At 57.4% G+C, this 55614-nt stretch carries 56 protein-coding genes and 1 tRNA gene (2 of these 57 running past the window's edge); 43 read left to right on the top strand and 14 right to left on the bottom strand.

All coding sequences use genetic code 11. The annotated features are described in order from the left end of the window. Positions 1 to 2097 carry the 5' portion of a tetratricopeptide repeat protein gene (locus JZI28_RS16985; protein ID WP_375698365.1) on the bottom strand. It extends 129 nt beyond the left edge of the window, so only the first 2097 of its 2226 coding nucleotides appear in the window; the start codon lies at positions 2095 to 2097; the stop codon falls past the left edge of the window. 256 nt (positions 2098 to 2353) lie between these two features. Between JZI28_RS16985 and JZI28_RS16980 the strand changes: the two genes are divergently transcribed. The 4 genes from JZI28_RS16980 (at position 2354) to nusG (ending at position 5297) form a co-directional block, all read left to right on the top strand. Next, on the top strand, positions 2354 to 3436 hold the full coding sequence (locus JZI28_RS16980; protein WP_375698364.1) for a GSCFA domain-containing protein: 1083 nt from the start codon (positions 2354 to 2356) through the stop codon (positions 3434 to 3436). Then, positions 3423 to 4214 carry a hypothetical protein gene (locus JZI28_RS16975; protein ID WP_375698363.1) on the top strand — a complete coding sequence of 264 codons (792 nt, stop codon included), beginning with the start codon at positions 3423 to 3425 and terminating at the stop codon, positions 4212 to 4214. The genes JZI28_RS16980 and JZI28_RS16975 overlap by 14 nt, the downstream gene beginning before the upstream one ends. Positions 4215 to 4286: 72 nt before the next feature. Continuing rightward, positions 4287 to 4484, top strand: coding sequence for a preprotein translocase subunit SecE (gene secE / locus JZI28_RS16970; protein WP_295455787.1), 198 nt, complete (start codon positions 4287 to 4289; stop codon positions 4482 to 4484). A 279-nt stretch (positions 4485 to 4763) separates the two neighbouring features. Further along, positions 4764 to 5297: a transcription termination/antitermination protein NusG gene (gene nusG, locus JZI28_RS16965; RefSeq protein WP_295455785.1), complete on the top strand. Its 534-nt coding sequence runs from the start codon at positions 4764 to 4766 to the stop codon at positions 5295 to 5297. A gap of 110 nt (positions 5298 to 5407) precedes the next feature. On the opposite strand, the gene JZI28_RS16960 is transcribed toward nusG, so the two are convergent. Beyond that, positions 5408 to 6076, bottom strand: coding sequence for a MarC family protein (locus JZI28_RS16960; RefSeq protein ID WP_375698362.1), 669 nt, complete (start codon positions 6074 to 6076; stop codon positions 5408 to 5410). Positions 6077 to 6389: 313 nt separating this feature from the next. On the opposite strand from JZI28_RS16960, the gene rplK reads away from it, so the two are divergent. The 8 genes from rplK (at position 6390) to JZI28_RS16920 (ending at position 19414) form a co-directional block, all read left to right on the top strand. Continuing rightward, the gene (gene rplK, locus JZI28_RS16955) at positions 6390 to 6815 is read left to right on the top strand and encodes a 50S ribosomal protein L11 (RefSeq protein WP_009810689.1); all 426 of its coding nucleotides are present in this window, start codon (positions 6390 to 6392) and stop codon (positions 6813 to 6815) included. A gap of 1 nt (position 6816) precedes the next feature. Further along, positions 6817 to 7515, top strand: coding sequence for a 50S ribosomal protein L1 (gene rplA, locus JZI28_RS16950; RefSeq protein WP_375698361.1), 699 nt, complete (start codon positions 6817 to 6819; stop codon positions 7513 to 7515). 431 nt (positions 7516 to 7946) lie between these two features. Then, positions 7947 to 8465, top strand: coding sequence for a 50S ribosomal protein L10 (gene rplJ / locus JZI28_RS16945; protein WP_295455778.1), 519 nt, complete (start codon positions 7947 to 7949; stop codon positions 8463 to 8465). Positions 8466 to 8546: 81 nt separating this feature from the next. Then, positions 8547 to 8918 carry a 50S ribosomal protein L7/L12 gene (gene rplL / locus JZI28_RS16940; RefSeq protein ID WP_295455777.1) on the top strand — a complete coding sequence of 124 codons (372 nt, stop codon included), beginning with the start codon at positions 8547 to 8549 and terminating at the stop codon, positions 8916 to 8918. A gap of 265 nt (positions 8919 to 9183) precedes the next feature. Then, on the top strand, positions 9184 to 13320 hold the full coding sequence (gene rpoB, locus JZI28_RS16935; protein WP_353397737.1) for a DNA-directed RNA polymerase subunit beta: 4137 nt from the start codon (positions 9184 to 9186) through the stop codon (positions 13318 to 13320). Between the two features lie 55 nt (positions 13321 to 13375). Further along, positions 13376 to 17617 (top strand): DNA-directed RNA polymerase subunit beta', encoded by a 4242-nt coding sequence (gene rpoC / locus JZI28_RS16930; RefSeq protein ID WP_375698360.1) that lies wholly within the window; start codon positions 13376 to 13378, stop codon positions 17615 to 17617. 123 nt (positions 17618 to 17740) lie between these two features. Then, entirely contained in the window at positions 17741 to 18544 is an 804-nt protein-coding gene (locus JZI28_RS16925; RefSeq protein ID WP_375698359.1) for a glycosyltransferase, read from the top strand. Between the two features lie 3 nt (positions 18545 to 18547). Then, on the top strand, positions 18548 to 19414 hold the full coding sequence (locus tag JZI28_RS16920) for a DMT family transporter (RefSeq protein WP_375698358.1): 867 nt from the start codon (positions 18548 to 18550) through the stop codon (positions 19412 to 19414). 9 nt (positions 19415 to 19423) lie between these two features. Here the strand turns inward: JZI28_RS16920 and JZI28_RS16915 are convergent, their stop codons facing one another. Beyond that, a complete protein-coding gene (locus JZI28_RS16915; RefSeq protein ID WP_375698357.1) occupies positions 19424 to 20233 on the bottom strand; it encodes a putative rhamnosyl transferase in 810 nt (269 codons plus the stop codon). A 364-nt stretch (positions 20234 to 20597) separates the two neighbouring features. Between JZI28_RS16915 and rpsL the strand changes: the two genes are divergently transcribed. The 16 genes from rpsL (at position 20598) to rplP (ending at position 31742) form a co-directional block, all read left to right on the top strand. Further along, on the top strand, positions 20598 to 20969 hold the full coding sequence (gene rpsL, locus JZI28_RS16910; RefSeq protein ID WP_009810698.1) for a 30S ribosomal protein S12: 372 nt from the start codon (positions 20598 to 20600) through the stop codon (positions 20967 to 20969). A 15-nt stretch (positions 20970 to 20984) separates the two neighbouring features. Beyond that, entirely contained in the window at positions 20985 to 21455 is a 471-nt protein-coding gene (gene rpsG, locus JZI28_RS16905) for a 30S ribosomal protein S7 (protein ID WP_009810699.1), read from the top strand. Between the two features lie 21 nt (positions 21456 to 21476). Continuing rightward, the gene (fusA, locus tag JZI28_RS16900; protein WP_375698356.1) at positions 21477 to 23594 is read left to right on the top strand and encodes an elongation factor G; all 2118 of its coding nucleotides are present in this window, start codon (positions 21477 to 21479) and stop codon (positions 23592 to 23594) included. 63 nt (positions 23595 to 23657) lie between these two features. Beyond that, positions 23658 to 24833, top strand: coding sequence for an elongation factor Tu (gene tuf / locus JZI28_RS16895; protein ID WP_349376251.1), 1176 nt, complete (start codon positions 23658 to 23660; stop codon positions 24831 to 24833). Positions 24834 to 25063: 230 nt separating this feature from the next. Then, positions 25064 to 25261: a DUF983 domain-containing protein gene (locus JZI28_RS16890; RefSeq protein ID WP_375698355.1), complete on the top strand. Its 198-nt coding sequence runs from the start codon at positions 25064 to 25066 to the stop codon at positions 25259 to 25261. 299 nt (positions 25262 to 25560) lie between these two features. Further along, positions 25561 to 25875, top strand: coding sequence for a 30S ribosomal protein S10 (gene rpsJ, locus JZI28_RS16885; RefSeq protein ID WP_008207555.1), 315 nt, complete (start codon positions 25561 to 25563; stop codon positions 25873 to 25875). Between the two features lie 18 nt (positions 25876 to 25893). After that, entirely contained in the window at positions 25894 to 26604 is a 711-nt protein-coding gene (gene rplC / locus JZI28_RS16880) for a 50S ribosomal protein L3 (RefSeq protein ID WP_295452305.1), read from the top strand. Then, positions 26601 to 27218, top strand: coding sequence for a 50S ribosomal protein L4 (rplD, locus tag JZI28_RS16875; protein WP_027238994.1), 618 nt, complete (start codon positions 26601 to 26603; stop codon positions 27216 to 27218). The genes rplC and rplD overlap by 4 nt, the downstream gene beginning before the upstream one ends. Next, positions 27215 to 27511: a 50S ribosomal protein L23 gene (locus tag JZI28_RS16870; RefSeq protein ID WP_295452300.1), complete on the top strand. Its 297-nt coding sequence runs from the start codon at positions 27215 to 27217 to the stop codon at positions 27509 to 27511. The genes rplD and JZI28_RS16870 overlap by 4 nt, the downstream gene beginning before the upstream one ends. 116 nt (positions 27512 to 27627) lie before the next feature. Beyond that, on the top strand, positions 27628 to 28512 hold the full coding sequence (locus tag JZI28_RS16865) for an ATP-binding protein (protein ID WP_375698354.1): 885 nt from the start codon (positions 27628 to 27630) through the stop codon (positions 28510 to 28512). Then, positions 28506 to 28802 (top strand): STAS-like domain-containing protein, encoded by a 297-nt coding sequence (locus tag JZI28_RS16860; protein WP_375698353.1) that lies wholly within the window; start codon positions 28506 to 28508, stop codon positions 28800 to 28802. Before JZI28_RS16865 ends, JZI28_RS16860 begins: the two co-directional genes overlap by 7 nt. A 296-nt stretch (positions 28803 to 29098) precedes the next feature. Further along, entirely contained in the window at positions 29099 to 29941 is an 843-nt protein-coding gene (rplB, locus tag JZI28_RS16855) for a 50S ribosomal protein L2 (RefSeq protein WP_295452295.1), read from the top strand. Between the two features lie 3 nt (positions 29942 to 29944). Next, positions 29945 to 30223, top strand: coding sequence for a 30S ribosomal protein S19 (gene rpsS / locus JZI28_RS16850; protein WP_122071995.1), 279 nt, complete (start codon positions 29945 to 29947; stop codon positions 30221 to 30223). Positions 30224 to 30226: 3 nt separating this feature from the next. Further along, positions 30227 to 30607 carry a 50S ribosomal protein L22 gene (gene rplV / locus JZI28_RS16845; protein ID WP_009810820.1) on the top strand — a complete coding sequence of 127 codons (381 nt, stop codon included), beginning with the start codon at positions 30227 to 30229 and terminating at the stop codon, positions 30605 to 30607. Continuing rightward, positions 30607 to 31317 carry a 30S ribosomal protein S3 gene (gene rpsC, locus JZI28_RS16840; protein ID WP_009810821.1) on the top strand — a complete coding sequence of 237 codons (711 nt, stop codon included), beginning with the start codon at positions 30607 to 30609 and terminating at the stop codon, positions 31315 to 31317. Before rplV ends, rpsC begins: the two co-directional genes overlap by 1 nt. An 11-nt stretch (positions 31318 to 31328) precedes the next feature. After that, entirely contained in the window at positions 31329 to 31742 is a 414-nt protein-coding gene (rplP, locus tag JZI28_RS16835; protein WP_353397759.1) for a 50S ribosomal protein L16, read from the top strand. Positions 31743 to 31962: 220 nt separating this feature from the next. Here the strand turns inward: rplP and JZI28_RS16830 are convergent, their stop codons facing one another. The 3 genes from JZI28_RS16830 to JZI28_RS16820 form a co-directional block, all read right to left on the bottom strand. Next, positions 31963 to 32502 (bottom strand): AAA family ATPase, encoded by a 540-nt coding sequence (locus tag JZI28_RS16830; RefSeq protein WP_375698352.1) that lies wholly within the window; start codon positions 32500 to 32502, stop codon positions 31963 to 31965. Positions 32503 to 32669: 167 nt separating this feature from the next. After that, positions 32670 to 32745, bottom strand: a tRNA-Ala gene (locus JZI28_RS16825). A gap of 224 nt (positions 32746 to 32969) precedes the next feature. After that, positions 32970 to 33299, bottom strand: a complete 330-nt coding sequence (locus JZI28_RS16820; protein WP_295452281.1) for a TIGR02300 family protein — start codon at positions 33297 to 33299, stop codon at positions 32970 to 32972. A 100-nt stretch (positions 33300 to 33399) separates the two neighbouring features. Here JZI28_RS16820 and JZI28_RS16815 point away from each other — a divergent pair, with 100 nt between their 5' ends. Together JZI28_RS16815 and JZI28_RS16810 are read left to right on the top strand one after the other, a co-directional pair. Continuing rightward, positions 33400 to 34083, top strand: coding sequence for a M48 family metallopeptidase (locus tag JZI28_RS16815; RefSeq protein ID WP_295452278.1), 684 nt, complete (start codon positions 33400 to 33402; stop codon positions 34081 to 34083). Positions 34084 to 34160: 77 nt separating this feature from the next. After that, positions 34161 to 34826, top strand: coding sequence for a GntR family transcriptional regulator (locus JZI28_RS16810; protein ID WP_375698351.1), 666 nt, complete (start codon positions 34161 to 34163; stop codon positions 34824 to 34826). Positions 34827 to 34901: 75 nt separating this feature from the next. Here JZI28_RS16810 and JZI28_RS16805 read toward each other — a convergent pair whose 3' ends face one another. Further along, on the bottom strand, positions 34902 to 35864 hold the full coding sequence (locus JZI28_RS16805) for an acetyl-CoA carboxylase carboxyltransferase subunit alpha (protein WP_375698350.1): 963 nt from the start codon (positions 35862 to 35864) through the stop codon (positions 34902 to 34904). A 208-nt stretch (positions 35865 to 36072) separates the two neighbouring features. Here JZI28_RS16805 and JZI28_RS16800 point away from each other — a divergent pair, with 208 nt between their 5' ends. Then, the gene (locus JZI28_RS16800; protein WP_375698349.1) at positions 36073 to 36906 is read left to right on the top strand and encodes a GyrI-like domain-containing protein; all 834 of its coding nucleotides are present in this window, start codon (positions 36073 to 36075) and stop codon (positions 36904 to 36906) included. Positions 36907 to 36944: 38 nt separating this feature from the next. Here JZI28_RS16800 and JZI28_RS16795 read toward each other — a convergent pair whose 3' ends face one another. After that, a complete protein-coding gene (locus JZI28_RS16795; protein WP_375698348.1) occupies positions 36945 to 37541 on the bottom strand; it encodes a LysE family translocator in 597 nt (198 codons plus the stop codon). A 72-nt stretch (positions 37542 to 37613) separates the two neighbouring features. Here JZI28_RS16795 and JZI28_RS16790 point away from each other — a divergent pair, with 72 nt between their 5' ends. Further along, on the top strand, positions 37614 to 38066 hold the full coding sequence (locus tag JZI28_RS16790; RefSeq protein ID WP_375698347.1) for an Lrp/AsnC family transcriptional regulator: 453 nt from the start codon (positions 37614 to 37616) through the stop codon (positions 38064 to 38066). Here JZI28_RS16790 and JZI28_RS16785 read toward each other — a convergent pair. After that, the gene (locus JZI28_RS16785; RefSeq protein ID WP_375698346.1) at positions 38063 to 38668 is read right to left on the bottom strand and encodes a hypothetical protein; all 606 of its coding nucleotides are present in this window, start codon (positions 38666 to 38668) and stop codon (positions 38063 to 38065) included. The two genes, JZI28_RS16790 and JZI28_RS16785, sit on opposite strands and share 4 nt — an antisense overlap. 98 nt (positions 38669 to 38766) lie before the next feature. Continuing rightward, the gene (locus JZI28_RS16780; RefSeq protein ID WP_375698345.1) at positions 38767 to 39726 is read right to left on the bottom strand and encodes an L-malyl-CoA/beta-methylmalyl-CoA lyase; all 960 of its coding nucleotides are present in this window, start codon (positions 39724 to 39726) and stop codon (positions 38767 to 38769) included. Positions 39727 to 40027: 301 nt separating this feature from the next. On the opposite strand from JZI28_RS16780, the gene dgcN reads away from it, so the two are divergent. The 4 genes from dgcN to JZI28_RS16760 all read left to right on the top strand — a co-directional run bounded on the left by dgcN (position 40028) and on the right by JZI28_RS16760 (position 46481). Next, the gene (gene dgcN, locus JZI28_RS16775) at positions 40028 to 41029 is read left to right on the top strand and encodes an N-acetyltransferase DgcN (protein ID WP_348155668.1); all 1002 of its coding nucleotides are present in this window, start codon (positions 40028 to 40030) and stop codon (positions 41027 to 41029) included. 152 nt (positions 41030 to 41181) lie between these two features. Continuing rightward, entirely contained in the window at positions 41182 to 42147 is a 966-nt protein-coding gene (gene dgcA, locus JZI28_RS16770; RefSeq protein ID WP_375698344.1) for an N-acetyl-D-Glu racemase DgcA, read from the top strand. Positions 42148 to 42157: 10 nt separating this feature from the next. After that, on the top strand, positions 42158 to 43021 hold the full coding sequence (locus JZI28_RS16765) for a D-amino-acid transaminase (RefSeq protein WP_375698343.1): 864 nt from the start codon (positions 42158 to 42160) through the stop codon (positions 43019 to 43021). Positions 43022 to 43391: 370 nt separating this feature from the next. Further along, a complete protein-coding gene (locus JZI28_RS16760; protein WP_375698342.1) occupies positions 43392 to 46481 on the top strand; it encodes an ATP-binding protein in 3090 nt (1029 codons plus the stop codon). A gap of 86 nt (positions 46482 to 46567) precedes the next feature. On the opposite strand, the gene JZI28_RS16755 is transcribed toward JZI28_RS16760, so the two are convergent. From JZI28_RS16755 to JZI28_RS16740, 4 genes are all read right to left on the bottom strand, one after another. Next, a complete protein-coding gene (locus tag JZI28_RS16755) occupies positions 46568 to 47983 on the bottom strand; it encodes a M20 family metallopeptidase (protein WP_375698341.1) in 1416 nt (471 codons plus the stop codon). A gap of 166 nt (positions 47984 to 48149) precedes the next feature. Beyond that, the gene (locus JZI28_RS16750) at positions 48150 to 48956 is read right to left on the bottom strand and encodes a DODA-type extradiol aromatic ring-opening family dioxygenase (protein WP_375698340.1); all 807 of its coding nucleotides are present in this window, start codon (positions 48954 to 48956) and stop codon (positions 48150 to 48152) included. Positions 48957 to 49090: 134 nt separating this feature from the next. After that, on the bottom strand, positions 49091 to 49405 hold the full coding sequence (locus JZI28_RS16745; RefSeq protein ID WP_353398295.1) for a DUF1244 domain-containing protein: 315 nt from the start codon (positions 49403 to 49405) through the stop codon (positions 49091 to 49093). Between the two features lie 145 nt (positions 49406 to 49550). Continuing rightward, entirely contained in the window at positions 49551 to 50291 is a 741-nt protein-coding gene (locus JZI28_RS16740; RefSeq protein ID WP_375698339.1) for an N-formylglutamate amidohydrolase, read from the bottom strand. A gap of 153 nt (positions 50292 to 50444) precedes the next feature. On the opposite strand from JZI28_RS16740, the gene pyk reads away from it, so the two are divergent. The 7 genes from pyk to pheT form a co-directional block, all read left to right on the top strand. After that, positions 50445 to 51890 (top strand): pyruvate kinase, encoded by a 1446-nt coding sequence (gene pyk / locus JZI28_RS16735; protein WP_295452240.1) that lies wholly within the window; start codon positions 50445 to 50447, stop codon positions 51888 to 51890. A 42-nt stretch (positions 51891 to 51932) separates the two neighbouring features. Then, positions 51933 to 52154, top strand: a complete 222-nt coding sequence (locus JZI28_RS16730) for a hypothetical protein (protein ID WP_295452238.1) — start codon at positions 51933 to 51935, stop codon at positions 52152 to 52154. A gap of 115 nt (positions 52155 to 52269) precedes the next feature. Further along, a complete protein-coding gene (gene rpmI / locus JZI28_RS16725) occupies positions 52270 to 52470 on the top strand; it encodes a 50S ribosomal protein L35 (RefSeq protein ID WP_297339858.1) in 201 nt (66 codons plus the stop codon). Between the two features lie 14 nt (positions 52471 to 52484). Continuing rightward, complete coding sequence (gene rplT, locus JZI28_RS16720; protein ID WP_295452234.1) at positions 52485 to 52850, top strand: 50S ribosomal protein L20; 366 nt, start codon at positions 52485 to 52487, stop codon at positions 52848 to 52850. Between the two features lie 676 nt (positions 52851 to 53526). After that, the gene (gene pheS, locus JZI28_RS16715; RefSeq protein WP_295452232.1) at positions 53527 to 54600 is read left to right on the top strand and encodes a phenylalanine--tRNA ligase subunit alpha; all 1074 of its coding nucleotides are present in this window, start codon (positions 53527 to 53529) and stop codon (positions 54598 to 54600) included. A gap of 135 nt (positions 54601 to 54735) precedes the next feature. After that, positions 54736 to 55353 (top strand): hypothetical protein, encoded by a 618-nt coding sequence (locus JZI28_RS16710; protein ID WP_375698338.1) that lies wholly within the window; start codon positions 54736 to 54738, stop codon positions 55351 to 55353. A gap of 249 nt (positions 55354 to 55602) precedes the next feature. Further along, positions 55603 to 55614, top strand: the 5' portion of a protein-coding gene (gene pheT, locus JZI28_RS16705; RefSeq protein WP_375698337.1) for a phenylalanine--tRNA ligase subunit beta. The gene runs 2385 nt beyond the window's last position; 12 of the gene's 2397 nt are visible here — the first part of the coding sequence; its start codon is at positions 55603 to 55605; the stop codon falls past the right edge of the window.

Below are 55614 nucleotides of genomic sequence, written 5' to 3'. Positions count from 1 at the left end.
GGCCATGTCAAACCCCTGCTCCAGACTCCGGGTGAAACCTGTGGTGTCAAACAAAGGCGCAGAGCGGCGATTGCGCTGCAGCTTGCTGCGCAGAGCGGCCAGTGCGTCCGGGTCCCTGGCCAGTTCCAGAGCGCGGGCCTCGTATTCGGCGGCGGATTTGGTGATCATCTCCGGCAGCCCCATGGCGCTGACCAGGCTGGCCCCAACCCGCGAGGCAAACTGACGCCCTGGCATGGTCAGGACTGGCAGTCCGGCCCAGAGCGCATCACTGGCTGTTGTATGGGCGTTGACCACAAAGGTATCGAGAAACAGATCTGCGGCCTGGTGTCGGGCCAGGTGTTCTTCCTGGGCGATGCGGGGCGCAAAGATCAGACGGTCAGGATCCTGGCCGCGCGCTGCAGCTTCGCGGCGCAAATTCTGTTTGGAGCTGTCGCTGCAGTCCAGCAGCCAAAGAACACTGTCCTCAACCTGGTCAAGCAGGCGCATCCAGATGTCAAATTCGACCGGGGTGATCTTGTAGCTGCTGTTGAAGGAGCAGAACACAAAGCCACCGTCCGGCAGGTCGCAGTCCTTGCGGGTGTACTGGTGACCCGACAGCGGCCGTTTGTCATCATTGACCTGATAGCTGTGCGGCAGGCGGATGAGATGTTCTTCGAAATAGCGCTCGCTGCCGGCAGGGCAGGTGACGTGATCGCCAATAAAGTAATCTATGGCGGTGCTGCCCAGGGTTCCTGGAAAGCCAAGATAGGATATGTGGGTTGGGGCCAGGCGATTGGCAAACAGGGTTGTCCGATTGTTGCCGGTAAACCCCTTCAGGTCGATGGCGATGTCCAACCCATCTGCGATCACCAGCTCAGTTGCCGCGGCGTCAGAGAGTTTGCTGATGTCCTTGAATCTGGTGACGGCCTGGCTGACGCGGCGGCGCATGGCATCTTCGGGCTCTGGGTCAAAAGAATAGGCAATGATGTCAAAACGGCTTTGATCATGGGCTTCAAACAGTCCTGCCATCAGACGCATCGTAGCGTGATCATGATAGTCCGAAGAGAAATAACCGATACGCAGCCGGTCGGGGCGCTCGGCCCCCATGAGTTCAACAGGCAGAGGCTTTGCAGGGGCGACCTTGGGAAGGAGCGTGTTTGCATAGGCCTGTGTGCGCAAGCGCAAGAGGTCTGGGTTGTCCTCAAAGGTGAGTGAGGCAAAGGCAGAGCAAGCCTTGCTCGTCAGCCCAAGCTGACGACGCACCTGTTGATATTCCTCAATCCAGGTCCAGTCATTCAGATGTGCCTGCACGTGCAATTTATCGGCCCGGGTGCGATCGTCGCCGGGATCGGCGTTTAGGATGGTCTCAAATCGTTTGATGGCGGCCTGTTTGTCCCCATCCAGAGATTGCAGCTGCGCCAGGTTGTATTGAGCACTCCGTAGCTCTGGGGCCAGTTTGGTGGTCTTCTCCAGCAAGGCCTTTGCCTGCTCCATGCGACCACTTTTGAGCAATACGGTGCTGTAGTTGAACAGAATTACCGGGTTTTCGGGTGCCAGCTTGGTGGCTTTTTCCAACAGTGGCTCCGCCTCGGCGATACGGCCCAGATCCATAAGCGTGTTTGCCATATTATTCAGGGCGCCCAGATTGGTGCCATCCAGTGAAAGGGCTTTGCGGTAGAGCTCCAGGGCATTGTCAGTTTCCCCCTGTGCACGGCGCACATCGCCGAAGGCGGAGAGCGCGGACGGATCCTTTGGATTCAGTTCGCAAGCCATGTTCAGAATGGTTGCTGCCTCATCCAGATTTTTTGACTGGAGATGGCATTTACCAAGGAGGGTCCAGAGAAAGGAAGACCTTTTGTGCGTGGTGAGAAGGGTGGTGCAGGCGCTTGCAACCTTGGCGTAATCGCCGCGTTCAAACGCAGCAGCCAGTTCTTTTTGCTGTTCCAGTGGAGGGTTGAGATCTTGCGCGATCTTCTTTTGTAAACTGGCCAACGCCGCTTGAGCGCGGGCGTTTTTGGGAAACTTGGCAAGAATGTCGCCATAGATCTTGGCGGCGTCCTCATGTTTCTTTTTCCGTTCCAGTCGGTTTGCTTTGGTCATGGATACAGCGATATTCATGGAATCCTATCTCATAGTCACGCACAGAGCAGCCGGTCATCGTTCTGAGACTTGAGGCTGCGTGTGCTGACGCTATTGCAAGGGAATTAAGATTGAGTTTCGACAAATTGATGTTGTGTTCCACAGCGGCAGGCGTCGGCATCTGCATCCGGGGTGGGGTCATTTCTGGACAGTGCAAAATGGTTTCCTGGCGCAAGGGAATTGTTTTCCCGTTCCAGCCCGCCTAGGCTGACCAAAACGATAGCAGGCAGACACGATGAGCGAGCACTCTTCAAACCCCTATGTGGGCTTGCCGGAAACGGCTTTCTGGAAGCGGGCGGTGGCGGCACGAAACCCGCTAGAGATTTCGCAGCTATGGCGTCCGAAATTCCCGGTGGCGCGCAAACATAAGGTGATCACGGCGGGATCCTGTTTTGCGCAGCACTTTAGCCGGGCGCTTGTGGCGCGGGGCTATGGCTGGCTGGATGCGGAACCCGCACCAAAGCTGCTGAGCGAAGATCAGGCCCAGGCCTATAACTACGGGATCTTTTCGTTTCGCACTGGCAATATCTACACCGCACGGATGCTGCGGCAATGGTTGGGCTATGCGTTTGAAGGCGAAGAGCCCCCTGCGGAATGCTGGCAGACGGAGGGGCGGTTTTATGATCCGCTGCGCCCGGGGATTGAGCCAGAGGGCTTTGCCGATATGGCCGAGTTGGAGGCCTCCCGCAGGGCCACGCTGGCCGCGATTCGCCGCGCTGTCACGGAGGCGGATGTCTTTGTCTTTACCATGGGGCTGACGGAATGCTGGCGCGACCGGGAAAGTGGCCTGGAATATGCCATGTGTCCCGGCACTCTGGCGGGCCGCTTTGATGCGGACCAGCATGAGTTTGTAAACCAAAGCTTCATCGGTATTCGCCGCGATATGCGGGCGGCGCTGAAAATTCTGCGCCAGGCCAACCCCAAGCTGAAGGTGCTGCTGACCGTCTCACCAGTGCCGCTGACCGCAACCGCCTCTGGCGAGCACGTGCTGACGGCGACATCCCATTCCAAGTCGGTGCTGCGGGCGGTGGCGGGGGAGCTGGCGGTAGAGTTCAGCCATGTCGACTATTTCCCATCCTATGAGATCATTACCCATCCCGCCTATCGCGGCATGTTCTACGCGCCCAATCAGCGCAGCGTGGTGGCCCAGGGGGTCAACCATGTGATGGAAAGCTTCTTTGCCTGCCAGAGCGAGGCCTTCCCCTGGCTGGCGCGCAAATCGAAACGGGGCGGACAGCCGTCGGGCGGCGGCAAGGCCGCAGCCGCAAAGGCGCGGGCGGTCAAATGCGACGAGGAGTTCCTGGATGCCTTTGGATAAGCCAAGCGCGGGCAAGAAAGCCAGCAAAAGCAGCAAACCCTCACCAGCGCGGAACCCGCGGTTTTGTGTCTTTGGCGACAGCCATATCGCCTGTGTCAAACATGCCTTGGATGAGGGGTTGTTGGACCTGGAAGGGGTTGAGCTGGAATTCTGGGGCGCACCGGGGCCGCAGTTTCGCGACCTGCACCTGGAAGACGGGCGTTTTGTCGGCACCAGTGCGGCTGCTCGCGACAGCCTGGCCAAGATCAATCCGGCGCGCAGCGCAGGGCTGGAGCCGCAGGCGTTTGACGGCTTCTTGTTCATTGGCTGCCGGTTGCGCGCCTCTGACTTCCTGGTGCCCGTGCTGGCCAGTCAGCCAGGGGCGCTGGGCTATCTGAGCCAAGCGGTACGCGATCTGATGCTGACACGTTGGCTGGAAGGTTGCCGCTGGTACCGCGCAGCACATGAATTTGCCAAGCAGCGCCCGGTGTTCTTTTCACCGGCGGGGTTTCTCAATGACGGGATCGTCAGCGAGGACGAGGTGGCCCGGACGGTCAACACCGAGGCAACAGAGGCCCAGCGTGACATGCTCTGGGACCAGATTGCCAAAGCGATGGTTGAGGACAACATCCAGCTGATCCGCCAGCCAGAGGAAACCGTGACCCGCGGTGGGTTGACCCGGGCCGCGTTTGCAACCAGCCTTGGCGATCAGGGCGATGACAGCGTTCATAAGAATGGCGCCTATGGGGCCCTGATCCTGAATCAGGCGCTGGGCGCGTTGCGCGCGGTGCAGAAGTAACCCTAGGGCTTGAATTCGGGCTCTGTTGGCGTTAAATGCCGCAGACCCTGCTAGCAGAGAGACACAAGGCACATGGCCACACTCAATCCCGTTCAGTTCATCCAGCAAGTCCGTGCCGAGGTGAGCAAGGTCGTTTGGCCTACCCGTCGCGAAGTTCTGCTGACCACAGTGATGGTCTTTATCATGGCGGCTTTGACGGCCGTATTTTTTGCCCTGGTTGATATTGTGATCCGCTTTGGCCTGCAAAACCTGCTTGGCATGTTTGGCTAAGCAGTCAAACCTGTGCCGGCTGGGGGCCTGCGATATACGCCCCAGGCCTGTGCGCAGGCAGGTGGGAGTCCTGTTTGCACAAAACCGGACCCGGCTCTTGATCTTGCCACCGTTGGCGGGTAGTTGAGCCAGAACCTCTGACGTGGGCGTGCGGCGAATCGTGTTGCGCGCCGATTTTTGTTAAAACGCTTCATGTGTTTGACAGGACCACGGCGGAAATAATTTTTACTGACGGCGTTGATTTTCTTTCGCGCGGCAAAACTAAGGACGGTCAAGTTCATGGCGAAACGGTGGTATTCGGTCAGCGTTCTTTCGAACTTCGAAAAGAAAATCGCAGAGCAGATTCGCACCTCGGTTGCCGAGCAGGGGCTTGAGGATGACATCGACGAGGTCCTGGTCCCCACCGAAGAGGTGATCGAGATCCGTCGCGGCAAGAAAGTCTCGACCGAGCGGCGCTTTATGCCCGGCTACGTGCTGGTGCATATGGAAATGTCTGACCGGGGCTATCACCTGATTTCCTCGATCAACCGGGTCACCGGCTTTCTTGGCCCGCAGGGCCGTCCGATGCCAATGCGTGACGCCGAAGTTCAGGGTATCCTGGGCCGCGTCGAAGAAGGCATCGAAGCCCCACGTACCCTGATCTCCTTTGAGATTGGCGACAAGGTCAAGGTCAACGATGGTCCGTTTGAAGACTTCGATGGTATGGTTGAAGGCGTTGATGACGGCACCCAGAAGCTGAAAGTTTCGGTGTCGATCTTTGGTCGCGAAACCCCGGTCGAGCTGGACTTTACTCAGGTTACCAAACAGAGCTGATCGTCCACCTGATTTTGGCTGGTTGATATGAACGGGCCGATCCAGATTTGATCCAAAATTGAAAACGCCGCGGTGCCCAAAGGCTCGCGGCGTTTTGCATTTTGTAGGTCTTAGCTGCCTGTGGCCTGGGTGAGGGGGGAATCCGTTCCGGCTGGTGCAAGGTCGAGAATGCCAAGCATTTCCATGCCGCCCATGATCGAATCCACCGCGATGGTCACCAGAACGATCCCCATCACCCGGCTGATGACGCTGGCGCCAGTTCGGCCAATGATCCGGTTGATGACCCCCGCCATCAGCAGCAGGACCAGTGTCAGCAACAGAACCAGCAGCAGCAATCCGGCGGTGATCGCCTGATCGGCGATGGTTTCGGTGTGGTTGTCCGTGAGGATCACAATGGCCAGCATCGCACCGGGTGAGGCAATGGAGGGCATGGCCAGCGGGAACACCGCCCCGGCCAAGTGATCGCGCTCGGCTTCCTGGATCTCATGTACCGGTTTGGCTTCGCCAAAAATCATGGTGAGGGCAAACAGGAACAAAACGATCCCACCCGCGATCTGAAAGGAGCCAAGCCTGAGGCCCAGCGTTTCTAGCAGGAATTGGCCACCCACGAGGAACAGGAGCAAGACCAGGGCGGCAATCGCCACAGCCCGCATGGCAAATCGGCGGTGAAGTTTTGCTGGCACGGCTTGCACTGCAAACAGGAAAACCGGGATCGTTCCCACTGGATCAATGACAACAAAGAGTGTCACAAAGTCTCTGACGAGGGAGGTCCAGTCCATTATGGTGTTTTCCTTTGCGGTGCTGCGGTTCCTGCGCATATGGGGGAGGTCAGGCACATAAGGCAAGTGGCGCGGCCTGCGTCCAGTGCCTGGTGGTGAAGATCTGACGGGGGATGCTGAAGGCTTGGGCGGCGTTGGACGCATCGATAGCACTTCTGTGCTTGTCTCGCAGGGCTTTGTGCTATACGAGCCGCCCTTATCGTCTTTGGGCGAGATTCTCTCGTGGGAGATTCGGGGATCGCGATCTTCGGTCGGACCACGCAACAGCAAACCGGATGGGACGCGTCTCATCCTCCGTTGAAAGGACAACCACATGGCTAAGAAGCTTGTTGGTTCGATGAAACTGCAGGTTCCTGCAGGTCAGGCAAACCCATCTCCACCCGTCGGCCCCGCTCTGGGTCAGCGCGGCATCAACATCATGGAATTCTGCAAGGCGTTCAACGCCAAGACCGCAGACATGGAGCCAGGTGCGCCTTGCCCAACCGTGATCACCTACTATCAGGACAAGTCCTTCACCATGGACATCAAGACGCCACCTGCGTCTTATTACCTGAAGAAGGCTGCCAAAGTTAAATCCGGCGCCAAGACACCTTCGCGTGAAACCGTTGGTACCGTGACCGCTGCTCAGGTGAAAGAAATCGCCGAAGCAAAAATGAAAGATCTGAACGCTAACGATATCGAAGCGGCGATGAAGATCATCCTGGGCTCCGCCCGCTCCATGGGCATCGAGGTGAAGTAAGATGGCAAAGCTCGGAAAACGTACCCGCGCCGCGCGCGAAGCAGTCGCTGGCAAAGCCAACCTCACCGTTGCTGAAGCCGTTGCTCTGGTGAAAGCCAACGCAACCTCGAAGTTCGACGAGACCATCGAGATTGCTCTGAACCTGGGCGTTGACACCCGTCACGCGGACCAGATGGTTCGTGGCGTTGTTGGCCTGCCAAACGGTACCGGCAAATCCATGCGCGTTGCGGTATTCGCACGTGGCCCCAAGGCTGACGAAGCCAAAGCGGCTGGCGCAGATGTGATCGGCGCAGAAGACCTGATGGAAAGCATCCAGGCTGGTAACCTCGATTTCGATCGTTGCATTGCCACCCCTGACATGATGCCCATCGTTGGTCGTCTGGGTAAGATCCTTGGCCCACGCAACCTGATGCCAAACCCCAAAGTTGGCACCGTGACCATGGACGTCAAAACCGCTGTTGAAGCGGCCAAAGGCGGCGAAGTTCAGTTCAAAGCTGAAAAAGGTGGCGTTGTACACGCCGGTGTTGGCAAAGCATCTTTTGATGAAGCCAAGCTGGTCGAAAACGTCTCTGCCTTTATTGATGCAGTTGCCAAGGCGCGCCCATCGGGTGCCAAAGGTGCCTACATGAAGAAGATCGTACTGACTTCGACAATGGGCCCCGGTGTGACCCTGGAGGTGGACGCCGCTGTCTCTGAGTGAGATCGCATTTTGTCGATGTGAATTGAAGATGGGCGGTGCCGCAAGGTCCGCCCATTTTCTATTGGGGCCGCTTCTATCGCGCTGTGCCGTGTGAGGGGCGGCGCGAGATAGGGTTTGTTTGGCGGTTATGTGGGTCTTGTCCCGTGGTGTGTGATTTACCACTTGGAAATCCCTCGAATTGGCAGTAATACGACCAAGAGGTAAAGCGTGCGATTCGTCGTGCGCTTTATTTCATTTCGTCCAAGATGGTGGGTGACCTGTCGATCGGGTCTTAATTTCCCTCCTGAGACGGGAGAGACAAAAAAGATCGAGGGTTCTTTTATACCTTCGGGCGACGTTGGCTATCCCTGTAAAACGGACTTGAACGTCAGGCAGTTTTGCCTGGCACATCAATGAGCCGGGGTGTTTACACCCCAAATTTGGAGAGAACTGTGGATAGAGCCCAGAAAGAGAAATTGGTCGAGGAACTCGGCCAGATCTTCGAAAGCTCTGGCGTCGTGGTGGTTGCTCACTACGCCGGTCTTACAGTTGCTGATATGCAGGACCTACGAGCGCGCGCAAGCGATGCTGGTAGTGCCGTGCGTGTTGCCAAAAACAGGCTCGCCAAAATCGCCCTCGAGGGTAAGTCATGTGAAAGCATTTCTAACCTGCTGACGGGGATGACCGTTCTGACCTATTCTGAGGACCCTGTGGCAGCTGCCAAAGTGGCCGAAGATTTCGCCAAAGAGAACAAGAAATTCGAAATTCTTGGCGGCGCAATGGGTGAGAACGCTCTGGACCGGGCTGGTGTTACAGCTGTGTCGAAAATGCCTTCGCGCGACGAGCTTATTGCTCAGATCGCAAGCTGCATCGGCGCACCTGCAAGCAACATCGCTGGGGCCATTGGCGCACCTGCAAGCAATATCGCAAGCATTCTTTCGACCATCGAAGAGAAGGCGGAAGCTGCGTAAGCGGTTAGCACTGAATGACTGGCGTGGGGAAATATCCCATGCGTTGGAACACATACACTGAACACGGAAAGAGCTGATACAATGGCTGATCTGAAAGCACTCGCAGAAAGCATCGTGGGTCTGACCCTGCTGGAAGCACAAGAACTGAAAACCATCCTCAAAGACGAGTATGGCATCGAGCCCGCCGCTGGCGGCGCAGTGATGATGGCAGGCCCCGCCGATGGCGCCGCTGCCGAAGAAGAAAAAACTGAATTCGACGTCGTTCTGAAGAACGCCGGCGCATCCAAAATCAACGTGATCAAAGAAGTTCGCGGCATCACCGGTCTTGGCCTGAAAGAAGCCAAAGAGCTGGTTGAAGCTGGCGGCAAGATCAAAGAAGGCGTGTCGAAAGACGAAGCCGAAGACGTCAAAGGCAAGCTGGAAGCAGCTGGCGCCGAAGTCGAAGTGGCCTAAGCCATTTTGTCTGGGGATTTGGTCAGGTTTCCCTGACCCTTCCTTATATATTTCAGGCTGGATCCGAAGAAATTCGGGTCCAGCCGAATCTGTCTTAGAAAGGGCCATTGTTAACGGTCCTTTCTCAGGCGCGGTTCAACGGATCGGGAGGCCGCCATTCGGGACGGTGGCCATGAATAGATCCAACCACGCTGTCTCGTATGGGCAAGATGCTGTGGCCCGGCAGCAGTCTTGACCGGTGAGAACTCGAAAGGTGACATCTGACATGGCTCAAACGTTCCTTGGCCAGAAACGTCTACGCAAATATTATGGCAAAATCCGCGAAGTGCTGGATATGCCGAACCTCATTGAGGTTCAAAAATCGTCCTACGACCTGTTTCTCCGTTCCGGAGATTCCCCAGAGCCGCTCGACGGCGAGGGCATCAAGGGCGTATTCCAGTCGGTTTTCCCGATCAAGGATTTCAACGAAACCTCCGTTCTGGAGTTCGTGAAATACGCGTTTGAGAAACCCAAATACGACGTCGAAGAATGCATGCAGCGCGACATGACCTATTCAGCACCGCTGAAGGTTACTCTGCGTCTGATCGTGTTTGATACCGACGAAGATACAGGCGCCAAGTCGGTCAAGGACATCAAAGAGCAGGACGTCTTCATGGGCGATATGCCCCTGATGACCCCCAACGGCACCTTTGTTGTCAATGGCACCGAGCGTGTTATCGTCTCCCAGATGCACCGGTCGCCCGGCGTGTTCTTTGACCACGACAAGGGCAAGACGCATTCCTCTGGTAAGCTGCTGTTTGCCTGCCGCATCATCCCGTACCGCGGCTCCTGGCTGGACTTTGAATTCGACGCCAAAGACATCGTCTTTGCCCGGATTGACCGTCGCCGCAAACTGCCTGTGACCACCCTGCTTTATGCGCTGGGGCTGGACCAGGAAGCCATCATGGATGCCTATTACAACACGGTGAACTACTCGCTCGATCCGAGCCGTGGTTGGGTGACTCCCTTCTTCCCCGATCGTGTCCGTGGCACCCGTCCGACCTATGATCTGGTTGATGCGGCCTCGGGTGAGGTTTTTGCTGAAGCCGGTAAAAAGGTCACGCCGCGCGCTGTGAAGAAAATGATCGACGAGGGCGCGATCAAAAATCTTCTGGTTCCGTTTGAGAATATCATCGGCAAGTTTGTCGCCAAGGATATCATCAACGAAGAAAACGGTGCGATCTACGTTGAGGCCGGCGATGAGCTGACCATGGAATACGACAAAGGCGGCGACATCATTGGTGGCACCGTCAAGGAATTGATGGATGCCGGGATCACCGACATTCCTGTTCTGGACATCGACAACGTCAATGTCGGCCCCTACATGCGCAACACCATGGCGGCGGATAAAAACATGGGTCGCGACACCGCGCTCATGGATATCTACCGTGTGATGCGCCCGGGCGAACCCCCCACCGTCGAAGCAGCCTCGGCGCTGTTTGACACCTTGTTCTTTGATAGCGAACGCTATGATCTCTCGGCCGTTGGTCGGGTGAAAATGAACATGCGCCTGGCGCTGGACGCCGAAGACACTCAGCGGACCCTGCGCAAGGAAGACATCGTTTCCTGCATCAAGGCCCTGGTTGATCTGCGTGACGGTCGTGGCGGCATTGATGACATTGACCACCTTGGCAACCGTCGTGTGCGTTCTGTTGGCGAACTGATGGAAAACCAGTACCGCGTTGGTCTGTTGCGCATGGAGCGCGCGATCAAAGAGCGGATGTCTTCTGTTGAGATCGACACTGTGATGCCACAGGATCTGATCAACGCCAAACCCGCCGCGGCTGCGGTACGTGAATTCTTTGGCTCCTCGCAGCTGTCGCAGTTCATGGACCAAACCAACCCGCTGTCGGAAGTCACCCACAAACGCCGTCTCTCGGCGCTTGGGCCTGGCGGTCTGACCCGTGAGCGTGCCGGTTTTGAAGTGCGAGATGTGCACCCGACCCACTATGGCCGGATGTGTCCCATTGAAACGCCGGAAGGCCCGAACATTGGTCTGATCAACTCGCTGGCGACCTTTGCCCGTGTCAACAAGTATGGCTTCATCGAAACACCCTACCGGGTTGTGAACGAAGGTCAGGTCACTGACGAAGTGCACTACATGTCGGCGACCGAAGAAATGCGCCACACTGTGGCGCAGGCCAACGCCTCGCTGGATGAAAACGGCAAGTTCACCAATGATCTGGTGTCGACCCGTCAGTCCGGTGACTACACGCTGGCGCCAAGCGAAAGCGTTGATCTGATCGACGTGTCGCCCAAACAGCTGGTCTCGGTTGCGGCTTCGCTTATTCCGTTCTTGGAAAATGACGATGCGAACAGGGCCTTGATGGGCTCGAACATGCAACGTCAGGCGGTTCCACTTCTGCGTGCTGAGGCCCCACTGGTGGGCACCGGTATCGAAGAAGTTGTGGCGCGGGATTCTGGTGCGGCGATCATGGCGAAACGCGGTGGTGTCATCGACCAGGTCGATGCCCAACGTATCGTTATCCGTGCCACATCTGACCTGGAACTGGGCGACGCAGGCGTAGACATCTACCGCATGCGCAAGTTCCAGCGCTCGAACCAGAACACCTGCATCAACCAGCGTCCGCTGGTGCGTGTGGGTCAGGAAGTCCGCAAGGGCGAAGTTATTGCCGATGGCCCCTCCACCGATATCGGTGAACTGGCGCTGGGTAAAAACGTCGTCGTGGCCTTCATGCCCTGGAATGGCTACAACTACGAAGACTCCATTCTGATCTCCGAGCGTATCGCCCGGGACGACGTCTTTACCTCGATCCACATCGAGGAATTCGAAGTCGCCGCACGTGATACCAAGCTGGGCCCAGAAGAGATCACCCGTGACATCCCCAACGTTGGTGAAGAAGCGCTGCGCAACCTCGACGAGGCGGGCATCGTGTACATCGGCGCTGATGTTGAACCCGGTGATATCCTGGTCGGCAAGATCACACCAAAGGGTGAAAGCCCGATGACGCCAGAAGAAAAACTGCTGCGCGCCATCTTTGGTGAGAAAGCTTCGGATGTTCGCGACACCTCGCTGCGGGTGAAGCCTGGTGACTACGGCACAATCGTCGAAGTCCGCGTCTTCAACCGTCACGGCGTCGAAAAAGACGAACGTGCGTTGCAGATCGAACGGGAAGAGGTCGAACGTCTGGCCCGTGACCGCGACGATGAACTCGCGATCCTGGACCGCAACATCTACGCCCGTCTGCGCAGCATGCTGCTGGGTAAAGTGGCCGTCAAAGGCCCCAAAGGTATCCGTACCGGGACCCCCATTGACGAAGATGCCCTGTCACAGCTGAGCCGTGGCCAGTGGTGGATGGTTGCCCTCGAAGAAGAAGAGGACGCCAAGGTTGTTGAGGCCCTGAACGAGCAGTACGAAGCGCAGAAACGCGCGCTCGATGCCCGTTTTGAAGACAAGGTCGAAAAAGTCCGCCGTGGTGACGATCTGCCACCCGGTGTGATGAAGATGGTCAAAGTCTTTATCGCCGTGAAGCGTAAGCTTCAGCCGGGTGATAAAATGGCTGGTCGTCACGGCAACAAAGGTGTGATCTCGAAAGTGGTTCCCATGGAGGACATGCCGTTCCTTCAGGATGGTACCCCTGTCGATTTCTGTCTGAACCCGCTGGGTGTTCCGTCGCGGATGAACGTTGGTCAGATTCTTGAAACGCATATGGGCTGGGCCGCACGCGGTCTGGGCATCCAGGTGGATGATGCGCTGCAGGAATACCGTCGCTCCGGCGATATGACCCCCGTGCGTGATGCGATGAAACATGCCTATGGTGAAAACGTCTATGAAGAAGGCCTTGCGGACATGTCCGAAGAGGATCTTCTTGAGGCGGCAGGCAATGTGACCCGCGGCGTGCCGATTGCGACACCTGTCTTTGATGGTGCCAAAGAGGCTGACGTGAACGACGCGCTGGTGCGTGCCGGGTTCGACACCTCCGGTCAGTCGGTTCTGTATGATGGTCGTACCGGTGAGCAGTTTGCCCGCCCAGTGACCGTCGGCATGAAGTATCTGCTGAAACTGCATCACCTGGTTGACGACAAAATCCACGCCCGTTCCACAGGCCCATACTCGCTGGTTACCCAGCAGCCATTGGGTGGTAAGGCGCAGTTTGGTGGTCAGCGTTTCGGGGAAATGGAAGTCTGGGCTCTGGAAGCCTATGGCGCCGCCTATACCCTGCAGGAAATGCTCACCGTCAAATCGGATGACGTTGCCGGTCGGACCAAGGTCTATGAATCGATCGTCAAAGGCGAGGACAACTTTGAAGCGGGCGTGCCCGAAAGCTTCAACGTTCTGGTCAAAGAAGTCCGTGGCCTCGGTCTGAACATGGAACTCCTGGATGCGGAGGAAGAGGAGTAAGGGCGCCCGCCCTTACTTCCACTCCCCCCTTCCGCACAAATTTGAGGAAACACAAATGAACCAGGAAATCACCAACAACCCGTTCAACCCGCTGACGCCCACCAAGGTCTTTGATGAAATCAAAGTCTCCCTGGCGTCGCCGGAACGGATCCTGTCTTGGTCTTATGGCGAAATCAAAAAGCCAGAAACCATCAACTACCGGACCTTCAAGCCCGAGCGTGACGGGCTGTTCTGTGCCCGTATCTTTGGCCCGATCAAAGACTACGAATGCCTCTGTGGTAAATATAAGCGCATGAAGTATCGCGGCGTTGTCTGCGAGAAATGTGGTGTTGAAGTTACCCTGCAGAAAGTGCGCCGCGAGCGCATGGGCCATATCGAACTGGCAGCCCCAGTTGCGCATATCTGGTTCCTCAAGTCGCTTCCTTCCCGGATCGGCCTGATGCTGGACATGACCCTGCGCGATCTGGAGCGGGTTCTGTACTTTGAAAACTACGTTGTTATCGAACCCGGTCTGACCGATCTGACCTATGGCCAGATGATGACCGAAGAAGAGTACATGGACGCCCAGGATGCCTATGGCATGGATGCTTTCACCGCCAATATCGGCGCCGAAGCAATCCGCGAAATGCTGGCGGCCATTGATCTGGATTCCGAGGCAGAGCACCTGCGCGCCGAGCTGGCCGAGGCCACCGGTGAGCTGAAGCCCAAGAAGATCATCAAACGTCTGAAAGTTGTGGAATCCTTCCTGGAATCCGGCAACCGTCCAGAATGGATGATCATGACCGTGATCCCGGTTATCCCGCCAGAGCTGCGCCCGCTGGTGCCGCTGGACGGGGGCCGTTTTGCGACCTCTGACCTCAACGATCTGTATCGTCGGGTAATCAACCGGAACAACCGTCTGAAGCGTCTAATCGAGCTGCGCGCCCCTGACATCATCGTTCGTAACGAAAAGCGGATGTTGCAGGAATCTGTGGATGCGCTGTTTGACAACGGTCGTCGTGGCCGGGTCATCACCGGTGCCAACAAGCGTCCGCTGAAATCGCTCAGCGACATGCTGAAAGGCAAACAGGGTCGCTTCCGTCAGAACCTTTTGGGTAAGCGCGTCGACTTTTCCGGTCGTTCGGTCATTGTGACCGGCCCCGAGCTGAAGCTGCATCAGTGTGGCTTGCCCAAAAAGATGGCGCTGGAGCTGTTCAAACCCTTCATCTATTCGCGTCTTGAGGCCAAAGGTCTGTCCTCAACCGTGAAGCAGGCGAAGAAGCTGGTGGAAAAAGAGCGTCCCGAAGTGTGGGATATCTTGGACGAAGTCATCCGCGAACATCCTGTCATGCTGAACCGGGCGCCAACGCTGCACCGTCTTGGTATCCAGGCGTTTGAACCCACGCTGATCGAAGGCAAGGCCATCCAGCTGCACCCGCTGGTTTGCTCGGCTTTCAACGCTGACTTTGACGGTGACCAGATGGCGGTTCACGTGCCGCTGAGCCTTGAGGCCCAGCTGGAAGCACGCGTTCTGATGATGTCGACCAACAACGTTCTGTCGCCTGCAAACGGCGCGCCAATCATCGTTCCGTCGCAGGATATGATCTTGGGTCTCTACTATGTGACCCTGGACCGCGAAGGCATGATCGGTGAAGGCAAGGTCTTTGGCACCATCGAAGAAGTGCAGCACGCGCTGGACGCTGGTGAAGTTCACCTGCACTCCCGCGTCACTGCGCGGATCACCCAGATTGACGACGAAGGCAACGAAGTGCTTCAGCGCTTTGAAACCACGCCGGGTCGCGTTTTGCTGGGCGCATTGCTGCCCAAGAACGCCAAGGCGCCGTTTGAGCTGGTGAACCGGCTTCTGCGGAAGAAAGAGGTTCAGCAGGTCATCGATACGGTCTACCGGTATTGTGGTCAGAAAGAGTCGGTTATCTTCTGTGACCAGATCATGACCATGGGTTTCCGCGAGGCCTTTAAGGCAGGTATTTCGTTCGGCAAGGACGATATGGTTGTTCCTGAAACCAAATGGCCCATCGTCAACGAGACCCGCAGTCTGGTGAAAGACTTTGAACAACAGTACATGGACGGCCTGATCACTCAGGGTGAAAAGTACAACAAAGTTGTCGATGCCTGGTCCAAATGTAACGACCGCGTCACGGACGCCATGATGACCACGATTTCGACCTCCAAGCGCCATGACGACGGCTCTGAGGCGGAACCAAACTCGGTCTATATGATGGCGCACTCCGGTGCCCGTGGTTCGGTTACGCAGATGAAACAGCTGGGCGGTATGCGGGGCCTGATGGCCAAGCCAAACGGCGACATCATCGAGACACCGATCATCTCGAACTTTAAAGAAGGCCTGTCGGTTCTGGAGTACTTCAACTCCACCCACGGTGCCCGTAAAGGTCTGTCGGATACGGCTCTGAAAACTGCGAACTCGGGTTATCTGACCCGTCGTCTGGTTGACGTGGCACAGGATTGCATCGTGCGCGATCGGGACTGTGGCACCGAAAACTCGATCACAGCTTCGGCTGCGGTCAATGACGGTGAAGTGGTTGCCAGCCTTGGTGAGCGCATCCTGGGTCGTGTCACCGCCGAAGACGTCAAACGTCCCGGCACCGAAGAGATCCTTGCGGCGTCCGGTCAACTGATCGACGAACGTCTGGCCGACACCATCGAAGAAGCCGGTGTTCAGACCATGCGCATTCGTTCGCCTCTGACCTGTGAGGCCGAAGAAGGCGTCTGCGCCATGTGCTATGGTCGTGACCTTGCACGTGGTACCATGGTCAACACCGGTGAAGCTGTCGGCATTATCGCCGCGCAGTCGATTGGTGAACCCGGTACACAGCTGACAATGCGGACCTTCCACATTGGCGGCGTTGCTCAGGGTGGTCAGCAGTCCTTCCAGGAAGCCAGCCACGACGGTAAGATCGTTTATGAAAACGAAAACACTCTGAAGAACTCCGATGGAGACGTTCTGATTGTTGGTCGTAACATGAAGATGATCATCCAGGACGAACACGGTGAAGAACGCGCCAGCCACAAGCTGAGCTACGGTTCCAAACTCTTCGTCAAGGCCGGTCAGCAGATTGCCCGTGGTGACAAACTGTTCGAATGGGATCCCTATACTCTGCCAATCATCGCCGAAAAATCCGGTACGACAAAATATGTCGATCTGGTTTCGGGTATCGCTGTGCGCGATGAAACCGATGAAGCAACAGGTATGACCCAGAAGATCGTGATCGACTGGCGCGCCGCCCCCAAAGGCAGCGAACTCAAGCCTGAGATCATTCTGGTGGACAGCGATGGCGAGCCCATGCGGCTCGACAATGGCAACCCTGTGACCTACCCGATGTCTGTGGATGCGGTTCTCTCGGTTGAGGATGGCGAACCGGTTCAGGCTGGTGACGTTGTTGCGCGTATCCCGCGTGAAGGCGCCAAGACCAAGGACATTACCGGTGGTCTGCCACGGGTTGCGGAACTGTTCGAAGCCCGTCGTCCCAAGGATCACGCCATCATCGCCGAACTGGATGGTTACGTGCGCTTTGGCCGCGACTACAAGAACAAGCGCCGCATCGCCATTGATCCTGCGGATGAGTCGCTGGATGCCGTCGAATACATGGTGCCCAAGGGTAAGCACATTCCTGTTCAGGAAGGTGACTTTGTCCAGAAGGGTGACTACATCATGGACGGTAACCCGGCACCGCATGACATCCTTGGCATCATGGGTGTCGAAGCCCTGGCGAACTACATGATCGACGAAGTGCAGGACGTGTATCGCCTGCAGGGTGTGAAGATCAACGATAAGCACATCGAAGTCATCGTGCGCCAGATGCTGCAGAAATGGGAGATCTCGGACTCGGGTGAAACCACGCTGCTCAAAGGCGAACATGTGGATAAGGCAGAGTTCATCGCAGCCAATGAAAAAGCGCTGTCGCGCAACAAACGTCCTGCCAAGGGCGCGCCGATCTTGCTTGGGATCACCAAGGCATCGTTGCAGACACGTTCCTTCATCTCGGCGGCCTCCTTCCAGGAGACCACCCGGGTTCTGACCGAAGCTTCGGTTCAGGGTAAGAAGGATAAACTGGTTGGCCTGAAAGAGAACGTCATCGTTGGCCGCTTGATCCCAGCCGGGACAGGTGGGGCAACCCAGCGCGTTCGCACGATCGCTCAGGGTCGCGACAATGTGGTTCTTGAGGCCCGTCGCGAAGAAGCCGAAGCCGCCGCCGCACTGGCAGCGCCTGTGGCGGAAAGCGACCTGGCAAGCGATACCTTCGACAATCTGGTGGAGACACCGGAAAGCCGCGATTGAGCTCAGGCGCCCTACGGCACTGACGGATGAGATTGAAACCCCCGCACTTTGGTGCGGGGGTTTCTTTTTGTGCTCGCCAGCCCCATGGGCTATTTAGACACGGCAGGGGCAGGGGGCGCGATGATGCAGAGCATGAACATGGTGGGACTGGTGCGTTTTTCAGTGCTGACGCCGACCTATTACTCTGAACGGTTTGCCAACCTGAAACAGACCGCCCGGCATCTGTTCAACCCCGACCGAATGGAGCTGCGTTTCAGCGTTTTTGAGAACCTTTGCCTGCCATCGCTGGTGCGGCAGAGTGATCCGAATTTTGATCTGGTGGTGCTGACCGCCAAGGCAATGCCAGAGCTCTACCTCAATCGGTTGGCTGATCTATTGGCGCCTTATGACAATATTCATCTGCGCCCTGTGGGGACGCGCAACCACTACCGGTTGTTGAAACAGGGCTATGACTCGGTGCCGTCACAGGGCGCCAGCCACCGCATTCTGTTTCGCCTGGATGATGATGACGCGGTGGACCTGGATTTTGTCCGCCGCACCCGTCGGTTGGCCGCTGGGCTGTTGCCGCTGCAACCAGCCGAGACCTCTTTTGTGATCGCCCATAATCGCGGGTTTTATTTGCAAGCCACCCCAGATGGCCCGCAGGTGTTTGATGCCATTGAGCAAGCGCCCCTGTCAGCGGGCACCGCGCTGGTGACCCCGGTGGAGAGCGGTGCCAATCCCTATAGGTTCAACCACCGCAAACTGGCGCGGCACTATAATCTCTATTCGGATATGCAGGTGCCTGCCTATATCCGTACGATCCATGGGGATAACAAATCCGAACCGGCGCAAACCGGCATTACCGGCCGGATGGACCCCGACGAAATCGACGCCAGTCTGCAGGCCCATTTTGGCCAGAGCCTCGCGGCCTTAAAGGGGCTTTGAACCATGACACCCAATCACAAAGGCGCGCTGTTCATGATGGGGGCCATGGCGGCCTTTACCTTTAACGACACATTGGTCAAGGCGGTGGGGGAGGCGCTGCCGCTGTCGCAGATCCTGGTTCTGCGCGGCGCCATGGCCTCGCTGTTGATCTATGCCTTTGCCCGTTACCAGGGCAGCCTGCGTTTTAGGCTGAGCCGCCGGGACTGGGGGCTGGTGGGCCTGCGCTGTCTGGCCGAAGGTGGCGCCACCTTCCTGTTCCTGACAGCGCTGATGCGGATGCCAATTGCCAATATCACTGCAGTTTTGCAGATGTTGCCCCTGACCGTCACCCTGGGCGCAGCCCTGTTGTTCCAAGAGCCAGTGGGCTGGCGCCGCATGGTGGCGATCCTGGTTGGCTTTTGCGGTATGTTGATGATTGTGCGGCCGGGACCGAGCGGCTTTGAACCGGCCTCGGTCTATGCGCTGGGGGCGGTGGCCTGTGTCACCCTGCGGGATCTGTCAACGCGGCGGATGTCTGCAAATGTACCCTCGATGACGGTGACGGTTTTGGCTTCCTTTTCAGTTCTGGGATTTGGCATCGGCTATAGTTTCTTTCAGGACTGGGTGCCTGTTTCCACGGGGCAGGTGGGTCTGTTGGCCGGCGCGGCCTGTATCATTTTGTTGGGCTATCTTGGCTCGGTGATGGCGATGCGGGTTGGCGATGTGGCGGTGGTGTCGCCGTTTCGCTACACCGGGTTGTTGTGGGCGCTGATCCTGGGCTGGCTGGTGTTTGGCGACTGGCCGGACCAGTTGACCCTGATGGGCGCCACCCTAGTGGTGGCAGCTGGCCTGTTCACCCTGTACCGGGAACGGCAGCAGGCCCGTGACTAGAGCCGGCAGCTAGCTCTTGGCTGCAAAGATCCGGCGGACATCATCCTGGCGCAGGGCAAACCGGGCCTCAAAATCTGCTGCAAGTGCGTCATCTATCGGGGTGACCGGAACCGGCTTCACCTTCTTTTGCCGCGAGTCATTAAAGCCATTGTGGCTGCGCACAAACATCGGCGCATCGCTGATGGTGACCGTGGGCATGAATCGCAGCATCTTTTCGTGGGCAAAATTCATGATGGTCAGCGGACAGTTCCCCTGCACATACATCCCCAAGGAGGCGACATAATAGGGCCGGTGAATTTCCGTTGCCGAAATCCCGGCGGCCCCCAGTTCGGCGACATAGCCGCGATTAAAATCAACGGCCAGGGTTTTGCTTTTTGCAACCAGTCCAGGACAGTCCTGCAGGGTCTGGCGCAGGCGTTCGATAAAATCCACCGAGATGGCATCATCGTCATCATGGCGAAACTGCAGGCATGGCGCCTGCGGGTCGCGCCGCGCTGCATTCAGGATCTCTTTCATCACCTGGCGCTGCCTGCGCGGGGGCTCGGCATGGATGGTGATCTGGGGTATATCAGCGCAAAGATCGCGCAGCCGCGCGACGTGGTGGGCAGGCAGGCTGTCGCCAATCACGATGATCAGCTCAAAATCCTGATCGGTCTGTGCCCGCAGGCAGGGCAGGGCGATGGCCTCCATCAGCTGAAACCGCTCTTCCAGACGCGCTTCGGCGTAGAGAAAGGCAATGCGTTCTTCGATAGAGTCGTGTTCCACCTGAAAACCGCCGATGGCAGGGTAGGAAAAACGGCAAAGACCAATAACCTGCATGTGCGATGTCCTGAAAGGCTGAATTTTTCGGCAGTCAGCACAACTATGCATGGCAAAGGCCGTGGCGCAAGCGGCTCTTCCTGCAGCAGGGGCTGCGGTGGAGTTGACAAGCCCCGCGACTCCCCATATACGCGCGCTTATCCGGCAACTCGGGGGTCGCCCCTATAGCCGAAATCTATATTGTTGTGGACCAAGGTCCGGGAACTTTTATCACCCGGACCCTCTGAAAAACCACCGCGTCGCTTACCTCGGAATGGAAGCGATTGCGGTTTTTGCGCTTGCGGACGCTCAAGCGCAGGAAGACCTAGCCGTATGCTCATTCGGGCATGCATGACCAAAGTTGCGAAACGGGGAAAGAACCGGAATGCCAACGATCCAACAGCTGATCCGCAAGCCGCGCCAGCCAAAAATCAAACGCTCCAAGTCGATGCACCTGGAGCAGTGCCCGCAGAAACGCGGCGTATGCACACGTGTTTACACCACCACACCTAAGAAACCGAACTCCGCGATGCGGAAAGTTGCAAAGGTTCGCCTGACCAACGGTTTTGAAGTGATCTCCTACATCCCAGGGGAAAGCCACAACCTTCAGGAGCACTCTGTGGTTCTGATCCGTGGCGGTCGTGTAAAAGACCTTCCCGGTGTCCGTTACCACATCCTGCGCGGTGTTCTGGATACCCAGGGCGTCAAAGACCGTAAACAACGTCGTTCGAAGTACGGCGCGAAGCGTCCTAAGTAAGAAGGAGAGGCTGATATGTCACGTCGTCACGCCGCTGAAAAACGCGAAGTACTGCCAGACGCCAAGTTTGGTGACCGCGTTCTGACCAAGTTCATGAACAACCTGATGATCGACGGTAAAAAGTCGGTTGCAGAGAAAATTGTCTACAACGCATTTGACCGCGTCGAAGGCAAGATCAAGCGCGCTCCTGTGGAAGTTTTCCACGAAGCTCTTGATAACATCAAACCTTCGGTCGAAGTTCGCTCCCGCCGTGTGGGTGGTGCAACTTACCAGGTTCCCGTCGAAGTTCGCCCTGAGCGTCGCGAAGCATTGGCCATTCGCTGGTTGATCACTGCAGCACGCAAGCGCAATGAGAACACCATGGAAGAGCGCCTCGCAGGCGAGCTGATGGATGCTGTTCAATCGCGTGGTACTGCTGTTAAAAAGCGCGAAGACACCCACAAGATGGCCGAAGCGAACAAAGCGTTCAGCCACTATCGTTGGTAATTTCCAAAGGACATTAGACCAATGGCACGCGAGTATACACTCAACCATTACCGTAACTTCGGCATCATGGCGCATATCGATGCAGGTAAAACCACCTGTTCCGAGCGCATCCTGTATTACACAGGCAAGTCCCACAACATTGGTGAGGTGCACGACGGTGCAGCCACCATGGACTGGATGGAGCAGGAGCAGGAACGCGGTATCACCATTACTTCGGCTGCGACCACCACCTTCTGGGAACGCACCGAAGACGGCGAAAATGCGGACAGCGCCAAGCACCGTCTGAACATCATCGACACCCCCGGCCACGTTGACTTCACCATTGAAGTTGAGCGTTCGCTGGCGGTTCTCGATGGTGCTGTCTGTGTTCTGGACGCCAACGCCGGTGTTGAACCCCAGACCGAAACCGTGTGGCGTCAGGCTGACCGCTACAAGGTTCCACGTATGGTTTTTGTCAACAAGATGGACAAAATCGGCGCGGACTTCTTCAACTGCGTTCACATGATCGAAGACCGTACCGGTGCAATTGCTGTTCCGGTTGCTTTCCCGATTGGTGCAGAAACCGAGCTGGAAGGCCTGGTTGACCTGGTCACCATGGAAGAATGGCTGTGGCAGGGTGAAGACCTTGGTGCCTCCTGGATCAAAGCCCCCATCCGCGACAGCTTGAAAGAGCTGGCCGACGAATGGCGTGCGAAAATGATCGAGAACGCCGTCGAGCAAGACGACGACGCCATGGAAGCCTACCTGGAAGGCGAAGAGCCCGACGTTCCAACTCTGCGTAAACTGCTGCGCAAGGGTACTCTGGCGCTGGCATTTGTGCCTGTTCTGGGTGGGTCTGCCTTCAAAAACAAAGGTGTTCAGCCGCTGCTGAATGCTGTGATCGACTATCTGCCCAGCCCGCTGGACGTTGTTGATTACATGGGCTTCAAACCAGGTGACGAAACAGAAACCCGTGACATCCCCCGCCGCGCGGATGATGACATGGCCTTCTCTGGCCTGGCGTTCAAAATCATGAACGACCCCTTTGTTGGCTCGCTGACCTTCACCCGGATCTATTCCGGTGTTCTGAACAAAGGCGACACCCTGCTGAACTCGACCAAAGGTCGTAAAGAGCGGGTTGGCCGGATGATGATGATGCACTCGAATGACCGTGAGGAAATCACGGAAGCATTCGCGGGCGACATTATCGCGCTGGCAGGTCTGAAAGACACCACCACAGGTGACACGCTCTGCGCCGTCAACGATCCGGTGGTTCTGGAAACCATGACCTTCCCCGATCCGGTTATCGAGATCGCGGTTGAGCCCAAGACCAAAGCCGACCAAGAGAAAATGTCTCAAGGTCTGGGTCGTCTGGCTGCTGAAGATCCATCCTTCCGTGTGGAGACCGACATCGAGTCCGGTCAGACCATCATGAAGGGCATGGGCGAACTGCACCTGGACATCCTGGTTGACCGTCTCAAGCGGGAATTCAAGGTTGAAGCCAACATTGGTGCGCCACAGGTTGCCTACCGTGAGACCATCGGTCACGAAGTTGAACATACCTACACCCACAAGAAACAGTCGGGTGGTTCGGGTCAGTTCGGCGAAGTGAAGATGATCATCTCCCCCACCGAAGCAGGCGAAGGCTATTCCTTCGAATCCCGCATCGTTGGCGGCGCGGTTCCAAAAGAATACATCCCAGGTGTCGAAAAAGGCATCAATTCGGTGATGGATTCTGGCCCGCTTGCAGGCTTCCCTGTGATCGACTTCAAAGTTGCTCTGATCGACGGTAAGTTCCACGATGTGGACTCCTCGGTTCTGGCCTTTGAAATCGCCGCTCGGATGTGTATGCGTGAAGGCATGCGTCTTGCTGGCGCCAAGCTGCTTGAGCCTATCATGAAGGTGGAAGTGATCACGCCAGAAGAATATACTGGTGGTATCATTGGTGATCTGACCTCCCGTCGTGGTCAGGTGTCCGGCCAGGAACCCCGTGGCAACGCGATTGCAATCGAAGCAAACGTGCCACTGGCGAACATGTTCGGCTACATCAACACCCTGCGTTCGATGAGCTCGGGCCGCGCCCAGTTCACCATGCAGTTCTCGCATTACGATCCCGTACCGCAGAACATCTCGGACGAAATCCAGGCAAAATTCGCGTAAGCGACAAGACATTGGAAGGGTCGCAATTATTGCGAGCCTTCCTCAATAACAAAGGAGGCCATCATGGCTAAGGAAAAGTTTGAACGTAATAAGCCGCACGTCAACATCGGCACCATCGGCCACGTTGACCACGGTAAAACCACTCTGACCGCAGCGATCACCAAATACTTTGGTGACTTCAAAGCCTACGACCAGATCGACGGCGCACCAGAAGAAAAAGCCCGCGGCATCACCATCTCGACGGCGCACGTTGAGTATGAAACCGAGACCCGCCACTACGCGCACGTCGACTGCCCCGGCCACGCTGACTATGTGAAAAACATGATCACCGGTGCGGCGCAGATGGATGGCGCCATCCTGGTTGTGAACGCGGCTGACGGCCCTATGCCTCAGACCCGTGAGCACATCCTGCTGGGTCGCCAGGTTGGCATCCCTTACATGGTTGTCTTCATGAACAAAGTTGACCAGGTCGACGATGAAGAGCTGCTCGAGCTGGTTGAAATGGAAATCCGTGAGCTGCTGTCCTCGTATGAGTACCCAGGCGACGATATTCCTATCATCGCAGGTTCCGCTCTGGCGGCGATGGAAGGCACCAGCCCTGAAATCGGCGAAGAGAAAATCAAAGAGCTGATGAAAGCCGTTGACGAGTATATCCCTACTCCTGCACGTGCCGTTGACCAGCCCTTCCTGATGCCTGTTGAAGACGTGTTCTCGATCTCTGGTCGTGGTACCGTTGTGACCGGCCGTGTTGAGCGTGGCGTGATCAATGTTGGCGACAGCATCGAAATCGTTGGCATCAAAGACACTCAGACCACCACCTGTACTGGTGTTGAAATGTTCCGCAAGCTGCTGGATCGCGGTGAAGCCGGCGACAACATCGGCGCCCTGCTGCGCGGTATCGACCGTGAAGCTGTTGAGCGTGGCCAGGTTCTGTGTGCACCTAAGTCGGTGAACCCACACACCAAATTCGAAGCCGAAGCCTATATCCTGACCAAGGATGAAGGTGGTCGTCACACGCCGTTCTTCGCCAACTACCGTCCTCAGTTCTACTTCCGTACAACTGACGTCACCGGCACCGTGACCCTGCCCGAAGGCACCGAAATGGTTATGCCAGGCGACAACCTGAAGTTCGACGTTGAACTGATCGCCCCCATCGCGATGGAAGCCGGTCTGCGCTTCGCCATCCGCGAAGGCGGCCGCACCGTTGGTGCTGGCGTCGTTTCCAAAATCACTGAGTGATTTTGAAACAGTGGTGACAGGTGATTTTCCCCACCGGGGAAATCACCGAAATCCACACAGGTGAATTCTACAAAAGGGCGCCCCCAGGGGTGCCCTTTTTTGTTGAGCGAAGGTTCTATGAATGTTGGGATTGGTATTGATTGAATTTTGCATATCATCACAACTCAATGAAGATTTGGAGATGATGGCAGTAAATATTGTAAAACAATTTTGGTAAGCGGTGACAAAACATGAGTGGTTTCAAAGGGCAATGTTCTAGCTGTGGTTGGACAACTAATCGAACTTTGAAGAACATGAATAAGAAGCCCTGTCCAAAGTGTGGCGGGCCTGTCTATGTACATGAAGAAGACAGGGGGCCAGCGCTCATTGTGGTTGCGATTGTTTTCGGGGTGGTCTTAGTTTTTGCTGCGATCACAGGACAATGGTAGGCTCCGAGCCTAACAGGGCTGAAGACGAGGGACCTTCAAAATTCATTCGCGTTGGTCGCTTTTGAAGCTGGTCGTCCCTGTCCGGTTTGGCCCGTAACAAACCCCAAACCCACCGTCCGCCCCTTAGGCAACTGTTTCGCGCGCGAAACGTCTTGCCCCATGGGCCATTCAGGCGTATAGGGCGCTAGTTCCCTGGTGGAACAACAAGGCGGGGTGATTCCCGCCTTTTGGGTTCGATGAGGGTAAGCGGTGGTCGCTGCCCCTCCTCTCAACCCCCACGCCTAGATAAAGGCTGACTAATGCAAAGCCAAAATATCCGTATTCGGCTCAAGGCATTTGACTATCGTGTACTGGACGCCAGCACACAAGAGATCGTCAACACTGCCAAGCGGACCGGCGCGACTGTTCGCGGCCCGATCCCACTGCCAAACAAGATCGAGAAATTTACCGTTCTGCGTGGTCCCCACGTTGACAAGAAATCTCGTGACCAGTTCGAGATCCGTACGCACAAGCGTATGCTCGACATCGTTGATCCGACCCCCCAGACCGTGGACGCGCTGATGAAGCTCGACCTGGCCGCTGGTGTGGACGTCGAGATCAAACTGCAATCTTAAGAACGGAGGGTATAAATAATGCGCTCTGGTATTATTGCAAAAAAAGTCGGCATGACTCGTTTGTTCATGGAAGATGGTCAGCAGATCCCTGTGACCGTTCTTCACCTGGACGGGCTGCAGGTTGTGTCTCAGCGTACCGATGACAAAGACGGCTACACAGCTGTTCAGCTCGGTGCGGGTTCCGCTAAGGTCAAGCGCGTCTCCAAGGCGATGCGCGGTCACTTTGCGGCCTCCAAGGTAGAGCCCAAGCGTAAGCTCGTGGAATTCCGCGTGCCTGCTGATGCTCTCATCGAAGTCGGCGCCGAAATCTCGGCCGAGCACTTCCTGGCAGGTCAAAAAGTTGACGTGACCGGTACATCCATCGGTAAAGGTTTTGCCGGTGCGATGAAGCGCTGGAACTTTGGTGGTCTGCGCGCGACGCACGGTGTTTCGATTTCGCACCGTTCGCACGGTTCCACCGGCCAGTGTCAGGATCCCGGTAAGGTTTTCAAAGGCAAGAAGATGGCTGGTCACATGGGCGCCGCCCGCGTAACCACACAGAACCTGGAAGTCGTCAAAACTGACGCTGACCGTGGTCTGGTCTTCATCAAAGGCGCCGTACCTGGTCCAAAGTCTGGCTGGGTCACCGTCAAGGATGCCGTGAAGAAGAAAGCTCCTGAAGGTCTTCCCTTCCCAGCTGGTATCAAAGCCGCTGCGAGCGAAGCCCCTGCGGAAGGTGGTGAAGCATGAAACTTGATGTGATGAATCTCGACGGCAGCAAAGCTGGCGACATCGAGCTGAACGCTGACCTCTTTGGTCTGGAGCCACGTGCGGACATTCTGCACCGTGTGGTCCGCTGGCAGCGTAACAACGCACAGGCCGGTACCCACAAGGTAAAGACCCGTTCGGAAGTCAAATACTCGACCAAGAAGATCTATCGTCAGAAAGGCACCGGCGGCGCACGTCACGGCGCACGTTCTGCTCCGATCTTCCGCGGTGGTGGTATCTACAAAGGCCCCGTTGTGCGTTCGCACGGCCACGAGCTGACCAAAAAGTTCCGTAAGCTGGGTCTGCGTCACGCACTCTCCGCCAAGGCGAAAGCTGGTGAACTGGTGGTGATCTCTGACGCTGCTGCTGAAGGCAAAACCGGTGCTCTGGCCAAACAGGTTGCAAACCTGGGCTGGAAACGCGCGCTGGTTATCGACGGTGCCGAAGTAAACGCAGGCTTCCTGAAAGCCTCGCGCAACATTGAAGGTCTGGATATCCTGCCGACAATGGGTGCGAACGTTTACGACATCCTGAAGCGTGACACCCTGGTTATCACCAAGGCTGGTCTCGAAGCACTGGAGGCTCGTTTGAAATGAACGCTAAAGCAGAACACTACGACGTGATCCGCAAGCCGATCATCACCGAGAAAACCACCATGGCATCCGAAAACGGTGCGGTTGTTTTTGAAGTTGCGATCGACAGCAACAAACCCCAGATCAAAGAAGCGGTTGAGACCCTCTTTGGTGTGAAAGTGAAGGCGGTCAACACCACCATCACCAAGGGTAAGCAAAAGCGGTTCCGCGGCCAGATTGGCCGTCGCAAAGACGTGAAAAAAGCCTATGTGACGCTCGAAGAGGGCAACACAATCGACGTGTCCACCGGACTCTGAGATTTAGGTTCTTTTGAACTGAAAAGAGAGGCCCTCGCGAAAGCGGGGGCCTTTTGCCTTTCGTTCAACCACAAGGTATGTGAAAACGCTTTTAAGGATATTTGAGGTGGTTGGATATGGCAGTTAAAGTCATTTTGCCTGCGCAATTCGCGGCCAAGTCATTGTTTGCACAAGTGACAAAAAGTTTTGGGGCCTTCAAAAAGATGCCTGACGAGGTCGAATTCGATTTTGGGGCTCTGAGATTCGTTCGGCCTTGTGGTGTGGTTTTTTTAAGCAACCTTGCACTTTTCCTGCATAGAAATGGATGCACAGTTTCGTTTACAAACATGAATAAAGCTTCGGAACCGATCAGGTTTTTGGATGATTCATTGTTCTTCGAGCAGCATCTAGGGGAGAAGTTGAATGTTTGGAGCTCTCCTCGTGCCACAACGAGGCCCTTGGTAGAGGTTCGGCATACTGATAGTCATGGGTGGGTTAGAAATTCATTCGTACCTTGGCTTTCACAGTGTTCAGGTATTGCGGAGCATGACCTAGGTGAGTTGGCAACCTGCATTTCCGAATTGTTCAATAACATTGATGACCACACGGAGCATGATGTTGGGAGCATTTTTGCTCAATGGTATCCTAAAGAGAATCGTGTAATCGTTGCAGTTGCAGATTTTGGTGCAGGCATCCCTTTCACTGTAAGGCGCGTTTGGGAGTGTCCTGATGATATCGGGGCTATCCTTGTGGCGTTCGAGGAAGGTTTCACATCACAAAGCACACCGCGAAATCAAGGCGCTGGCTTGCATTTTCTGCTTCAAAACGTCGTTGAAAACCTAGGCGGTAGGCTTGAGGTTTGTTCGGCAGATGGCGCCGTTTCCTTCGAAAAGGATGGTGATTCATTAATTTATGTGCCATATAATGACGTTGGTTTCTGTCCTGGAACCTTGATTGTTTTGGAATTTAACACAGGTTCCATCGAAAGGACGGAGGGCGAGTTGGAGGATGTCCAGTGGTGATTGTTGTCAAAAATGTCGTTGTCGATTGTGATACAAACGCTCATGGGGCTGTGTTGCGGGACTTGATTTTGGACGCGTTAGATCGGCAAAAATGTGTTTGTTTTGACTTTTCTGGTGTGTTCAATGTTACATCATCCTTCGTCAATACCGCCTTTGTGGAAGTTATTGAACAGCGAGGCGTTGCTGCGTTTAAGTCGAACGTTTCGTTGAAGAACGTAAACAAGCAGATAGCGGGACTGGTGAAGGCTCGAGTTGCTTTCGTATCAAGCTCGGAGAAGTGTGCAGCTTAGCACGCCTGCTCAGTGTGGTGGGGGTGTGAAATTGACTATAACTATCCATTGCCACCTCCCCCTAACCCTGCTACATCCGCCCAATCCTACTGGCCTCAGATTCGTTCTGGGGCCGTATTCTTTGTGGGATACTTTGAGCTGGGGACCTTCGGGGCCCTAAAGACTGGCCACCTTAGTAGTCATTGTTCCACAGGAGCAGGCGGACGGGGGGCTTACACATAGCGGGTCCAAAGACAAAAACCTAAGGATCTGCAGCGATGGGGAAACCCATCGTAGCTAAACGGAAGACAGAAAGCATGGCACTTAAGTCGTATAAGCCGACGACGCCGGGCCAGCGTGGGCTGGTTCTGATCGACCGTTCGGAGCTTTGGAAAGGGCGTCCGGTTAAATCTCTCACTGAGGGTTTGACCAAAAAGGGCGGCCGGAACAACACCGGACGGATTACGATGCGCCGCAAAGGTGGCGGGGCAAAACGCCTCTATCGTATCGTCGATTTCAAACGTAACAAATTCGATATTGCGGCAACCGTTGAACGGATCGAGTATGACCCGAACCGGACCGCGTTTATCGCTCTGATCAAATACGAAGATGGTGAGCAGGCCTATATCCTGGCGCCTCAGCGTCTTGGCGTTGGTGACAAGGTCATTGCTTCGGCAAAGGCAGACATCAAGCCCGGCAACACAATGCCTTTCTCTGGCATGCCGATTGGTACCATCATTCACAACATCGAAATGAAGCCCGGCAAAGGCGGCCAGATCGCCCGTGCAGCCGGTACCTACGCTCAGTTCGTTGGTCGTGACGGTGGCTACGCTCAGATCCGCCTGTCCTCGGGCGAGCTGCGTCTGGTGCGTCAGGAATGCCTGGCCACAGTTGGTGCCGTGTCGAACCCCGACAACTCCAACCAGAACTTTGGTAAAGCGGGCCGCATGCGTCACAAGGGCATCCGCCCTTCGGTACGTGGTGTTGTCATGAACCCGATCGATCACCCACACGGTGGTGGTGAAGGTCGTACCTCTGGTGGTCGTCACCCGGTAACCCCATGGGGTAAGCCGACCAAAGGTAAGCGCACCCGTAACAAAAACAAAGCGTCGCAAAAGCTGATTATCCGCTCGCGTCACGCCAAGAAGAAGGGACGTTAATTTATGTCTCGCTCTGTATGGAAAGGTCCTTTTGTCGACAGCTACGTGCTTAAAAAAGCCGAAGCTGCGCGCGAGTCGGGCCGTAATGATGTCATCAAAATCTGGTCTCGTCGTTCCACCATTCTGCCCCAGTTCGTGGGTCTGACATTTGGTGTTTACAACGGCCACAAGCACATTCCCGTAAACGTCTCGGAAGACATGATTGGTCAGAAGTTTGGTGAGTATTCGCCAACCCGCACCTATTATGGTCACGCCGCTGACAAAAAAGCGAAGCGGAAATAAGTCATGGGTAAGGTACAAAATCCCCGCCGCGTGGCAGACAACGAAGCAATGGCGAAAACTCGCATGCTGCGTACCTCCCCGCAAAAGCTGAACTTGGTTGCGCAAATGATCCGCGGCAAGAAAGTCGACAAGGCTCTGACCGACCTGACTTTCTCGAACAAGCGCGTGGCGCAGGACGTGAAGAAATGCCTTCAGTCCGCGATTGCCAATGCTGAAAACAACCACAACCTGGACGTTGACGAGCTGATCGTTGCCGAAGCCTGGGTTGGTAAGAACATGACCCTCAAGCGTGGTCGTCCACGGGCGCGTGGTCGTTTCGGCAAGATCTTGAAACCGTTCGCTGAGATCACCATCAAGGTGCGTCAAGTTGAGGAGCAAGCCTAATGGGACATAAAGTCAATCCGGTTGGCATGCGCCTGCAGATCAACCGCACCTGGGACAGCCGCTGGTACGCCGACACCAAAGATTTTGGTGATCTGCTGCTGGAAGACATCAAGCTGCGCGATTTCATCAAGGATGAGTGCAAGCAGGCTGGCATCGCTCGCGTGATCATTGAACGCCCTCACAAGAAATGCCGTGTGACAATCCACACCGCACGTCCTGGCGTGATCATCGGCAAAAAAGGCGCTGACATCGAAGTGCTTCGCAAGAAGCTGGCCTCGATGACAGACTCGGAACTGCACCTCAACATCGTTGAAGTGCGCAAGCCCGAGCTGGACGCGCAGCTGGTTGGTGAGTCCATTGCTCAGCAGCTGGAACGTCGTGTATCCTTCCGTCGCGCGATGAAGCGTGCCGTACAGTCTGCCATGCGTATGGGCGCCCTGGGTATCCGGGTGAACGTTGCTGGCCGTCTGGGTGGCGCTGAAATCGCCCGTACCGAATGGTACCGCGAAGGTCGTGTGCCTCTGCACACTCTGCGCGCCGACATCGATTACGCTCACAACGAAGCCATGACACCTTACGGTATCATCGGGATCAAAACCTGGATCTTCAAAGGCGAGATCATGGAACACGATCCTCAGGCACGTGACCGTAAAGCACAGGAACTCCAGGACGGCCCTGCACCTCGTGGTGCTGGTGGCGGTCGTCGCTAAGGAGAGAATAGATGCTTCAACCAAAGCGTACCAAATTCCGTAAAATGCACAAAGGCCGGATCAAAGGCGACGCCAAAGGCGGCTCCGATCTGAACTTTGGCACTTTCGGCCTCAAGGCAACCACACCTGAGCGCGTCACCGCGCGTCAGATCGAAGCTGCCCGTCGTGCAATGACCCGTCACATGAAACGTCAGGGTCGTGTCTGGATCCGTATCTTCCCAGATACCCCAGTGACCTCCAAGCCCGTCGAAGTTCGTATGGGTAAGGGTAAAGGTTCCGTGGATTATTGGGCATGCAAGGTCAAACCTGGCCGTGTGATGTTCGAAATCGACGGCGTCAACGAAGAAATCGCCCGTGAGGCCCTGCGCCTGGCCGCGATGAAGCTTCCGGTGAAAACCCGCGTCGTGGTTCGCGAAGACTGGTAAGCCCGGTCATCGGAAAAAATAGAAACCCCCGCCGAGAAATCGGCGGGGGTTTTTCTGTTTCAGGCTTGCGGTCTCAGCCTCCCAGGGTGGTTTTGACCCGATGACGGCTTGCGGGGGACGCACTCCAAAACAATGGTGGCGGCACCGGTAAAGAGCCGTTCTCAAAGGGCAAGCCACTTTCTCCGGCGCGCTTGGGCTTTGCGGTGGCGCTTGTGGCCCGTCAGCAGGCCACCTGCCTCGCTAGCACGTCAGCGCGCGGCTTTATGGCGATACGCGGCAGCTCCGTAATTTTGTATCCGAGCGCGGTGTAGGTCTCTCGCATGACTGTGCAGGTTGCTTCAGCTTCGGCGCGGGACTGCTTGCGCTCGGCATCTTGTTGGAAAATGGCATCCCAGAACGGCGCCAGGAAGACGCGACGGTTGTACCGGGTTGCCTTGGCTGTTGCGGTGACGTGAGGCGGCACGGTGAGGCCGCAGAGGGTCAGGTAGCCGAGGGTGTCGGGAAGGCCACGGTCAAAGATCACCGGGCCTGTGAGCGCCTGTGCGGTGGAATAGGCATCCAGATCGCGCTCTAGTATCTTCTGGGCAAAGGCCTGGCGATCGGCCCAGGGAAGGGCATCTCCGCCGCTCTGGACCTCATCGCGAATGATCGCGCGGCCGGATTCGGGAACTGTGTGAAAGCCGCGGCGGGCGAGCTCGGTGATCAGGCTGGTTTTGCCCGCACCTGGCCCGCCCGTCACGACAAAGAGCTGGTCGCTCACGGGCTATCCTCGGGTTTGACAGGGGAAAGGCTGCGACAGGATCAACACGCCGAAAGGCGCGGATCGAAGCAGCATGAATTTTGCAGGAAAAACAGCACCCGTCTGTACGGCAGAGGCAAAGGCTCTGAAGCGGCGGCGAGACTTGTCTTATGCTTGTAAGAGTGATTTGGTGGAGCCTAGGAGGATCGAACTCCTGACCTCCTGCATGCCATGCAGGCGCTCTCCCAGCTGAGCTAAGGCCCCAAATCACACCGTTAGAACATCCTGGCCATTTGGCCGCTCCGTCTTGCGGTGTGAGGGTGATTTAAGGGACGATGCAGCAGGCCGCAAGTGGAAAATGCACCATCGTCGAGAGTTTTTTTGCCGGGCGCCCCTGCAGGTGTTTTGCAAGGCTGCCTGCATTTGCTCACTTGGATCCCCAGGCAGCCTACTGGCTGCTTGGGAGAGCAAAATCACATCAGGTGATCTTAGGAATCGTCGTCTTCTGAGGCGACGTCCGCGATCTCTTCGAGAGGCACGGTATCGGAGTCATCGTCATCATCGTCCAGAACATCATCGCCCAGATCCAGATCGACATCCTCGTCATCTTCCAGAACGTCTGTATCATCCGCGTCGTTTTCTTTTGCCTTGGCGCTGGCAGCATCTGCGGCGTCAGCTTCGATCATCCGGCTTTTGCCAGTGCTCAGCTCGACAACTTCGCCCGTGTAGGGGCTGACGATCGGGTTTTTATTCAGGTCATAAAACCGTTTGCCGGTGGTTGGGCAGACGCGCTTTACGCCCCATTCTTCGTTGGGCATGTGGGTCCCCTTGATTTACTGGTGAGTCGTATCGACGATTCAGTTGCCTTGCCATATGAGGTGAGCACTGTCAAAGCCTTTGCCGTGAAGGGGCGCCGCCATGAGCGCATATCACCTGCCAGGAAACCCGCCGGTTCCTCTTGTCCTGCGCCGCTCAGCGCGGGCCAAGCGCATCAGTCTGCGGATTTCTGCCCTGGATAGCCGGGTGACCCTGACACTGCCCAGCCGTGTGCCAGCCCGCGAGGCTCTGGACTTTGCCGCCGAAAAAGAAGACTGGATCCGCGCCCACCTGGCGCGCCACCCAGAGGTGGTTGAGGTGGGTTTTGGCACCCTGCTTCCCGTTGAGGGGCAGCAGCGGCAGGTTGTCGCCGGTGGCAAACGCGGTGTGCGGCTGGAGCCGGAGGCGGTTGTGGTCGGCGGCGATAACCCGGCCAGGTCGATTGAACGCTACCTCAAGGAACTGGCACGGGACCGGTTGGCGGCGGCGTCGGACCACTATGCCGCCCAGGTGGGGCGGTCCTACGGTAAGCTGAGCCTGCGGGACACCCGTTCGCGTTGGGGGTCTTGCTCTTCTGCCGGGACATTGATGTATTCCTGGCGCCTGATCCTGGCCCCGTCAGAGGTGTTGTCCTACGTGGCGGCGCATGAGGTGGCGCATCTGGTCGAGATGAACCACTCTGCGGATTTCTGGGCTGTGGTGGCGCAGCTCTATGGTGATAGCGCCGCGCCGCGTCAGTGGCTGCGGAGCGAGGGGGCTGGATTACACCGCTATCGGTTTGGGTAGCGTCAGAGGCGCCAATTTCGATAGCACGGCGTATTCGGAGGTTGACCAGGGGCTGATTTGTGATCACAGCATAGGCCATGTCCATTTCTGCCAAACCCACCGCTTCATCTACGTCAGATACCACGGCTTCGGCACATGACCGGGTTTACCGGGCGCTGCGGGCGCGGATCATGTATGGCGATATCGCCCCTGGCGAGGCCCTGACCCTGCGCGGCATTGGTCGTGAATACGGCGTGTCGATGACCCCTGCGCGCGAATCCCTGCGCCGCCTGGTGGCCGAGGGCGCCTTGTCGCTGTCTTCTTCCGGGCGGGTCACAACGCCCGAGCTGAGCAACGAACGGATCGAAGAACTGGCCGCCCTGCGCGCCTTGTTGGAGGTGGAACTGTCCAGCCGCGCCTTGCCACGGGCGCATATGGCGCTGATTGACCGGCTGCAAAGCATCAATGTCACCATCGCCGAGATGGTCTCCAAGCGCGATGCGGTTGGCTATATCCGCAGCAACCTGGAATTTCACCGCACGCTCTATCTGCGGGCCCAGGCCCCGGCGATGCTGGCCATGGCTGAAACCGTCTGGCTGCAGCTTGGCCCGACCATGCGGGCGCTTTATGGGCGTCTACGGCGTACCGACCCGCCGCAAAACCACCGTCTGATCATCGCCGCGCTCAAGGCGGGGGATGAACCGGGCCTGCGTCTGGCGGTGCGGTCTGACGTGACACAGGGTTTGCGGTTGCTGGTGGTTTAAGCCCCCCCTGAAAAGCAAAACCCCAGCTGCAACAGCCGGGGTTTTGTTTGTTGTCACTGGGGTCTTTGAAACCGTTTAGGCGGCGAGGCCCTTGGAGCCGATGTCGAGGAACTTTTGACGGCGGTCCTTGATCAGCTCGGCGCCGTCTTTGTCTTTCAGCTCATCCAGCATGTCCTGAATGGCGGTGGCCACGGATGCCATGGCCGCCTTGGCGTCGCGATGGGCGCCGCCCAGCGGTTCGGGGATGATCCGGTCGATCACCGCCAGCTCGCGCAGGTTTTGTGCCGTCAGACGCAGGGCCTCGGCGGCCTCGCGCATCTTTTCGGCGTCTTTCCACAGGATCGAGGCACAGCCTTCAGGGGAGATCACCGAATAGACCGCATGTTCCAGCATCGCCACGCGGTTGGCGGTGGCAAAGGCAACCGCGCCACCAGAACCGCCTTCGCCGATGATGACGGAAACGACCGGCACGCCGATCTTCAGGCTCATCTCGGTAGAGCGGGCAATGGCTTCGGATTGGCCGCGTTCCTCGGCGCCTTTGCCGGGGTAGGCGCCCGTGGTGTCGACCAGTGTTACCACCGGCAGGCCAAACCGCCCGGCCATTTCCATCAGGCGCACTGCTTTGCGATAGCCTTCGGGGCGGGCCATGCCAAAGTTATGCAGGATGCGGGCCTTGGTGTTGGAGCCCTTTTCATGGCCGATCACCATCACCGGCTGGTCGTTGAACCGTGCCAGCCCGCCCATCACTGCGAGGTCATCGGCAAAATTGCGATCCCCTGCCAGCGGGGTGTATTCGGTGAACAGCGCGTCGATGTAGTCGCGGCAATGGGGCCGCTCCGGGTGCCGTGCCACCTGACATTTGCGCCAGGGGGTGAGCTCCTTGTAGAGATCTTTCAGCAGCTGCTCGGCCTTGGCGTCCAGCGCCGCGGCCTCGTCGGCGATGTCCATCTCTTCGTTGGCCCGTGCCAGGGCGCGGAGTTCTTCTGCTTTGCCTTCGATTTCGGCCAGCGGTTTTTCAAATTCCAGGTACTGAGTCATATCGCCTCGCTCACGCGGTTTTGCCGTATATGGCCTTCTGTGCGCCCAGATGCAACTCTGTGGCTTGCCTCGGGTCAACCAAATTCCCAATAGTCTGGTTTCCGGTATGGAAAATCAAAGCAGCAATGGCAGTGGCACTGATCAGCAAGATTTGTGAATCCGCTTCGTGGCAGATCTGAACAGGCCAGAGAGAAGGAGCCCAACAGCAATGTCTGCCCCCTATGAAAAGCGCATCCTGCGTGTCCTCGACTACATTCACGATAACCCTGCCGGGGACCTGTCGCTGGATCAGTTGGCGGATGTCGCGGCGATGTCGCGCTTTCACTGGCACCGTGTATTTCATGCGGTGACCGGCGAGACCTGCGCCCAAGCGGTGCGTCGCATTCGTCTGCATCGTGCCGCCAGCGCATTGGTGATGACGGAAGATGCTGTTGCGCGGATCTCGCGGTCAGTTGGCTATGCCAATCAGGGCTCCTTCAATCGGGCGTTCACCGAGGCCTATGGCGCAAGCCCTGCGGCCTTTCGCAAAGCGGGGTGCCATGTGCCCTCGCGCCCTGATTTCAAAACCGGAGTCTATCCCATGTATCCTGTTACCCTGCGCCAAGAACCCGCCCGCCGTCTGATCGGCCTGGCTCATAGCGGCGACTACCACCTGATTGGCAAAAAGTTCGAAGCTTTTGGTGCGCTTTGTGAAACCCGCAATCTCTGGCCGCATCTGGGGGCCATGGCGGCAATTTATTACGATGATCCAGACAGCGTTCCCGCCGCAGATCTGCGCAGCTATGCGGGGAGCGAGTTTTTTGGAGCCGAGACCCCGGAGGGCATGGAAGAGCGGCATCTGGCAGGGGGCAAGGTGGCGGTGTTGACCTATAAAGGCCCCTATGCCGGTATTTCGGCGGCCTATCACAGTCTGTTTGGCAATTGGCTGCCTGGGTCGGGCGAAGAGCCGGCAGAGGCGCCTTGTTATGAGTTTTATCTTAACAATCCCCGCGAGGTGGCACCGGAGGAGTTGTTGACCGAAATCTGCCTGCCTTTGAAGTAAGATCCGTTACCTGTTTGGGCGACAGGGTCTGGCCGCCGTCACTGCGGCCAGATCACCGGATAGAGCGAGGCCACCAAAAGCACGGCCATTAGCCAGTTGAACTGGGTCAGGCGCTGCGGATTGGTGAGAAAACGCGCCATTTGCTGTCCCAGAATGGTCCAGGAGCCAACCGAGGGCAGGTTGATGGCGCCAAACACTGCCCCGACCAGAAAGATCGCCCAGAGCGTTTGATCCGGGGTGTAGACGCTGATCGCGGTAAGGGCCATGGCCCAGGCCTTTGGGTTGACCCATTGAAAGGCCGCCGCCTGCAGGAATGTCATCGGCGTGCCTCCGCTCCCCGAAGCCTCTGCCGGGCCGGCATTGGCGATTTTCCAGGCGAGGTAGAGCAGGTAGAGCACCGAGGCCACTTTCAGCACCGTGTAGCTGATCGGGAAGGCATCAAAGACCTGCACCAAGCCTGCGCCAACCAGCACCACCATAAAGACAAAGCCAAGCGCCACCCCCAGCATATGCGGAATGGTGCGGCGAAAGCCAAAATTGGCGCCCGAGGCCATCAACATCAGATTGTTGGGGCCAGGAGTGATTGAGGAAACAAAGGCAAAAAGCGCGAGGGCGAGGAAGAGGTCATATGTCATTTGGTGAAAGTGACGCGTTTTGCCCGGAATGAAATTGCGTTTTTGTGCGCTCTGTGTCTATTTTTGCAATGAATGGCTAAGAATGATCGAATAAACCAGCAGATATTGCAGGAGCTGTCACGCGATGGTCGGATCAGCAATCTGGAGCTGGCCGATCGGGTTGGGCTGTCTCCCTCTGCCTGTCTGCGCCGGGTGCAGGATCTGGAGCAGGCAGGGGTGATCACCGGCTACCGCGCGGTGCTGGATCGCGACGCCATGGGGGTGGGGTTTGTCACCTATATCGGTGTCGGTTTGGGGGAGCACACCAAAGAGGCGCAACAGGCCTTTGAACGGGCCATGGATGAAGCACCCGAGGTGGTGGAATGCCACAATATCACCGGCATCATCGAATATCTGTTGCGGGTCGAATGCGCTGATCTATCCAGCTACAAACGGTTTCATACGGATATTCTGGGCACCTCGCCCTATGTCACTGCGATCACCACCTATGTTGTCATGGGCTCGCCCAAGGACATGCGCGCTTAGGCGTTCGCCAGTAGGGCGCGTGCTGCGATCTCAGGCGATGCCAGCACCGGCACGTCACTGTCGATGTATTGCGCCGCCCCCGCCATGGAGGCCTGCGCGAGCACCACGCATTTGGTATCGGACACCAGGGTCAGCGATGTTGTGATCCACTCGGCGATTTGCCTATGAAACCTGTCGCTTTCTCCGTCCGCGAAGTGATGCCACAGGCCTGTCAGCGGTAGGCTGCGGATTTCGGGGCTTATGCCCTGGTCCAGGAACGCACGCTCCAATAGCGCGGTGGAGGGCGCGAGCGTGGTTTCCAGGCAGTAGGCCAGCATCACCGGGCCGCCGATTTCGGCAGCCTTTTGCATCATTGGCCAGTCGATGCGGGTGGCGCCTGCCTCTTCGGCCACCGCGCCGATGGTGGTGCAGGTGCACAGGCTTGCCCCCGGTGCAGCCTTGATGGCCTGGGTGATCTCCTGTCTCAGGTCTGTATCCATGCCGCCCTGGGCACGCTCCAGCCAGTCCGGGCGCACCACATGGGTCAGGTCCGTCTTTGGGGCCAGACGGTCAAAGGTCGCTACGTGCACATCGGCGGTGTGAAACAGGGTGAGTGCGGTCAAGGGGCGCCTCCAAACGGAATAAGGAGCGCCGGATTGGCGCTCCTTTCACTCTAGTCACATATCAGACGTCGTCGATAGGGTTAGCCCTTGCGAAAGGATTAACCCCTGGCGATCAGTTCGGACTGGGCGACGATGACCTCAGCCTGTTTGATCGAGGCGATATCGACCAGGCGGCCCTTGTAGACGGTGGCGCCTTCGCCGTTGGCCTTGGCCTGTTCCATAGCGGCGAGGATCTCGCTGGCTTCAGCCACAGCCGCCTCTGAGGGGGTGAAGACCTCGTTGGCCAGACCGATTTGTTTCGGGTGGATGGCCCATTTGCCCACCATGCCCAGGGTGGCAGAGCGTTTGGCCTGGGCGATATAGCCTTCGTCATCGGAAAAGTCGCCAAAGGGGCCATCGACCGGCAGCACACCGTGGGTGCGGCAGGCGGCAACAATGGCGGTCTGGGCCCAGTGCCAGGGATCGGACCAATGCTTTTCGCCGTCGCGCAGCATGTAGTAGTTTTCCTGAGTGCCGCCGATGCCGGTGGTCTGCATGCCCATGGAGGCGGCAAAATCGGCAGCGCCCAGGGACATGGCCTGCAGTCGTGGAGAGGACGCGGCGATTTCTTCCACATGGGCGATGCCAGCAGCCGATTCGATGATGACCTCAAAGGAAATTGGCTTGCTGCGGCCCTTGGCGCGCTCGATGGCGGTGACCAGCGCGTCAACCGCATAGACGTCTTCGGCGCAACCGACCTTGGGGATCATGATCTGGTCAATGCGATCACCGGCCTGTTCCAGCAGATCCACCACGTCCCGGTACCAATAGGGGGTGTCCAGCCCGTTGATGCGCACGGACATGTATTTGTTGCCCCACTCTACGGTGTTGAGCGCCTCGATGACATTGGCGCGGGCGATGTCTTTGTCTGAGGGCGCCACGGAATCTTCGAGATCAAGGTTGATCACATCGGCAGCTGATGCGGCCATTTTGGCGAAGAGTTTGGTATTGGAGCCAGGGCCAAACAACTGGCAACGGTTGGGGCGGGCAGGGGCGGTGGGTTGGAGGCGAAAGCTCATAGCGGCAATCCTTTGAGTAAGGAAATTACGATTTTATCTCTGGAAGTGGTAAGAAATTGCGCGAAGGCTTGCAAGGGCAACTTTGCATCTGCAGCATTGCTATCGCGGCATATGCGTCACTTGCGGCGTTGCAGCGCAAGGATCGGCGGTGTGTTGGCGTCCTGACGAAGAATCTTCGATGGTTTTGAGTTTTTGGGGTGAATGTTTCGAAATCCTGATCGTGAAAAAGCAAAAACGGGACAGCATCGCTTGCCGAGTCAACTAGAGTCGCGAGGAAACGTAAATTGATGGAGGGCCCGAGATGATCGAGACACCATACCTGTTGTTCCTGGGCGATGCGCCTGACATGCTGGCAGCCAAGGTTGCCATTGGCATCCGTGACTGGCGTCCGGAACACGCGGTGGGCCAAATTCGCTTGCCTGGCTGTGGCGCGGATCTTGGCCTGACCGAAATGACCCTGGCTGAGGCCAAGGCGGCGGGGGCCAAGACGCTGGTGATTGGCGTGGCCAATCGCGGGGGCGTCATTTCCGACGCCTGGAAAGAAGTGCTTATTCAGGCGCTCGAGATGGGCTATGATCTGGCCTCGGGCCTGCATAACCTGTTGCGCGACGAAGGCGATCTGGTGGCAGCGGCGCAGACCCATGGCGGCACCTTGCATGACGTGCGGGTGCCCACCGATGGCTATCCGATTGCCAATGGCGTGAACCGCACCGGCAAGCGCTGCCTGGCGGTTGGCACTGATTGTTCGGTTGGCAAGATGTACACCGCTCTGGCGATGGACGCCGAAATGCAAAAGCGCGGGATGAAATCGACCTTCCGGGCCACCGGCCAGACCGGTATTCTGATCACCGGTCACGGTGTGCCGCTGGATGCGGTCATCGCTGATTTCATGGCGGGCTCGGTTGAGTATCTGACCCCTGACAATGACGATGACCACTGGGACCTGATCGAAGGTCAGGGATCGTTGTTCCATGTGTCCTATTCCGGTGTGACCATGGCCTTGGTTCATGGCGGTCAGCCAGATGCGCTGATCCTGTGCCACGAACCGACCCGGTCGCATATGCGCGGTCTGCCCGATTATTCGGTTCCTTCGCTGGAAGAACTGCGTGATGTGGCCCTGCCGCTGGCGCTGCGGGCCAATGCGGCTTGCAAGATCGTTGGGATCTCTGTGAACACGCAACATCTGTCTGAAGATGAAGCGACAAAATATCTGGCAGAGACCGAAGCGCGTATGGGTCTGCCTGCGGTTGACCCCTACCGTCACGGGGCTGGCCGTCTGGTAGACGCTTTGGCTGCGATCTGATCTAACTATCCCCGCCGGAGGTGCTTGTCGTTTAGGGCTGGAGCCTCCGGCGGAGGTATTTTTGGCAAGATGAAAAGATGGGGCCGCGTTCTACAGCGGCTCTATCCATGGCTCTTTGGTGATTTCAGGGGGCATGAACAAAGGGCTGCTTTATGAAAATCACAGTGACTGCGGATGTATTTAAGCTGGCGCAGGTTTTTACCATCTCGCGGGGGTCGCGGACCGAAGCCAAGGTGCTGACGGTAAAGGTGGAAAAATCAGGGTTTGTGGGCTGGGGCGAATGTGTGCCCTATGCGCGTTACAATGAAACCTTGGAAAGCGTCACCGCTGAGATAGCCGGCCTGCCGGCGGCGTTTACCCGTGCAGAATTGCAAGATCTGTTGCCTGCCGGGGCGGCCCGCAATGCGGTGGATTGCGCGCTGTGGGATCTGGAGGCAAAACAAGCCGGTAAGCGGGTTTGGGAACTGGCCGGGCTGCCTGCGCCGGGGCCTGAGATCACCGCCTATACCCTGTCGCTGGCCAGCCCCGAAGAGATGCAAAAACAGGCGGCGGAAAATGCCCATCGTCCCCTGTTGAAGATCAAGCTGGGCACAGCAGATGATATGCCCCGTCTTGAGGCCGTGCGTGCGGGTGCGCCAGAGGCGAAGATCATCATTGATGCCAATGAAGGCTGGTCTGCGGAGGTCTACGCCGAGCTGGCGCCACATTTGGTGCGGTTGGGCGTGGAATTGGTGGAGCAGCCGCTGCCTGCTGGTGAGGACGACGCGCTGATTGGCATGGAGCGTCCGGTGCCGGTTTGCGCGGATGAGAGCTGCCATGATCGCGCCAGCCTGCCAAAACTCAAAGGTAAATATGATGTGGTGAACATCAAGCTGGACAAGACTGGTGGTCTCACCGAGGCGTTGAAACTGCGCCAGGAGGCGCTGGCGCTGGGCTATGATGTCATGGTTGGCTGCATGGTTGGCTCGTCCCTGGCGATGGCCCCTGCGACATTGCTGGCGCAGGGTGTTTTGGTAACAGACCTTGACGGGCCGCTTCTGCTGGCCGAAGACCGCGATGAACCATTGAAATTTGACGCCGCCGGGGTGCATCCGCCGAAGGCCGCGCTCTGGGGTTGAGGAGACCACGATGACCCGTACTGTTTATGTGAATGGCGACTACCTGCCCGAGACCGAAGCAACCGTTTCGATTTTTGACCGCGGATTTCTGATGGCCGATGGCGTCTATGAGGTGACATCCGTTCTGGATGGCAAGCTGATCGATTTTGAAGGCCACGCTGCGCGGCTGGAGCGGTCGCTCAACGAGCTGGACATGGCTGCGGCCTGTACCAAGGATGAGCTGCTGGAGATTCATCGGGAGCTGGTTGCCCGCAACGGCATCGTTGAGGGGATGGTCTATCTGCAGATCACCCGTGGATCTGATGGTGACCGCGATTTCGTTTTTCCCGACCCCGAGACGACAAAACCAACCATCGTTTTGTTCACCCAGAACAAGCCCGGCCTGGCCGACAACCCGGCTGCCAAGAAAGGCGCCAAGATCATTTCGATTGAGGACATCCGCTGGGGCCGTCGCGACATCAAGACCGTGCAGCTGCTGTACCCATCGATGGGCAAGATGATGGCCAAGAAAGCCGGCGCGGATGACGCCTGGCTGGTCGAGGACGGCTATGTCACCGAAGGCACCTCGAACAACGCCTATTTTGTCAAGAATGGCAAAATCGTGACCCGCCCGCTGAGCACCGATATCCTGCATGGTATCACCCGCAAAGCTGTTCTGCGCATGGCGGCGGAGGCGCAGATGGAAGTGGAAGAGCGTCTGTTCACCATTGACGAGGCGAAAGAGGCGGATGAAGCTTTCACCACCTCTGCCAGCGCCTTTGTGATGCCAGTGGTTGAAATCGACGGTGTGGCGCTGGGGGATGGCACGCCCGGGCCGATTGCCAAGCGTCTGCGGGAGATCTACCTGGACGAAAGCCTGAAGGCGGCGATCTAAATCTGAAGAGCTGACGCTCTTTTTGAGTTCGCGCGCCGACGGGCAGTGAATTTTGTATTCTTGAACAGGCCCCTGCCAACGCTTGGCGGGGGCTTTGTTTTTGCCCTGCTGGTGCATTGGTGTTTGTGGGCAGGGGGCAGATCACATTCGGCGGATGCGCCAGCTTTTGGGGGGCACGGATTGTCCTTGCATCATTGTCCGCTGGCGGCTTACTGTTTTTAGAAAGCCTGCCTCACCCCCTGTTTTGTCTAAAGCTCTGTCTGGCAAAGATAAAAGTTTCATGTCGTGGGTGAGCCGCTGCTGAAAGGTATTTAGCAGCTGTGCGGATGTCATAAAGTATCCTGCGCTTCCCGCCATATTGAGAAAGTAAATGAATGATCAGCCACTAGAAGATGTGCCAATCAAAGCAGCTGTGAAAGGCTCTGAAATCGTTAAGTCCCTTCGGTTTCGGTTGGAAATTCTCTTGTTGATCATTGCCGTGCCGGCGATTGCCATCATGATCCAAATGGGGGTTATGGAACGCGCTAGGCTCCTGGAAGAACGAGCTGCAAAAACAGATGCGATCACCGCGCGGATGGGGCGGGCGCAGGCGCGGCGAATAGATGAAACCCGTGCGTTTTTGATTGAGCTTGCACAGGCGCCTGCGCTGCAAGATCCCGGATCGCCAGAATGCGGGGCGTTTTTAGCAGGGGTGCTGCCTCTTGTTCCGAATTACCTGAACCTTGGGGTGTCAGATGCATCGGGTAAAATGGTCTGTGCCGGGGCAGCAGGTGCCGAGCCTGTTGATCTCGGCGATCAGGGCTATTTCCAAAAAACAATGCAAGAGGGAGGCTTTAACGCCGGGACATATATGTTTGATAGGGGCCTGCAACAGGCGAGCATTGGCTTTTCCTATCCGGTTCGAACAAAAGACACGGGTGACATTGCCGGGGTGCTCATTGCCTTTGTGGCTTTGGACTGGTGGAGCGACAGGCTGGCAGAGGAGAGTTTGCCCGAAAATTCCGTAGCCTACATTATTGATTCTCATAATCAAATGGTTGCCACCTTTCCCAAACAGGAGGACCTGCACGGCCGAGCCGCCAAAAACTTTGGCGGGGGCAAAGACTGGCAAAGGACCGAAACGGCTGAAACCTTTGATGCCGGGGACGGCGTTCGTCGTGTCTATTCTCATCGCGTTTTCTACGATGGAGGCGCCGATCAAAAGCTGTTTCTCAGCTTGGGGCTTGCAGGTGATGAGGCGTTGCAGGGAGCCCGCAACCGCATTTTGCTCCATTTGGCCCTGATAACTGCCGTGGTCCTCTTGCTTTGGAGACTTGCCGCCAGGGTGATGGAACGCACTGTCTACAAACCCTTTAATGCCCTCCATCGAGAGGTAGTTCGCCTGGTGGATCGCCAGGGTGGATCCGACTCTGCCGCACCGCCGGTCAGCGCGTCGTCGGTGACTGAAATAGATGCCCTGACCCAAAGTATCCGGGGCATTTCAAACGAACGCCAAGAGGCAGAAGCCGATAGGCAGCACCGGGTTGAAACGATGTCCGCGCTGCTGGAGGCCTTGCCTGACACATATTTCCGCGTTGGGCCCGAAGGGGAAATACTCGACTACCGGGCCTATAACGAGGCCGATCTCTATTTGTCGCCTGAAACGTTTCTGGGCAGTAAGTTCACTGATATTCTGCCCGCGGATCTTGGGGCGAAATTTGAAGAAACCCGTCTGAAGGTTGTTGAAACCGGCGGGGTTCCGGCCTGGGAGTACACTTTAGGCGTCGCTGGAAAGACCCAACATTTCGAGGCTCGGGTCTGCCCGGTTTCCGACCGGAAAGAGACGGTTTTTGTCATTCGAAACATTTCAGACCGACACGAAGCCGAAATGATGCAACGGGCTGCCGAAGAGCGGCTGGACCTGATCATTCGTAATTTGCCCGGTGCCGTTATCCAAAGTGAGTATGGCGCAGAGGGGCAGGCGAAGATCACCTATGTCAGTCCGCAGTGCGAGGCGATCTGGGAGGCCTGCGCCGAGGAAATCCTGGCGGACCCTGGCATTTTGAGCCGTGCCCATGATCCCGACGACCTGGTACAATTTAGAGAGCTCAGACGTCAGGCGCTCGAGACAGGTGCGCAATTCCAGCATCGGTACAAGATCACCTCTCGAAGCGGAGTGACCCGCTGGCTGGATTTCTTTGGCAGTCAACCCCGCAGTAAAAGCGATGGCGCAAAAGTCGTCGAGGCGTTCTTCTTGGATGTGACACGAGAGATCGAGGCGCAGCACCGGTTTGAACACGAACGCGAGGTCTCTAGTCGTGCGCAAAAGAACGAGGCCATTGGTCAAATGACCGGTGGGGTGGCCCATGACTTTAACAACTTGCTTGCGGTGATCATGGGCAATCTTGAACTGTTGCTGGATGACATCGAACAAGAAGAGCACCGGCAGCTGATAACCGGCAGTATCAACGCTACAAAACGCGGGGCGGATCTGACCGGCAATATGCTGGCCTTTGCCCGCAAGGCCAGACTGGAACCCGAAATCATTGATCTCAACCGTTTGGTGAGTGACGCGGGCAATTGGATCGGGCGCACCTTGTCAGCACGTATTTCAGTCGAAACCACGCTTTTGGCTGGATTGTGGAAGATCACAGCGGATCCAAGCTCAACGGAAAGCGCCTTGTTGAATTTGATTGTGAATGCCCGGGATGCGATGCCCGAAGGGGGCAGTTTGACGATCGAAACAGCCAATATGCGCATTGACCAAACCTATGTAGACAGCCGCTTGGCGGAATTGGAACCGGGTCGCTATGTCATGTTGGCCGTGTCGGATACCGGGCATGGCATGTCAGAAGACACAGTTCAGCATGTTTTTGACCCCTTCTATTCAACCAAGGCGCCGGGGGCTGGATCTGGGCTTGGGTTGTCGATGGTCGAAGGCTTCATGCAGCAATCAGGGGGCACAGTCCAAGTGTATTCCGAGCCCGATGTCGGAACAACTTTCAAGCTGTATTTCCCGGTAAATGCAGATGAGCCTGACGCCATTGTCGCGCCCCCAATTGAGCGCAGCGATGCGGATCATACCCAAAGTGGCCGAATTCTTGCGGTTGAAGATGAGGCTGAAGTGCTGGCGATCTTGGTAACCGTTCTTGAAAAGGCGGGCTACGAAGTTGTTGAGGCCGCGTCAGGGGATCAGGCCTTGGAGATCTTTACACGTGACCCAGACGGATTTGACATGCTGCTGACGGATATCGTGATGCCTGGCAAGCTGCAGGGGACGACACTGAGCCGACGTCTGAGAGAGCTCGCGCCAGAGCTCCCTGTTGTCTTCATGTCTGGGTATGCCAGTGAGTCAACGATTCATGGCAATGGTCTGCGCCCCGAGGACATACGCCTGATGAAACCGGTCCAGCGCCGTGATTTGCTGGCAGCGGTTTTCAAGGCGGTGACAACAGGCTTGAAACAGCCGCCAAGCTCATGATGCTTAGGCTTTACGCGGTAAAACGGAGGGGAGGCTTTGTCAGCTGACCACCCGGCTGTTTCGGTGCTTTCAAAATTCTAGGGCTGTCAGGATCCCTGGGTGCGCAGGTCTGCGCGCCCAGGGGCGTGGAGCCCGATATCCCAGAACAGGCCTGCCATAACCTGCATGGCTTCGCGGCACACCGATTTCAGGACGTGCTCATCCGGGGCGTGTTGATTGCACCCCAGATAGCTGTGCGGGATCCAGATGGTCGGCAGGCCCAGCACCTCGGCAAAGCAGTCATTGGGCAGCGATCCGGCCAGGTTGGGCAGAACATGGGGGGGCTTGCCCGTTGTCTGCTGCAGAGAGGCCTGCACATAGGTCACCCAAGGATGGTCAGGATCTAGTCGGGTGGCGGCGAACACAGCTTCGTCCAAAGGTTTGATCTGGACCTTGTCGAAGCCTTTTGCGTCCAGGTGGCGGCGCAGGGCCGGCAGCGTCTGTTCAATGTCGGTGCCAACCACATAGCGCAACTGGCACCGGGCCCAGGCCATTGGGGCGATGGCGTTGACCGGGGCTTCGGGGAGCCCCGCTTTCATCGCCAGGATCGTAAAACTGTTCCAGCCATAGGCGCGTTCTGCAGGGGTGAGGCCTTCTTCGCCCCAATCGCTGTCGACTGTGGATCCTCCGTCGGTGCCCACGGGCAAATCCCGCAATGCCGCGCGTATTTTTGGGGTCAGGCTGGTCGGGCGCCATTCGGGAATTTGCAGCTGGCCGCGTGCATCTGTGATACTGGCTAGGGCCTGTGCCAGAATGATCGCGGGGTCGGCCAGCAGCCCACCCCAATTGCCCGAGTGATGCGCGCCTTTGCGCAGATCCACCACCAGATCAAAACCCAGCCCACCACGTGACCCCATGAACATTGTGGGAGTTTCGGCGCTGAGCCGTGGTCCGTCAGAGGCGATCAAAACATCCGCAGCCAGGGTGTCGCGGTGCTTGTCCATCATGTCTGCCAGGCCGGGTGAGCCAATTTCTTCGCCCATTTCCAGAACGATTTTGACGTTGAAGCCAAGCGTGCCGCGCACGGCCAGCACAGATTCAAGCGCCGCGATATTGATCAGATGCTGCACCTTGTTGTCCGCCGCGCCGCGGCCATACAGACGGTCCTCCACTTCAATCAGCTCAAACGGAGTGAGCCCGTCGCGCCATTCGCTGTCCTGCCCCCAGATCACATCGCCATGGCCATAGGTCAGCACCGTTGGCAGGGCCGGATCTTCGATCCGTGTGCCCAGCAAAAAGGGGCCTGCGTGCATCTGGGAATGTGGGTTTTCGTGGATCGAACAGGCAAAGCCCATCGCCTCGAGCCGGGGTTGAATGGCCTCTTGCAGATACTGCTGCAGCACCGGAGCCTGATCGGGGTTCTGGCTTTCACTGCGATAGGCCACCAGTGCGGCCAGGTCGGACTGAAGGCGCCCGCTTTCAAAATACTCGGTTGCTTGGGTCAGGGCGTCATTGCGGGTCATCTGGGATGGGTCCGTTTCTTGGTCTTCTGGAGCTCAGGGCGGGCCCTATGCCGTTTCAGTTGCGGGCAGGGCTACGGCCGCGTCATGCAGGGGCCACGTTTATTCGACCATAAGATATGACCAGAGTCACTGGGGCGATTTTCACCGTGGGCTGCGCCGCGCGCCCCTAACCAAAGCGATAGCCAGAGGCCGTCACGCCGCCAAAAATACCAGTTTGGTGGTAGATCCGCGTCGCGGTCTCATCTTCGGCGGCACCCAGTGCGGCAAAGATTGGCGCAAAGTGATCTTCCTTTGCATGACAGGTGCGGGCGGCGGGCGCTTGCTCCCAGTTCAGCAACGCCGCTGTGCGCGCTGGTTGCGGCAGCGCCAAAGACGCGTCGAGCCAGGCATCGAACTGTTGCGACGGCTGTTTGGCTGCAGGACCAAAAAGGCCGAGGTTGTGGTAGCTGAGTCCGGAACCCACGATCAGAACACCTGCGTCGCGCAGCGGCGCCAGGGCGCGGCCCAGCCTGAAATGCTGGTCCGGGTCATAGCCATGGCGCAGGGAGACCTGAAACAGGGGGATGTCGGCCTCTGGGTACATGACGGCCATGGGCACAAAACAGCCATGGTCAAACCCCATCTCTGGGTCCAATCTGCAGGGCAGCCCCGCCTGTTCGATCAGATCTGCGACGCGCGTGGCGAGATCTGGCGCGCCGGAGGCAGGGTATGTGATGTCATAGGTTTCAGCCGGGAAGCCGGAATAGTCATAAACCATCGGCGGCTTGGCAGCCGACATGATTGCAAAACAATCACTTTCCCAATGGCCAGAGATCATCAGAACCGCCTTGGGGCGCTGCGGCAACTGGGCAGGCATTTGCGCGAGGGAGGCTTCCAAAGGCGCAAACTCGGCCCGCCAATCGGGCAGCCAGGGCCAGGGGCCTCCACCGTGAGAGATGAAATAGGCGGGCATTCTGGCGGCAGACTGGACCATAGTTATTCTCCGGGGCGAGCGATATGTGCCGATACCCTAGGCCCCGCCGCAGCCCGTTTACATCTCTCTGGCCGCACAGCACCTGTGTGCGACCGCGCCAGTCTATTGGTGCAGAGAGGGAGGGGGGCTTCCCCCTAGGTCTTGTCCGTTACGTTTTCTTTGAAGGCGGTTTGAAATTCGGCCTGTTTTTCCGGGCTGGCTTCGGTCTGGTAGTTGGTTTTCCACTCATCCATGGTCATGCCGTAGTAGATCTCGCGGGCTTGTGCTTTGTCCATTTCGATGCCGCGCTCATTGGCGGCTTCCTGATACCAGCGGCTGAGGCAATTGCGACAAAAGCCTGTCAGGTTCATCATGTCGATGTTCTGAACATCGGTGCGGTCTTCCATCAGGTGCTTTTGCAGGCGGCGAAAGGCGGCGGCCTGGAGTTCGATCTCGGTCTGTGGGTCGATCTGTGGGTCGATCTCGGTCTGTGGGTCGATCTGTGGGTCGATCTGCTTGTCCATTGGGGGCTCCTGATTTGTGCTGGGGTCCTGTGATGTTCTAGCAACCCCGCCCAAAGGGCACAACGTCGCCACACAATGCGGTGAAAGCGCCCTACAGCCCCGAAGCGATCAGGGCCTGCGACAGGGATGTGGCCAGCCGATCGGCCCAGAGCTGTTGTCCGGCGTCATCGGCAATCAGATCGTTGCGCAGCTCAATCAAGGTATTGGGGCGGCCCATCTTGGTGCCATGGGTGTCAATTGTATCACCGGGCAGGTAGCCGGTATAGGGCTCGTTGATCCCGACGCAGAGATCCCCCGGGGCCTGAAGGGTGGCGATCAGATGGGGTGAGAACCGCTCAGCCTCCGGCTGCAGGATGCCGACCTCCCAGGGGCGCGGTGCGCGACCCCGCAGCTGCGGCGTAAAGGAATGCACCGAGACGAGCACGGTATCAGGGCGGCGCGCGACCAATTCGGCCAAAGCCCCATGATAGGGACGATAGCAGCGCGCAAGGCGCCTTTCGCGTTCGGCGGCATCGACGTGACGGTTGGCAGGGATGATTGTCCCGTCATACAGCTGCATCACCAGGGTGGGATCATCTTCGCCCCGATTGGGGTCGATCACCAGCCGAGAAAAATTCGAGGCCACAACCGGGGCGTTCAGGCGTTCCCCCAGCAGTTTGCACAGCGCCAGCGCGCCGGGGTCATAGGCGATGTGACGTTGCATATCGGCCGCCGGCAGGCCGAGGTCACCGTTGCCAACAAAGGGCGGCACCACATTGCTGGCGTGATCGCAGGTGATGAGCCAGCGGCTGGGGCGGTTTACCCCTTCGGTAATAAATGGGCTGTATGTCATGGATTTGTCGCCTGTTGTTGGGAATAGCTTTACTGCAGTTGCAGCAGAATGGGAATTGGGTGATAAGCTCCCCAAAGACCGTTTGCGGTAACATTTGCTCTATAGTCACATGGCCGCACGGTGGCCCATGATATGCCCTGAAGGAGAAACCTGATGAAACGCTCGCGCAATGTAAAGATTGTTGCCACCCTCGGGCCCGCGTCGGAAACCTATGATACCATCCGGGCGCTGTTTGAGGCCGGAGCAGATGTGTTCCGTCTGAACATGTCCCACGGCACCCAGGCCGAGATCGCGGAAAAACATGCCATCATTCGCCAGGTTGAACAGGACCTGGACCGCTCTATCGGGATTCTGGCGGACCTTCAGGGGCCAAAACTGCGGGTTGGCGTCTTTGCCAAGGGTGAAGAAAACCTGGTGCCCGGCGCGGGGTTCCGGATGGATCTGGACACCACCGAAGGCGATCTGTCGCGGGTGTGCCTGCCGCATCCAGAGATTTTTGCCGCTTTGGAACCCGGTGCGCATCTTTTGGTCAATGACGGCAAGATCCGTCTCAAGGTTGTGAGCTGTGGGGCTGATTTTGCCGATTGCGAAGTGGTGATTGGCGGCATCATCTCCAACCGCAAGGGCGTCAACGTGCCCGATGTCGTCCTGCCCGTGGCAGCGCTGTCGGAGAAAGACCGGGCGGATCTGGAATTTGCCTGTGGTCTGGGGGTGGATTGGCTGGCGCTGTCCTTTGTGCAGCGGGCCAAAGATGTGTTCGAGGCCAAGGGGCTGGCGGATGGCCGCGCGGCGGTGCTCTCCAAGATCGAGAAACCTTCGGCAGTGGACCGGTTTAGTGAAATTCTCGATGCGTCCGATGGCATCATGGTGGCGCGCGGGGATCTGGGGGTTGAGCTGCCCGTGGCGGCGGTGCCGCCGATCCAGAAACGTCTGGTGCGCAAATGCCGTGCTGCGGCCAAGCCGGTGATTGTCGCGACCCAGATGCTGGAAAGCATGATCGACAGCCCAATGCCAACCCGCGCAGAGGTTTCGGATGTCGCCACGGCGATCTATGAAGGCACAGATGCCATCATGCTGAGCGCGGAATCCGCTGCCGGCAGCTATCCCATCGAGGCGGTGCAGACCATGGACCGAGTCGCGGTTGAGGTCGAAGCCGACCCCACCTATGCCCAGATCATCGCCGCCTCGCGCTCTGCCAAGGGCGACACCGTGGCGGATGCCATTGTGGCTGCCGCCCGCGAGATTGCTGAAAAGACCGAAATCAAGGCCATCTGCTGCTTTACCCAAAGCGGCACCACCGCCCTGCTGACGGCGCGCGAACGCCCAGGCGTGCCGATTATCGCGCTAACGCCCCTGCCACGCACCGCCCGGCGGCTGGCGCTGAGCTGGGGCTGCTACTGTGTGCTGACCTCTGAACAGGGGCGTTTCAAAGGCGCTGTTGTTGGCGCCGCCCGTGCCGCCCGCGCTGGTGGCTTTGCCAATGAAACCGATCAGATCGTGGTCACTGCTGGGGTGCCCTTTAATGTGCCCGGCACCACCAATATCCTGCGGGTCGCACCCTGTGATGAGCGTTTGATTTACAGCACAGACCCAGAGTAGCCTTTCAGCAGTTGTGTAAAGTCTGCTGTTAAAGAGGGTGAAATGGATACTGATCTTGCACTGATCCTGGGGATAGCCCTTGGTGGGCTATCCATCCCCTCCATCCTGTCAGCCGTGAGCGAGACCCAGCCGCCGCGTGTGCCCAGTCTGTTTCTGCTCGCGGGGGCGGGGCTGATCGCCTATGCGATGCTGTCTCATCCCGGTGGCTACCGCCTGGAACAGATCCCGGATGTGTTTTTCTCGGTTTTGGGACGTTTATTCTGATAATTCGCTTGCCCTTTGGCAGCAGCTTTCGTACATGGCCCTCCTGTTCGCGTGGCCGGCCGGAAGTGGCATGCCGAGTCGCGCATAGACCGAACCCGCATTGAAGGAGACGGAAATGCCCAAAATGAAGACCAAATCGAGCGCCAAAAAGCGCTTTAAGGTGACAGCGACCGGTAAGGTCCTGGCTGCTCAGGCCGGCAAACAGCACGGCATGATCAAACGCACCAAAAAATTCATCCGTAACGCACGCGGCACATCGGAGCTCTCCGCTCCCGACACCAAAATCGTCAAGGGCTATATGCCCTACGATCGCTAAGAGGAGTTTGAGATATGTCCCGCGTTAAAGGTGGTACCGTAACCCACGCCCGTCACAAGAAGGTCATCAAGGCAGCCAAAGGTTATTATGGCCGCCGCAAGAGCACCTTTAAAGTCGCCCGTCAGGCCGTCGACAAGGCAAATCAATACGCAACACGTGACCGGAAGGCGCGCAAGCGTAATTTCCGCGCTCTGTGGATCCAGCGTATCAACGCCGCCGTCCGCAGCCACGACGAAGCGCTGACATACAGCCGCTTCATCAACGGTCTGACCCTGGCCGGCATCGAAGTTGACCGTAAAGTTCTGGCCGACCTGGCCGTACACGAGCCCGAAGCCTTTGGTGCCATCGTGCGCCAGGCTCAGTCTGCACTGGCAGCGTAAGCTGGCAATCTGAACTGGCAGCTTAAGGCTTTTACAGCTTTACAGATTTGAAAGGCCGTTCCTTTGGGGCGGCCTTTTTCTATGGCTGAACCCGAAAAACCGGCGCGATGAGTGCAGCTGGAGCGGTGGTTGTTGATCGGCTCATTTCAATTTCAGGCTGCTTGTGTCGATTGTTGTTATAGGTTTGCCGCTGAACACTAGGGAAGCAGGTAAAATCTCATGAGCATCAAAGGTGTAAACTGAAGGCGGATGCGGTGATCAATGCGCGGTTTGGCAATATCCAGGTCTGTCCCTGTAGCTGGGCTTGCCGGGTGTCTACTGGCACAGCGGTCAAATTGCTGAACTAGACCTGCTTGGTCTGAAGTCACGCAGATCAGGTCTGAAACAGCACCGGCGACCAAGCCCGCTCCTATCGGGAGCGGGCTTTTTATATGGGGCAAACACCGGACCTGTCAGAGGTGAGGATTTGGCCCGCCGGACAGGCCGTCGATTGCGCCCTGCACAGTGAAACAGCGCCATGGGGAGGGCGCGTGACCCTGGTCTGCAAGCGACAACCCAGTTTCCGGCGCAATTGTTGGGGTTCAACCCGCGTCAGGGCGGTACGGAACGCAGCCATGGTCTTGCTTTCGCGCCCACCTGTGGTAGCAGAGCATAAGCCAAAACTCAGGGGACCGTCATGGACGATCTTAAAGCAAAATATCTAGGGCAGATCGCCGATGCTGCCGATGAAAACGCGCTGGAGACCATCCGTCTCGCCGCCGTTGGTAAAAAAGGCGAAGTCGCACTGAAGATGCGCGAGCTGGGCAAGATGACGCCCGAAGAGCGCCAGGTGGCCGGCCCGGCGCTGAATGCGCTGAAGGATGAGATCAACTCGGCCCTTGCTGCCAAAAAGGCCGGTCTGGCGGATGCCGCGCTGGACGAACGTCTGCGCACCGAATGGCTGGATGTGACCCTGCCGGTCCGCCCCTCGCGTCAGGGCAGCCTGCATCCGATCAGCCAGGCCCAGGAAGAGCTGACCGCAATCTTTGCCGAGCTGGGCTTTTCCGTTGCCGAAGGGCCGCGCATTGATACCGACTGGTATAACTTTGACGCGCTGAACATCCCCGGCCACCACCCGGCCCGCGCCGAAATGGACACGTTCTACATGCACCGTGCGGAAGGCGACGACCGCCCGCCGCATGTGCTGCGCACGCACACCAGCCCCGTGCAGATCCGGTCGATGGAAAAAATGGGCGCGCCCCTGCGCATCATCTGCCCCGGCGGTGTCTATCGTGCCGACTATGACCAGACCCACACGCCGATGTTCCACCAGGTCGAAGGCCTGGCGTTGGACAAAGACATCTCCATGGCGAACCTGAAATGGGTGCTGGAAGAGTTTGTCAAAAGCTTCTTTGAAGTGGACGACGTCGAGCTGCGCTTCCGCGCCTCGCACTTTCCCTTCACAGAGCCATCTGCCGAGGTCGATATTCGCTGCAGCTGGGACAATGGTCAGCTAAAGATCGGCGAAGGCGACGACTGGATGGAGATCCTGGGCTCTGGCATGGTGCACCCCAAGGTGATCGCCGCTGGCGGGATTGATCCTGATATCTACCAGGGCTTTGCCTTTGGCATCGGCATCGACCGATTGGCGATGCTGAAATATGGCATCCCCGACCTGCGCGCCTTTTTTGACAGCGACCTGCGCTGGCTGCGCCACTACGGTTTCCAGTGTCTGGACGTGCCGACCCTGCATGGTGGTTTGAGCCGTTAATAATACCTGTTTCGTGGGGCGTCAGCCCCGCGTCGCGCCCGACCCGCCCCATGGGCGGGCGCGATTGCGCCCACCCCGGTTCGGGCGCTATGCTCTCCTCAAAATTGCAAAGCACTGATTTGAGGGTTTGAGCGAATGGCTTCTGTTGAAGTGATGACGGCTTGTGAGAATGTTTGCAGGGATTTTGGGTGGTTAGGGAGTTTCCCCGATTGGGGCCCGACACTGTTGGCAAGTGCAACAGCTCTTATCATCGCGTTCTATGCTTATCCTTGGCAAAAGGAGCGTGATCGAAAGCTACAGATAGCGCTGGAGCAACGGGCCGCATACAAAGAAGTGTTTGATTTAATTTACGATTTGCAGAAAGCAGTTTCTCGGATTCGAGCTGGGAACCCTAATGACATGCGTTTGGGCATAGATGAATGCTTCAAGGCTAAGGAAAAGCTGGAGAGAGGAGCCTTGAAGGCTTCAATGCTAATAGATTTGACGATTTTGAACATGTTGTCAGATTTTATCGAGGAGGCACATGAAATGCTCAAGACACTGGCGATGGATCTTACAGAGCTTTTTCGCGAAGCGGATAGCGTTCCTGCAGCTGAGGTTTCAAAGGTATTGGAGGAACGAAAAAAAAAGGCTGCAGAGGGTATGGACGCCATTGTTAACCGGCTCTTGAATGCGATCCGAAAAGGAGCGTTTAACTTGCCGGGGCAGATCCGTATTCGTAGCCGCCGATTTGTGAGCGCAAGCGGTATGTGAGGCACGATCTGGCGCTTTTACTCCGGCCGATAGGCGACCCTCCCCACGGGAGGGCGCTTTGCACCCACCCAGGGTCAGGCGCTGCCCTTTGCGATGATCTGCAACGCAGTCGCAGGGCCCCGCCCAACGCATTTGCGCCGCAGTCGCCCACTGACATGCCGGGGAGGGCCAGCAAGACTTGCGCCGGGCGTCAATCTTTGTCATTGCCTATGCCTGTATACGCATGGCTTGCCATAGGACTCTTGACCGATGAAATTCACT

The organism is Pseudophaeobacter sp. TrK17 (genome assembly GCF_042192375.1).
Lineage (GTDB): Bacteria > Pseudomonadota > Alphaproteobacteria > Rhodobacterales > Rhodobacteraceae > Pseudophaeobacter.
The sequence above is the reverse complement of the archived record's forward strand: the minus strand, read 5'-3'. Positions and strand labels throughout refer to the sequence as shown.

Excerpts from the sequence above, each read along its gene's own strand:
- JZI28_RS16980 (WP_375698364.1), top strand. The coding sequence starts at position 2,354 with ATGAGCGAGCACTCTTCAAACCCCTATGTGGGCTTGCCGGAAACGGCT.
- JZI28_RS16975 (WP_375698363.1), top strand. The coding sequence starts at position 3,423 with ATGCCTTTGGATAAGCCAAGCGCGGGCAAGAAAGCCAGCAAAAGCAGC.
- secE (WP_295455787.1), top strand. The coding sequence starts at position 4,287 with ATGGCCACACTCAATCCCGTTCAGTTCATCCAGCAAGTCCGTGCCGAG.
- nusG (WP_295455785.1), top strand. The coding sequence starts at position 4,764 with ATGGCGAAACGGTGGTATTCGGTCAGCGTTCTTTCGAACTTCGAAAAG.
- JZI28_RS16960 (WP_375698362.1), bottom strand. The coding sequence starts at position 6,076 with ATGGACTGGACCTCCCTCGTCAGAGACTTTGTGACACTCTTTGTTGTC.
- rplK (WP_009810689.1), top strand. The coding sequence starts at position 6,390 with ATGGCTAAGAAGCTTGTTGGTTCGATGAAACTGCAGGTTCCTGCAGGT.
- rplA (WP_375698361.1), top strand. The coding sequence starts at position 6,817 with ATGGCAAAGCTCGGAAAACGTACCCGCGCCGCGCGCGAAGCAGTCGCT.
- rplL (WP_295455777.1), top strand. The coding sequence starts at position 8,547 with ATGGCTGATCTGAAAGCACTCGCAGAAAGCATCGTGGGTCTGACCCTG.
- rpoB (WP_353397737.1), top strand. The coding sequence starts at position 9,184 with ATGGCTCAAACGTTCCTTGGCCAGAAACGTCTACGCAAATATTATGGC.
- rpoC (WP_375698360.1), top strand. The coding sequence starts at position 13,376 with ATGAACCAGGAAATCACCAACAACCCGTTCAACCCGCTGACGCCCACC.
- JZI28_RS16925 (WP_375698359.1), top strand. The coding sequence starts at position 17,741 with ATGCAGAGCATGAACATGGTGGGACTGGTGCGTTTTTCAGTGCTGACG.
- JZI28_RS16920 (WP_375698358.1), top strand. The coding sequence starts at position 18,548 with ATGACACCCAATCACAAAGGCGCGCTGTTCATGATGGGGGCCATGGCG.
- JZI28_RS16915 (WP_375698357.1), bottom strand. The coding sequence starts at position 20,233 with ATGCAGGTTATTGGTCTTTGCCGTTTTTCCTACCCTGCCATCGGCGGT.
- rpsL (WP_009810698.1), top strand. The coding sequence starts at position 20,598 with ATGCCAACGATCCAACAGCTGATCCGCAAGCCGCGCCAGCCAAAAATC.
- rpsG (WP_009810699.1), top strand. The coding sequence starts at position 20,985 with ATGTCACGTCGTCACGCCGCTGAAAAACGCGAAGTACTGCCAGACGCC.
- fusA (WP_375698356.1), top strand. The coding sequence starts at position 21,477 with ATGGCACGCGAGTATACACTCAACCATTACCGTAACTTCGGCATCATG.
- tuf (WP_349376251.1), top strand. The coding sequence starts at position 23,658 with ATGGCTAAGGAAAAGTTTGAACGTAATAAGCCGCACGTCAACATCGGC.
- JZI28_RS16890 (WP_375698355.1), top strand. The coding sequence starts at position 25,064 with ATGAGTGGTTTCAAAGGGCAATGTTCTAGCTGTGGTTGGACAACTAAT.
- rpsJ (WP_008207555.1), top strand. The coding sequence starts at position 25,561 with ATGCAAAGCCAAAATATCCGTATTCGGCTCAAGGCATTTGACTATCGT.
- rplC (WP_295452305.1), top strand. The coding sequence starts at position 25,894 with ATGCGCTCTGGTATTATTGCAAAAAAAGTCGGCATGACTCGTTTGTTC.
- rplD (WP_027238994.1), top strand. The coding sequence starts at position 26,601 with ATGAAACTTGATGTGATGAATCTCGACGGCAGCAAAGCTGGCGACATC.
- JZI28_RS16870 (WP_295452300.1), top strand. The coding sequence starts at position 27,215 with ATGAACGCTAAAGCAGAACACTACGACGTGATCCGCAAGCCGATCATC.
- JZI28_RS16865 (WP_375698354.1), top strand. The coding sequence starts at position 27,628 with ATGGCAGTTAAAGTCATTTTGCCTGCGCAATTCGCGGCCAAGTCATTG.
- rplB (WP_295452295.1), top strand. The coding sequence starts at position 29,099 with ATGGCACTTAAGTCGTATAAGCCGACGACGCCGGGCCAGCGTGGGCTG.
- rpsS (WP_122071995.1), top strand. The coding sequence starts at position 29,945 with ATGTCTCGCTCTGTATGGAAAGGTCCTTTTGTCGACAGCTACGTGCTT.
- rplV (WP_009810820.1), top strand. The coding sequence starts at position 30,227 with ATGGGTAAGGTACAAAATCCCCGCCGCGTGGCAGACAACGAAGCAATG.
- rpsC (WP_009810821.1), top strand. The coding sequence starts at position 30,607 with ATGGGACATAAAGTCAATCCGGTTGGCATGCGCCTGCAGATCAACCGC.
- rplP (WP_353397759.1), top strand. The coding sequence starts at position 31,329 with ATGCTTCAACCAAAGCGTACCAAATTCCGTAAAATGCACAAAGGCCGG.
- JZI28_RS16820 (WP_295452281.1), bottom strand. The coding sequence starts at position 33,299 with ATGCCCAACGAAGAATGGGGCGTAAAGCGCGTCTGCCCAACCACCGGC.
- JZI28_RS16815 (WP_295452278.1), top strand. The coding sequence starts at position 33,400 with ATGAGCGCATATCACCTGCCAGGAAACCCGCCGGTTCCTCTTGTCCTG.
- JZI28_RS16810 (WP_375698351.1), top strand. The coding sequence starts at position 34,161 with ATGTCCATTTCTGCCAAACCCACCGCTTCATCTACGTCAGATACCACG.
- JZI28_RS16805 (WP_375698350.1), bottom strand. The coding sequence starts at position 35,864 with ATGACTCAGTACCTGGAATTTGAAAAACCGCTGGCCGAAATCGAAGGC.
- JZI28_RS16800 (WP_375698349.1), top strand. The coding sequence starts at position 36,073 with ATGTCTGCCCCCTATGAAAAGCGCATCCTGCGTGTCCTCGACTACATT.
- JZI28_RS16795 (WP_375698348.1), bottom strand. The coding sequence starts at position 37,541 with ATGACATATGACCTCTTCCTCGCCCTCGCGCTTTTTGCCTTTGTTTCC.
- JZI28_RS16790 (WP_375698347.1), top strand. The coding sequence starts at position 37,614 with ATGGCTAAGAATGATCGAATAAACCAGCAGATATTGCAGGAGCTGTCA.
- JZI28_RS16780 (WP_375698345.1), bottom strand. The coding sequence starts at position 39,726 with ATGAGCTTTCGCCTCCAACCCACCGCCCCTGCCCGCCCCAACCGTTGC.
- dgcN (WP_348155668.1), top strand. The coding sequence starts at position 40,028 with ATGATCGAGACACCATACCTGTTGTTCCTGGGCGATGCGCCTGACATG.
- dgcA (WP_375698344.1), top strand. The coding sequence starts at position 41,182 with ATGAAAATCACAGTGACTGCGGATGTATTTAAGCTGGCGCAGGTTTTT.
- JZI28_RS16765 (WP_375698343.1), top strand. The coding sequence starts at position 42,158 with ATGACCCGTACTGTTTATGTGAATGGCGACTACCTGCCCGAGACCGAA.
- JZI28_RS16760 (WP_375698342.1), top strand. The coding sequence starts at position 43,392 with ATGAATGATCAGCCACTAGAAGATGTGCCAATCAAAGCAGCTGTGAAA.
- JZI28_RS16755 (WP_375698341.1), bottom strand. The coding sequence starts at position 47,983 with ATGACCCGCAATGACGCCCTGACCCAAGCAACCGAGTATTTTGAAAGC.
- JZI28_RS16750 (WP_375698340.1), bottom strand. The coding sequence starts at position 48,956 with ATGGTCCAGTCTGCCGCCAGAATGCCCGCCTATTTCATCTCTCACGGT.
- JZI28_RS16740 (WP_375698339.1), bottom strand. The coding sequence starts at position 50,291 with ATGACATACAGCCCATTTATTACCGAAGGGGTAAACCGCCCCAGCCGC.
- pyk (WP_295452240.1), top strand. The coding sequence starts at position 50,445 with ATGAAACGCTCGCGCAATGTAAAGATTGTTGCCACCCTCGGGCCCGCG.
- JZI28_RS16730 (WP_295452238.1), top strand. The coding sequence starts at position 51,933 with ATGGATACTGATCTTGCACTGATCCTGGGGATAGCCCTTGGTGGGCTA.
- rpmI (WP_297339858.1), top strand. The coding sequence starts at position 52,270 with ATGCCCAAAATGAAGACCAAATCGAGCGCCAAAAAGCGCTTTAAGGTG.
- rplT (WP_295452234.1), top strand. The coding sequence starts at position 52,485 with ATGTCCCGCGTTAAAGGTGGTACCGTAACCCACGCCCGTCACAAGAAG.
- pheS (WP_295452232.1), top strand. The coding sequence starts at position 53,527 with ATGGACGATCTTAAAGCAAAATATCTAGGGCAGATCGCCGATGCTGCC.
- JZI28_RS16710 (WP_375698338.1), top strand. The coding sequence starts at position 54,736 with ATGGCTTCTGTTGAAGTGATGACGGCTTGTGAGAATGTTTGCAGGGAT.